The 54,155-nt window shown below is 72.4% G+C and carries 41 protein-coding genes and 2 pseudogenes; 14 read left to right on the forward strand and 29 right to left on the reverse strand.

Translation table 11 applies throughout. From position 1 onward, the window contains the following. Positions 1–849, forward strand: a pseudogene (locus tag ABD437_RS26670) (hypothetical protein); the annotation flags it as partial. Here ABD437_RS26670 and ABD437_RS26675 read toward each other — a convergent pair. Next, on the reverse strand, positions 835–1,764 hold the full coding sequence (locus ABD437_RS26675; protein ID WP_344651664.1) for a M56 family metallopeptidase: 930 nt from the start codon (positions 1,762–1,764) through the stop codon (positions 835–837). The pseudogene ABD437_RS26670 and the gene ABD437_RS26675 overlap by 15 nt on opposite strands. A 9-nt stretch (positions 1,765–1,773) precedes the next feature. Further along, on the reverse strand, positions 1,774–2,148 hold the full coding sequence (locus ABD437_RS26680; RefSeq protein ID WP_035856877.1) for a BlaI/MecI/CopY family transcriptional regulator: 375 nt from the start codon (positions 2,146–2,148) through the stop codon (positions 1,774–1,776). 339 nt (positions 2,149–2,487) lie between these two features. Here ABD437_RS26680 and sigB point away from each other — a divergent pair, with 339 nt between their 5' ends. Then, the gene (gene sigB, locus ABD437_RS26685) at positions 2,488–3,579 is read left to right on the forward strand and encodes an RNA polymerase sigma factor SigB (protein WP_344651665.1); all 1,092 of its coding nucleotides are present in this window, start codon (positions 2,488–2,490) and stop codon (positions 3,577–3,579) included. 575 nt (positions 3,580–4,154) lie between these two features. Here the strand turns inward: sigB and ABD437_RS26690 are convergent. Further along, positions 4,155–7,046, reverse strand: coding sequence for a bifunctional acetate--CoA ligase family protein/GNAT family N-acetyltransferase (locus ABD437_RS26690; RefSeq protein ID WP_344651666.1), 2,892 nt, complete (start codon positions 7,044–7,046; stop codon positions 4,155–4,157). An 88-nt stretch (positions 7,047–7,134) separates the two neighbouring features. Next, positions 7,135–8,355: an acetoin utilization protein AcuC gene (locus tag ABD437_RS26695; protein ID WP_344651667.1), complete on the reverse strand. Its 1,221-nt coding sequence runs from the start codon at positions 8,353–8,355 to the stop codon at positions 7,135–7,137. Between the two features lie 313 nt (positions 8,356–8,668). Here ABD437_RS26695 and ABD437_RS26700 point away from each other — a divergent pair, with 313 nt between their 5' ends. Next, a complete protein-coding gene (locus ABD437_RS26700; RefSeq protein WP_425558250.1) occupies positions 8,669–9,325 on the forward strand; it encodes an iron-dependent transcriptional repressor DtxR in 657 nt (218 codons plus the stop codon). A gap of 67 nt (positions 9,326–9,392) precedes the next feature. Here ABD437_RS26700 and ABD437_RS26705 read toward each other — a convergent pair whose 3' ends face one another. The 4 genes from ABD437_RS26705 to ABD437_RS26720 form a co-directional block, all read right to left on the reverse strand. After that, positions 9,393–9,554 (reverse strand): hypothetical protein, encoded by a 162-nt coding sequence (locus ABD437_RS26705; protein ID WP_344651669.1) that lies wholly within the window; start codon positions 9,552–9,554, stop codon positions 9,393–9,395. 81 nt (positions 9,555–9,635) lie between these two features. Beyond that, positions 9,636–10,292 carry a hypothetical protein gene (locus tag ABD437_RS26710; RefSeq protein WP_344651670.1) on the reverse strand — a complete coding sequence of 219 codons (657 nt, stop codon included), beginning with the start codon at positions 10,290–10,292 and terminating at the stop codon, positions 9,636–9,638. Between the two features lie 76 nt (positions 10,293–10,368). Further along, entirely contained in the window at positions 10,369–11,523 is a 1,155-nt protein-coding gene (locus ABD437_RS26715) for a DUF4192 domain-containing protein (protein WP_344651671.1), read from the reverse strand. A gap of 128 nt (positions 11,524–11,651) precedes the next feature. Beyond that, positions 11,652–12,275, reverse strand: a complete 624-nt coding sequence (locus tag ABD437_RS26720; protein WP_344651672.1) for a serine/threonine-protein kinase — start codon at positions 12,273–12,275, stop codon at positions 11,652–11,654. Between the two features lie 422 nt (positions 12,276–12,697). Here ABD437_RS26720 and ABD437_RS26725 point away from each other — a divergent pair, with 422 nt between their 5' ends. Both ABD437_RS26725 and ABD437_RS26730 read left to right on the forward strand, forming a co-directional pair. Next, positions 12,698–13,672, forward strand: coding sequence for a potassium channel family protein (locus tag ABD437_RS26725; protein ID WP_344651748.1), 975 nt, complete (start codon positions 12,698–12,700; stop codon positions 13,670–13,672). A gap of 2 nt (positions 13,673–13,674) precedes the next feature. Then, positions 13,675–15,780 carry a RecQ family ATP-dependent DNA helicase gene (locus ABD437_RS26730; protein ID WP_344651673.1) on the forward strand — a complete coding sequence of 702 codons (2,106 nt, stop codon included), beginning with the start codon at positions 13,675–13,677 and terminating at the stop codon, positions 15,778–15,780. A 46-nt stretch (positions 15,781–15,826) separates the two neighbouring features. Here the strand turns inward: ABD437_RS26730 and ABD437_RS26735 are convergent, their stop codons facing one another. The 5 genes from ABD437_RS26735 to ABD437_RS26755 form a co-directional block, all read right to left on the reverse strand. Then, complete coding sequence (locus ABD437_RS26735; RefSeq protein WP_344651674.1) at positions 15,827–16,543, reverse strand: HNH endonuclease family protein; 717 nt, start codon at positions 16,541–16,543, stop codon at positions 15,827–15,829. 42 nt (positions 16,544–16,585) lie between these two features. Continuing rightward, positions 16,586–17,473 carry a DUF4184 family protein gene (locus ABD437_RS26740; RefSeq protein WP_344651675.1) on the reverse strand — a complete coding sequence of 296 codons (888 nt, stop codon included), beginning with the start codon at positions 17,471–17,473 and terminating at the stop codon, positions 16,586–16,588. Between the two features lie 69 nt (positions 17,474–17,542). After that, positions 17,543–20,404: a vitamin B12-dependent ribonucleotide reductase gene (locus ABD437_RS26745; protein WP_344651676.1), complete on the reverse strand. Its 2,862-nt coding sequence runs from the start codon at positions 20,402–20,404 to the stop codon at positions 17,543–17,545. A 189-nt stretch (positions 20,405–20,593) separates the two neighbouring features. Then, a complete protein-coding gene (gene nrdR / locus ABD437_RS26750; RefSeq protein WP_344651677.1) occupies positions 20,594–21,118 on the reverse strand; it encodes a transcriptional regulator NrdR in 525 nt (174 codons plus the stop codon). Between the two features lie 216 nt (positions 21,119–21,334). Continuing rightward, entirely contained in the window at positions 21,335–22,642 is a 1,308-nt protein-coding gene (locus tag ABD437_RS26755) for a B12-binding domain-containing radical SAM protein (protein WP_344651749.1), read from the reverse strand. A gap of 1,203 nt (positions 22,643–23,845) precedes the next feature. On the opposite strand from ABD437_RS26755, the gene lexA reads away from it, so the two are divergent. Then, positions 23,846–24,463 (forward strand): transcriptional repressor LexA, encoded by a 618-nt coding sequence (gene lexA / locus ABD437_RS26765; RefSeq protein WP_425558251.1) that lies wholly within the window; start codon positions 23,846–23,848, stop codon positions 24,461–24,463. A 62-nt stretch (positions 24,464–24,525) separates the two neighbouring features. Here the strand turns inward: lexA and ABD437_RS26770 are convergent, their stop codons facing one another. Continuing rightward, on the reverse strand, positions 24,526–26,604 hold the full coding sequence (locus ABD437_RS26770; protein ID WP_344651680.1) for a hypothetical protein: 2,079 nt from the start codon (positions 26,602–26,604) through the stop codon (positions 24,526–24,528). Positions 26,605–26,842: 238 nt separating this feature from the next. Beyond that, positions 26,843–28,318 (reverse strand): GTPase HflX, encoded by a 1,476-nt coding sequence (hflX, locus tag ABD437_RS26775; protein WP_344651681.1) that lies wholly within the window; start codon positions 28,316–28,318, stop codon positions 26,843–26,845. A 338-nt stretch (positions 28,319–28,656) separates the two neighbouring features. Between hflX and ABD437_RS26780 the strand changes: the two genes are divergently transcribed. Beyond that, complete coding sequence (locus tag ABD437_RS26780; protein WP_344651750.1) at positions 28,657–30,042, forward strand: NAD-dependent malic enzyme; 1,386 nt, start codon at positions 28,657–28,659, stop codon at positions 30,040–30,042. Positions 30,043–30,652: 610 nt separating this feature from the next. On the opposite strand, the gene ABD437_RS26785 is transcribed toward ABD437_RS26780, so the two are convergent. From ABD437_RS26785 to ABD437_RS26805, 5 genes and pseudogenes are all read right to left on the reverse strand, one after another. After that, the gene (locus ABD437_RS26785; RefSeq protein WP_344651682.1) at positions 30,653–31,060 is read right to left on the reverse strand and encodes a hypothetical protein; all 408 of its coding nucleotides are present in this window, start codon (positions 31,058–31,060) and stop codon (positions 30,653–30,655) included. Between the two features lie 40 nt (positions 31,061–31,100). Beyond that, complete coding sequence (locus ABD437_RS26790; RefSeq protein WP_344651683.1) at positions 31,101–31,934, reverse strand: inositol monophosphatase family protein; 834 nt, start codon at positions 31,932–31,934, stop codon at positions 31,101–31,103. A gap of 1,106 nt (positions 31,935–33,040) precedes the next feature. After that, positions 33,041–33,895: pseudogene (dapF, locus tag ABD437_RS26795) on the reverse strand (diaminopimelate epimerase); the annotation flags it as partial. A 49-nt stretch (positions 33,896–33,944) separates the two neighbouring features. Next, on the reverse strand, positions 33,945–34,892 hold the full coding sequence (gene miaA, locus ABD437_RS26800) for a tRNA (adenosine(37)-N6)-dimethylallyltransferase MiaA (protein ID WP_344651751.1): 948 nt from the start codon (positions 34,890–34,892) through the stop codon (positions 33,945–33,947). Positions 34,893–34,894: 2 nt separating this feature from the next. Beyond that, on the reverse strand, positions 34,895–35,629 hold the full coding sequence (locus ABD437_RS26805) for a class III extradiol ring-cleavage dioxygenase family protein (RefSeq protein WP_344651684.1): 735 nt from the start codon (positions 35,627–35,629) through the stop codon (positions 34,895–34,897). A 967-nt stretch (positions 35,630–36,596) separates the two neighbouring features. Between ABD437_RS26805 and ABD437_RS26810 the strand changes: the two genes are divergently transcribed. Together ABD437_RS26810 and ABD437_RS26815 are read left to right on the forward strand one after the other, a co-directional pair. After that, a complete protein-coding gene (locus ABD437_RS26810) occupies positions 36,597–37,778 on the forward strand; it encodes a DUF349 domain-containing protein (protein ID WP_344651752.1) in 1,182 nt (393 codons plus the stop codon). Between the two features lie 33 nt (positions 37,779–37,811). After that, the gene (locus tag ABD437_RS26815; RefSeq protein WP_344651685.1) at positions 37,812–38,783 is read left to right on the forward strand and encodes a TAXI family TRAP transporter solute-binding subunit; all 972 of its coding nucleotides are present in this window, start codon (positions 37,812–37,814) and stop codon (positions 38,781–38,783) included. Here ABD437_RS26815 and ABD437_RS26820 read toward each other — a convergent pair. From ABD437_RS26820 to miaB, 3 genes are read right to left on the reverse strand one after another with little or no spacing between them, the layout of a single operon-like run. Then, positions 38,762–40,255 carry a sensor histidine kinase gene (locus ABD437_RS26820; protein ID WP_344651686.1) on the reverse strand — a complete coding sequence of 498 codons (1,494 nt, stop codon included), beginning with the start codon at positions 40,253–40,255 and terminating at the stop codon, positions 38,762–38,764. The genes ABD437_RS26815 and ABD437_RS26820 overlap by 22 nt on opposite strands. A 3-nt stretch (positions 40,256–40,258) precedes the next feature. Beyond that, positions 40,259–40,969 carry a response regulator transcription factor gene (locus tag ABD437_RS26825; protein WP_344651687.1) on the reverse strand — a complete coding sequence of 237 codons (711 nt, stop codon included), beginning with the start codon at positions 40,967–40,969 and terminating at the stop codon, positions 40,259–40,261. A gap of 4 nt (positions 40,970–40,973) precedes the next feature. Continuing rightward, positions 40,974–42,452: a tRNA (N6-isopentenyl adenosine(37)-C2)-methylthiotransferase MiaB gene (miaB, locus tag ABD437_RS26830; RefSeq protein ID WP_344651688.1), complete on the reverse strand. Its 1,479-nt coding sequence runs from the start codon at positions 42,450–42,452 to the stop codon at positions 40,974–40,976. 170 nt (positions 42,453–42,622) lie between these two features. Here miaB and ABD437_RS26835 point away from each other — a divergent pair, with 170 nt between their 5' ends. The 4 genes from ABD437_RS26835 (at position 42,623) to ABD437_RS26850 (ending at position 45,978) form a co-directional block, all read left to right on the forward strand. Then, positions 42,623–43,381: an amino acid ABC transporter ATP-binding protein gene (locus ABD437_RS26835; protein ID WP_344651689.1), complete on the forward strand. Its 759-nt coding sequence runs from the start codon at positions 42,623–42,625 to the stop codon at positions 43,379–43,381. 83 nt (positions 43,382–43,464) lie between these two features. Beyond that, entirely contained in the window at positions 43,465–44,340 is an 876-nt protein-coding gene (locus ABD437_RS26840) for a glutamate ABC transporter substrate-binding protein (protein WP_344651690.1), read from the forward strand. A 70-nt stretch (positions 44,341–44,410) separates the two neighbouring features. After that, positions 44,411–45,055 carry an amino acid ABC transporter permease gene (locus ABD437_RS26845; protein ID WP_344651753.1) on the forward strand — a complete coding sequence of 215 codons (645 nt, stop codon included), beginning with the start codon at positions 44,411–44,413 and terminating at the stop codon, positions 45,053–45,055. Beyond that, positions 45,052–45,978: an amino acid ABC transporter permease gene (locus tag ABD437_RS26850; RefSeq protein WP_344651691.1), complete on the forward strand. Its 927-nt coding sequence runs from the start codon at positions 45,052–45,054 to the stop codon at positions 45,976–45,978. Before ABD437_RS26845 ends, ABD437_RS26850 begins: the two co-directional genes overlap by 4 nt. Positions 45,979–46,032: 54 nt before the next feature. Here the strand turns inward: ABD437_RS26850 and rny are convergent, their stop codons facing one another. The 6 genes from rny to ABD437_RS26880 all read right to left on the reverse strand — a co-directional run bounded on the left by rny (position 46,033) and on the right by ABD437_RS26880 (position 52,853). After that, positions 46,033–47,721 carry a ribonuclease Y gene (rny, locus tag ABD437_RS26855; protein WP_344651692.1) on the reverse strand — a complete coding sequence of 563 codons (1,689 nt, stop codon included), beginning with the start codon at positions 47,719–47,721 and terminating at the stop codon, positions 46,033–46,035. 155 nt (positions 47,722–47,876) lie between these two features. Further along, positions 47,877–48,035 (reverse strand): hypothetical protein, encoded by a 159-nt coding sequence (locus ABD437_RS26860; protein WP_344651693.1) that lies wholly within the window; start codon positions 48,033–48,035, stop codon positions 47,877–47,879. 861 nt (positions 48,036–48,896) lie between these two features. Continuing rightward, positions 48,897–49,415, reverse strand: a complete 519-nt coding sequence (locus ABD437_RS26865) for a regulatory protein RecX (protein ID WP_344651694.1) — start codon at positions 49,413–49,415, stop codon at positions 48,897–48,899. Between the two features lie 614 nt (positions 49,416–50,029). Beyond that, positions 50,030–51,076 carry a recombinase RecA gene (gene recA / locus ABD437_RS26870; RefSeq protein ID WP_344651695.1) on the reverse strand — a complete coding sequence of 349 codons (1,047 nt, stop codon included), beginning with the start codon at positions 51,074–51,076 and terminating at the stop codon, positions 50,030–50,032. Positions 51,077–51,284: 208 nt separating this feature from the next. Continuing rightward, positions 51,285–51,479 carry a DUF3046 domain-containing protein gene (locus ABD437_RS26875; RefSeq protein ID WP_344651696.1) on the reverse strand — a complete coding sequence of 65 codons (195 nt, stop codon included), beginning with the start codon at positions 51,477–51,479 and terminating at the stop codon, positions 51,285–51,287. Positions 51,480–51,533: 54 nt separating this feature from the next. Further along, a complete protein-coding gene (locus ABD437_RS26880) occupies positions 51,534–52,853 on the reverse strand; it encodes an aminotransferase class I/II-fold pyridoxal phosphate-dependent enzyme (RefSeq protein ID WP_344651697.1) in 1,320 nt (439 codons plus the stop codon). 36 nt (positions 52,854–52,889) lie between these two features. On the opposite strand from ABD437_RS26880, the gene ABD437_RS26885 reads away from it, so the two are divergent. Continuing rightward, the coding region (locus tag ABD437_RS26885) for a bifunctional pyridoxamine 5'-phosphate oxidase family protein/GNAT family N-acetyltransferase (protein WP_344651698.1) at positions 52,890–54,155 on the forward strand (1,266 nt) is incomplete at its 3' end.

Consider the following 54,155-nt stretch of genomic DNA (forward strand, 5'->3'; position numbering starts at 1 on the left):
GCGCCTTCCGAGCGGCCGGCGGCGTTCGGGCGGCCGTCCGACTCCGAGCGGCCGGCGGATTCCGAGGCGGTCGGGGCCGAGGCGCGGTTAGGCGGGGCCGCCGCGCGGTCCACCCAGACGCGTGCGGGCGCAGCCGCGGAGGCGCGGACGGGCGCGGCCGCCCAGGCGCGTGCGGGCGCGGCCCCCGAGGCGCGGACGGGGGGAAGCGCCGGGAGGGTGGGGCCGGTGAGCACGACCGCCGTGCTCGCGGCCACCGTGCTCGTCCTGGGCGTCGCCGGCGTCATCGCGCTCGCGACCCACCGCTCCCCCGCCACCCCGGCCGAGAGCCTGGTCGCCGACCCGATCCCGCTGCCGCGCTCGGCCGGCGGAACCCTGGTGCCCCGCCCGGTGCCGTCGATCCAGGTCGAGAAGACCACCCCACCCCCGACCACGGCACCAGCCCGGACGAAAACCCCGAAAGCCTCCCCGGACGCCTCGATCCGCCCGGTGGCCGGCTCGGTGGCCCCCACCAAGACCCCGAACCCGTTCGACGCCTTCGGCACGCTGACGATCCTCGCCCCCGGCTCGGTGACGTTCTCCGACCCCGACGCGAGGACCGCGGACGTGACCCTGTCCGTGGCGGTCCCGGACGGCTTCGACCCCGGCCTGCTGGACTCCACGCTCACCTGGTCGGGCTCCTACGTCCTCAAGCAGGAGACGCAGTACGTCGACCTGGGCAGTGGTCAGGACGTGGCCGCGACCCTGACCGGCGCGGCCCGGTGCAGCACGGCGTGGACGATCACCGCGACCCTGACCCCGCCCAACGGCGCGCCGCGGTACGCGAGCACCGAGATCTCAGTGGACTGCTAGCGGCACCAGCAGCGCCCAGAACGGCACCGTGATCGTCACCAGCGCGGCCGCGTAGGACACCGAACGCAGCAGCAACGAGGGTGCCGGCGGTTCCAGCAGCCGCCGCACCCGGGGCAGCACGGCCAGATCGGTGGAGCCGAGCGCCCCGGACGGCGTCCCACCGGCACCGGCCACCCCGACCCGGGCCAGCGCCGCGGCCAGCACGGCCCGGTCGCGCCCGAGACACGCCCGGTCGTCCGCGAGCATCTCGACGAGCTGCGCGACCGCCGTGCGCACGCGCTGCGTTCCGGCCAGCCCGAACATCGCGTCCGACCAGGCCGCGAACGGGAGCAGCAGCAGGTCGTGCCGCTCGGCCAGGTGGGCGTGCTCGTGCGCGAGAACGGCGTCCAGCTCGTCGGCGTCCAACAGGGACAGCGCACCGGTGGTGATGACGACACGCGAGCTCGGCCCGGGCAGGCAGTACGCCGCTGCCGCGGGGTGCTCGATCAGCCGCGCGCCGGCGCCGGTGGGCCGGGCCGGGCTCACCCGGTTGGGCCAGGGTGTGCTCACCAGGTCGACCAGCTCGCGCTGGCGTGAGCGGACCCGGGTGGCCTTCCAGGAGGACACCGCGGTCATCGTCAGCAGCCAACCCAGCAGGCCGACGGCGGCGCCGAGCAGGAACAGGTGGAATCCGTCGAGATCACCGCCGCGCCAGTAGGCGGCGGCCGCGGCCGGGAGCGAGGAGCCGAGCGGCGCGAGCGCGGCCGCGAGCACGGCTCCGACGGCGGCCAGGCCGCCGGCCAGGCCGAGCGCCTGCCACAGCACCAGGACAGCACGCGGTTCCCGCTGCACCCACTCCGCGCGGGAGAGGACGGCGGGAACCGGACCGATCAACAGGACGGCGACGATGCCGAGACCCGCAATCGTGGGGAGCACGTCGCGGGCCTAGGCCGAGGCCTTGCCCGCCCGGCGCAGAGCCTGATCGAGGGCCCCGGAGAGGGCTTCGGCCTCCTCCGGGCTCACCCGACCGGCGAACCGGACCAGCGCGGCGGTGCGGTCAGCGGCGTCGCCGAGCGCCTCGTCCATCAGCTCGGCGATGTAGTCCTCGCGGGTGGCGGTGGGCGTGTAGGTGTGGGCCCAGCGGTCGCGGCAGCGTTCGACCCGGCCTTTGGACTCCAGCCGGGACAGCACGGTGAGCACCGTGGTCTTCGCCAGCTCACGATTGGCCAGCGAATCGGCCACCTCGCGGGCCGTTCTGGGAGCGTCGGCGGACCAGAGGACCTCCATCACCGCACGCTCGAGCTCGCCCAACCGGGCCATGGGGGGTCTCCTTCCGCCGCGACGGACGCGACCTCCAGTCTACGGAATGTAGAAAGCGAACGAGGAATCGTCCGAACGGACCGCTCTGTCCGGTGGCCCGGCGGAGTTCCCGTAAACGCTGTCGGGTAGCCGACAGTAATCGCCGGTCCTCGTCCCCACGGCGCGTTCACGGGTGTAGCGGCAGGTCATCGCAGTATCCCTGGCCTGCGAAAGCGTCCACCTCACACGGATCTCACACCGGCCTTACTTCGGCTTCACGGCGAGGGCGCGAGTCTGGTTTCCACGACAGACGGTACGCGGGGGCGTCCACCTCCCCCGCGGCACAAGGAGGCGAGCCGGGTGTCCGTTCCGCTCATGTTCGAGGAAGCGTTCGACGTGTACCTCGTGCCTGGTGATGTCGACGCCGACAACGCCGATGTCCGCCGTAGCGACGACGCTGTCTCGCAGTCCCGTATCGACGGGGCCGAGGACGAGCCCGAGACCCCGCGCCGTAGCCGCCGCGGGTCCGACGACTCGGGTCGCGGGGTCTCCGCCGACCTGGTCCGGGCTTACCTGAACGGGATCGGCAAGACCAAGCTGCTGACCGCGGTCGAGGAGGTCGACCTGGCCAAGCGCATCGAGGCCGGCCTGTTCGCGGGCCAGGCGCTGCTGGACTCCTCGCTGGCCGACGACTACCGTCGCGACCTTTCCGAGGTGGCCCGGGATGGTGTGGCGGCCAAGAACCACCTCCTCGAGGCGAACCTGCGCCTGGTCGTCAGCGTCGCGAAGCGCTACACCGGCCGGGGCATGTCGCTGCTGGACCTGATCCAGGAGGGCAACCTGGGGCTCATCCGGGCGGTCGAGAAGTTCGACTACACCAAGGGCTTCAAGTTCTCCACGTACGCCACCTGGTGGATCCGCCAGGCCATCACCCGCGCGATGGCCGACCAGTCGCGCACGATCCGCCTCCCCGTCCACCTGGTGGAGCAGATCAACCGCCTGGTGCGGGCGCGCCGTGACCTCTCGGTCAGCCTGGGCCGCGAGCCCTCGCCGGCCGAGCTCGCCACCGAGCTGGGCATCGAGCCGTTCCGCGTCGTCGAGCTGCTCGGGTACGACCGCGAGCCGGTCAGCCTGGACCAGACCGTCGGCGACGACGGCGAGAGCCAGCTGGGCGACTTCATCGCCGACACCGACCCGATGAGCCCGGTCGACAACGTCTCCTACGCCCTCCTCAAGGCCGAGGTCAACAAGGTGCTGGCGACGCTGTCCGAGCGCGAGCGCGAAGTCATCCGGCTGCGCTTCGGCCTGGACGACGGCCGCCAGCGCACCCTCGACGAGATCGGGCGCGACTTCGGTCTCTCGCGGGAGCGCATCCGCCAGATCGAGAAGGGCACGATGGCGAAGCTCCGCGACCCGCTGCGCGCCGAGCCGTTGCGCGCCTACGTCAGCTGACGGTTCCCACCATCGGCGGCCGCCCCTCCGGGGACGTCCGCCGTTGCTTTTTCCTACGCCGACCCGGTCACACCGCCGGATGAGGACCCCGGCCCGGCGGTGCACCCCGAAGACGTACCGCGGCCCCGGGCCCGTGCGGGGACGGCGGGTTTCCTCGTGCTGAGCAGCGAGGGCGCCGTCGGCGACCGGAGCGGCGGTGCACACAAGGACACCCAGCCCGTGCACGCACCCCGCGCACCAGACACCCGGCGCGTGCAGGCACCCCGCGCACCAGACACCCAGCGCGTGCACGCACCCCGCGCACCAGACACCCGGCGCGTGCACGCACCCCGCGCACCAGACACCCGGCGCGTGCAGGCACCCCGCGCACCAGACCTGCAGCGCGTGAGGGCACCTGCACGCTAGGTGCTCAGCGCGGAAGGGCACGTGCGCACCAGGCGCCCTGGGTGTGAACGGGGAACCGGGGCGCGCACGGGGTGGCCGGTGTGCGAGCGGGGCACTGTGTTCGGCGGTGTGCACGCCGTGCCGGGGCCCCGGCGCGCCGTGTACACCGGGCGTGCAGGGGGCGGAAGGGCTCAGCGCAGGCGGCGGGCGCCCTCGTCCAGGCGTGGCCCGGCGGCACGTTCGATGCGCACGGTGGCGTGCAGCACGGTGATGCCCTCCGGCGAGGCCAGCACCGGGTTGAGCGTCAACGCCCGCAGCGACGGCAGCTCGTCGGCGAGCGCGCCGACCCTCGCCAACAGGTCCTCGCAGGCCACGGCGTCCACCGGGCGCGCACCCCGGTAGCCGAACAGCATCGGCGAGGCCAGCGGCTCCCGGAGCAGGTCGGCGGCGTCCCGGTCGGTGAGCGGCGCCGCCCGCCACGCCCGGTCCCCGATGAGCTCGGTGGCGATGCCGCCCAGCCCGAACCCGACCACGGGCCCGAACGCCGCGTCCTGGACGACCTCGACGACGCAGACCACACCCCCGCGCGCCATCCGCTGCACCAACACGGTGGGGTTCGGATCCCCCGACGCCGCCGCGATGCCGTGGTAGGCCGCCCACGCGTCGCGCGGCGAGTCGACGTCGAGACGCACCGTGCCCAGGTCGGCGCGGTGCCGCAGCGTCTCGTCGGCGGCCTTCACCGCGACCGGGAAGCCCAGCTCGGTGGCGGCCGCCACCACCGCGTCGGCCCCGACGACCCGGCGGCTCGGCCACACCGTGATGCCGTACGCCGCGAGCAGTTCCGCCGCCTCGTCGTCCTCGAGGTCGACGCCCTCGGGGTGCCGGTCGAGCGTGCGGCCGACGATCGTCCTCGCCCCGCCGGGATCGATGTCGGACAGGGACGGCAACTGCCCGGCCGGGGTGCCGCGCCACTCCGCGTAGGTCGCCACCTTGCCGAGCGTGCGGGCGGCGGCCTCCGGCGTCGCGTACGAGGGCACCGACCCCCGCGCCACCATGAACTCCGGGCTCGGCAACAGCACGGTGCGGTCCGGGTCGGCGTCGGGATCCGGGAGGGACACCGACGCGGTGACCGGAACCAGGCGCCGGAGGCGTTCGGGCATGCCGTTGGCGGCCAGGAACGAGGCGATCACCGGGATCCGCGCGTCGGCGCCGACCTCGCGCAGGACGTCGGCGTACGCGGACTCGGGCACGGCCAGCGCGGGCACGAACACGACGAGCACCGCGTCGATGTCGGTCGCGTCGACGGCCGAGCGCAGGGCCGCGCGCAGCTCGTCGGGGGTGACGTCCGGGCCGACGTCGACACGCCAGTCGAGCGGGACCTCCAGGCGGTTGGCCTCGCACGCGTCGGTGGCCAGCGCGACCAGCACCGCGGAGTTGCCGATCACCGCGGTGCGACGGCCGGTGGGCAGCGGCTGGTAGGCCAGCAGCTGACCGATGTTGAACATCTCGCCGAGCGCCTCGGCCCGGATCACCCCGGACGCGCGGTACAGCGCCTGCAACCCGCGCTCCCCCGGCCCACCGGTCAGCCCGGGCGTCACGCCGCGGCTCTTGAGCACGACGACCGGCTTGCGCCGGGCCAGCCCGCGCGCCACCCGGGTGAATTTGCGGGGGTTACCGAACGTCTCGAGGTACATCATCACGACGTCGGTGGCCGGGTCGTCCCGCCAGTACTGCAGCAGGTCGTTGCCGGAGACGTCAGCGCGGTTGCCGGCCGACGCGAACGTCGAGATGCCCAGACCGCGACGCTCGACCTCGGCCAGCAGCGCGATGCCGAGCGCGCCGGACTGGGTGAAGAAGCCGACCCGGCCGCGGCCCGGGACGTGCGGTGCGAGGGTGGCGTTGAGCGAGACCGCCGGATCGGTGTTGGCCAGGCCGAAGCAGTTCGGCCCGATCACCCGCATGCCGTTGATGCGCGCCATCTCCACCAGGCGGGCCTGGGCCCGGGCGCCGTCCTCGCCGGTCTCGGCGAAACCGCTGGTGAGGATGACCAGGCCGGCGACCTGTTTGGCGGCGCAGTCCTCGACGACGGCCTGGACGTGCGCGGCCGGCACCGCGATGACCGCGAGGTCGACCTGGCCCGGGATGTCGCGGACCGACGCGTACGCCGGAACGCCGTCGATCTCGGCGGCGGAGGGGTTGACCGGGTGCAGCGCACCGGCGAACCCGGCTTCCCGGATGTTCTCGAAGACCGCCCGGCCCATCCCGTCGGGCGTGCGGCTCACACCGACCACCGCGACCGCCGACGGGTTCATCAGCCGGCGGATCGAGCGGGCCTCGGTGCGCCGCTCGCGGTCGTGCAGCACCTCGAGCACCTGCGGCGTCTCGCGGGTGTCGAACGTCAGGTGGACGACGCCGTCGGCGAAGCTGCGGTCGACGTCGTAGCCGGCGTCGGTGAAGACGCGGATCATCGCGCCGTTCTGCGGCAGGATCTCGGCGACGAACCGCGTGATGCCCTCTTCGCGGGCGGCCTCGGCCAGGTGCTCGAGCATCACCGACGCGATGCCGCGGCCCTGGTGGGCGTCTTCGACGACGAACGCGACCTCGGCGGTATCGGGATCGGACAGTTGCTCGTACCGGCCGACCGCGATCAGGTCGTTGCCGAGCACCGCGACGAGCGCCTCGCGGCCGGCGTGGTCGACCTCGGTGAAGCGCTTGAGATCACGCGGGGGGATGCGTGGATAGGGCGAGAAGTACCGCAGGTAGCGGGTGCGGTCGGAGAAGCGCGAGTGCAGCGCGACGATCCCGTCCGCGTCCTCGGGCCGGATCGGCCGGATGTGCACGGTTCCGCCGTCCGACAGCACCACGTCGGCCTGCCGGTGCTCCGGGTACGGCTTGTTCTGCCCCGCTTCCACGGCTCCATCATGGGACGTGGTGGCGCCGGGGCCGGCGTGCGCCGCGCCGGGCGACTCCCCCTCGCGGCCACCGGCCGCCGTCTCGGCCGGGTCAGCGGAATCGACCGCCGTCGCGGCCCGGTCAGCGGGGTCGGCCGCCGTCTCGGCCCGGTCAGCGAAATCGGCCGCCATCTCGGGCCGGTCAGCGGAGTCGGCCGCCGTCTCGGGCCGGTCAACGGAGTCCGGCCGGTCAACGGGGTCGGGCGGGGCGGTGGGCACGTCAGTCGCGGGGGTCGTCGGGGTCGAGGCCGTGGAGCGGGAAGACCGCCCGGCGGGTGGCCAGGATCGCGCGGTCGACCGGATCCGTGCGCGACCCCGGATCCCACGGCTGGAACGAGGCGTCGGCACCGTCGCCCATCACGGTGGGCACCTTCGCGGCGGGCCGTTTGGACGACGCGAAGCCCCGCCAGGTGTCGGGCGTGGCGCTCGACGTGCTCATCGGCTCGCCGGTGGCGGTGGCCAGCAGGTGCGACCACGTCCGCGGCACGACGTCGACCAGGCCGTAGCCGCCGCCGCCGAACACCACCCAGCGCCCGCCGGTGAGCTCGTGCGCGAGCCGGCGCATCTCCAGCTGCGCCGCGCGCTGCCCCTCGACCGAGAGCGTGAGGTTCGCCAGCGGATCCCGGAAGTGCGAATCGCACCCGCACTGGCTCACCAGCACCTGGGGCCGGAACGCCCGGACGACCGACGGCACCACCGCGTGGAAGGCACGCAGCCACCCGGCATCGCCGGTGCCAGCCGGGAGCGCGACGTTCACCGCGGCGCCCTCGGCGTCGGGGCCGCCGATCTCGGTGGGGAACCCGGTGCCCGGGAACAGCGACACCGGCGACTCGTGCAGGCTCACAGTGAGCACCCGCGGATCGTTCCAGAACACCGCCTGGACGCCGTCGCCGTGGTGCACGTCGATGTCGACGTAGGCCACGCGCTCGGCGCCGAGCTCGAGCATCCGCGCGATCGCGATCGCCGGGTCGTTGTAGACGCAGAAGCCGCTGGCCCGGTCGGGCATCGCGTGGTGCAGGCCGCCCGACACGTTGACCGCGTGCAGGGCCTCGCCCCGCCAGACCGCCTCGGCCGCGCGGACACTCATGCCGGTGATCAGCGACGCCGCCTCGTGCATGCCCTCGAAGAGCGGGTTGTCGGACGTGTTCAGCCCCCACCCGCGGAAGAACGGGTCGTGCGGGGCGGCCTGCACGGCGTGCAGGTACGCGTCCTGGTGGACCAGGCGCAGCGTGTCCCGGTCGGCCGGTGGGGCCGCCGTGACCGACACGTTCGGCCGGGCGAGGACACCCAGGTCGCGGGCGAGCGCCATGGTCAGCTCGACCCGCACCGGATCGAGCGGATGATCACCGAAGTTGTAGGTGGCCACCGCCGGATCCCACAGCACGGTGACCGGAGCGGCCTGGGTCTGCGCGGTGATGTCCCGATCCGACGTCTGCGTCACGCGTCCCATCTCATCACGCGGAGCGGGCGGGCGGACCGGCTGTCCACAACCCGGGTACGGAGGCCCTGGCTGTGGACGAAACACCGGCGTGACGCCCGACGCTGGTACGGTGCCCGCGCCGGGGAATCGGAGCAGGTCGTGGCGGCCGCGAACCAAATCTTGAACCATTCAAGAAAATGGTGGCGGCGGGGTATGCTTGCGGCCTAGAGAAGCCCATGCCTTGCCGGCCCGACCCGGTGAGACTCCTCGGTACCTGGGCAGCAGTGAAAGAAGCGAGGCGGCTGACGTGAGTGACCTGATCGACACCACGGAGATGTACCTGCGCACCATCCTCGAACTCGAGGAGGAAGGGATCACGCCGCTGCGCGCTCGGATCGCCGAACGCTTGCACCAGAGCGGGCCCACGGTGAGTCAGACGGTCGCGCGGATGGAGCGTGACGGGCTCCTGACGGTGCAGGGCGACCGGCACCTCGAGCTCACCGAGCACGGCCGTCACCGTGCCGTGTCGGTGATGCGCAAGCACCGGCTCGCCGAGCTGCTGCTCGTCAACGTGATCGGGCTGGAGTACGAGGCTGCGCACTCCGAGGCCTGTCGCTGGGAGCACGTGATGAGCGCCGAGGTCGAGCGGAAGGTCTACCAGCTGCTCGGCCGGCCGCGGGTCTCGCCGTACGGCAACCGCATCCCCGGCCTCGCGGAGCTCGACACCAACATCGACGACAGCGAGCTCGCGCCCACCGGTGAGGTCACGCTCGCATCGGCGCCGGCCGGCGACCAGGTCGTCATCGAGCGCCTCTCGGAGCAGCTGCAGAGCGACACCAACCTCATCCACGACCTGCACTCGGCGGGAGTGGAGCCCGGGGTGTCGGTGCTGGTCGACCGGTCCGACCGCGAGGTGACGCTCACCCACGGCGGCACCACCGTGAAGATCCCCCGGTCCCTCGCGAACCTGGTCTTCGTCTCGTCGTCCTGACCGTCGACGCCCGACGCCCCCGGCCGACCGCCGGGGGCGTCGTCGTTTCCGGCGCGAGGTCGTGCCGCTAGGCCGGATCGGAATCCTGGAGTGCGACGTACTCGTCGACCTCGTGCGGGCTCGGGTCGATGCCCGCGTTCTCGGCGAACTCCTCGGCGACGTCCGCCTGATTGTCCGGATCGACCTCGGCGGTGTCGTCCGGTACCGAGCTCAGCTCGTTCTCCGGCATGGCGGCGGCCCCTTCCACGGTGCTGGTGACCGCCCGGATACCCGGCACCACCGCACACATGCGCGCCGAACGACCCGGAAATCAGGTCGGGATGACCTTCGGAGCCAGCGCCTGGAGCTTCGGGAGGTACGCCTTCGCTTCGGTGCTGCCGGTGCCCTGTTCGGTGGCCAGCGAGAGCGTGTAGACGTTCTTGTCGCCGAGCCAGCCGATGCGCGCCACCGGCCCCGCCGACCCGGTCGCGGCGATCAGCTGCTGGTACCCCGAGCGGCCGAGACCGTCGATCTCACTGGAGTTGTCCGGCACGAAGTCCTTCTCGTAGTCCTCCGCGCTGACCTCGTCGCCGCCCAGCGGCGTGGCGACGAACGTCAGGTCGGGCAGCGCGGCCTCCAGCGGCGTCAGCACGCACGTGCGCGCGGAGCCGGACTTCCCGCTCGCGGCCGCGATCTGGAACGTCAGGCCGAGCGCCTGGCGGACTTCGGTGAACGTCACCGACGCGCACAGCCCACCGGCCGCGGCCGCCGCCGGCAGGCTGGGCGGCGGCACGGACGGCGAGGGGGACGCGGACGTCGCCGCCGCGGTGGGCTCGGAGGCGCTGGGAGCGGCCGCCTCGCTCCGGGACGGCGAGGACTTGGCCCCTCCCTCGTCGCCGCTGCAGGCGGCCGCGCTCAGCAGCCCGCTGAACGCCAGGACGAGGCCGGCGACGCGGGCGAGCCGACGCGCGGTGGTACGGGGACGCATGACCAAGTTCCTCCGGCTCCTGCCTGGGCGGAGCGCACGGCCGGCCCAGACGACCCACGCGCTCGTTCGGCGGCCATCATCGCGCATCGGTGCCGCCGCCCGGGTTCGGGGCGGAACCCGACGACGGCCACCGCGGCCCGCCCACCGATCCGGCGCCGTCCAGGCCGAGCGCCTCCTCGACGTCGTCCGGCCCCAGACCGTTCGTCAGGCCGGTGAGCACGAGTTCAGCCATCCGGTAGTCGGGATCGTCGTCGAGCGCACGCCGCAGGCACGCGTCGGCGAGGGCTCCGTCGCCCCGACGATAGGCGCTGACCGCAAGCAGCGTGGCCGGCGCCGCGGCGTACGGGGCGGGTACCCGGCGCACGGCCTCTCCCCACAGCACCACGGCGGCGTCCGCGAGCGGGCCGGCGGTCCAGGCGACGCACGCGTCACGCACCGCGGGATGGGTCAGCGCGACCGCGACCTGCGCGATGTCCTGGTCGTCGGGCGCGAACGCGGCCGCGGCCGGCCGCGCCGGAGCGGATTCCCGCGGTGCGCCCCGGTGAGCGGAGCCGCGGATCAGGAGCTGGTGGAGATCGACGAGGTCGCGGGCGGCCCGCGTGCCCGGGCGCAGGCCCGCGAGGGCGGCCTCCCGGGCGTGGATGGCCGCCAGCAACGCCCCGGTGGGTTCGCCGGGGCCGCGGCCCACCGACGCCACCAGCGCGGACCGGTCGGCGAAGACCGGGCGCCCCGCGGCCACCCTGAGCACGTCGAGCAGCGTGGTGGGAGCGGGCCCCACCGGCCGCCCCTCCGGCGGGCAGCACGGTGCGGCGCAGGTGTACGACCACCACCGCCCGCTCTCGGTCCGCAGCAGTTCGCGCACGTCGAGCCCGGCCCCGCGCAGCGATTCCGCGGCCGCGCGGGCCATGCCCGCGCCGGGGAGGGCCGTGCCGCCGCGATCGGCGCCCGGCCCCGCGTCGGCCGGGGCCGTGAACAGCACCACGACGCACGCGGACACCTTCGCGCCGCGCAGCCGCTCGGCGACCTGGTCGGCGACCGCGGCCTCCAGGCCGGGCGGCGGCAGGTCGACCCGCACCGTCATCCGCAGACGCAGGCGACGCCCGGCGAGGCCGAGCGCGACCAGGCTGGACCCGGGGTGGAACCCGAGCAGCGAGGGGATCGCGCGCACGATGTCGGGCGGAGAGCCCAACCGCACGGTCGGCCGGTCGGGCGGTGGTGGCGGTGTCGTCATGACCAGCAGCCTGGCCACCCGCCCGGCGCCGGCCCAGCCTCCGCACACCGGGCTGGGGAGAACCCCTCCCGCTGTGCATTCCGGCACGCACCGGCCCGATGCGCTAAGAGACCCGGTGCGCTACGGGATCAGGGCAGGGTGCCGTCGCGCCACGCGTCGGCGGCGCGGCCGAGGCCGTCGGCGCAGGCCCGGTTCCGCCCGGCCCGGTGCCGTTCGGCGTCGCCGTCCGGCCCGTCGGTGGCCAGGAACTCCCGGCCGGCCGCGACCACCCGGAAGAACGCCGCGCCCCGTTCGAGCGCCACGTCCAGCTCGCCCTGGTAGAGCCCGTTCAGGACGTCGTCGGCCACCGCGGCGATCGCGTTCGGGTCCGCGTCGTCACGCACCCCGGCGACGACCTCGTCGACCGGCGCGAGCGACCGCCCGGTGCGGTAGAGGCGCGCCACCTCCGAGCCGTTCTCGGTGCACCAGGTGCGCAGCAGGTAGAGCGCCCAGAGCGCGCCGGGCAGCGAGTCCGGCGGCGCACCGCGCCACAGCTCCGCCAGCGTGTCCAGCCCCACCGTGTCGGCCAGGCGCACCAGCCGATCGGTGGGCTCGTCGTCGCCCGCGGTGTTCCGCCCCACCGAGACCAGCGCCGCCGCGGTGGCGTGCGCCAGCTCCATCCGGGCTGACGGCTCACCCTCGACGGAGCCTTCGACGAGTCGCTCCAGGTCGGCGGCGACGATCGGACGATGATGACGGGCGGGTTCGGACACGAAGGCGGCCTCCTGAACTCAAGGCCCAGCGGGGAGGGACAGGACTGTACGAGTTCCAGCGTAAGCACGACCAGGGCAACACGCGGCACCTCTGGGCGATCTGACGGCGACAGGAATCTCACCCGACCCTGTACCGTGGTGTTCAGTGCGCCGGTCCGATCCAGGCCCCCGGTCCCAACTAAGTCGCCGCGAGCGACCTTCCGCCGAGAGGCGACCCGGCGGGTCGGCGTACTACTCAAAGGCCGTCCCCTGCGGGGGGCGGCCTTTGCTTTGTCCACAGGTAGCGCGTCCCCGCTGCCACCGTTGCCGGTTGCCGCTACCGTCTGGAGATCGTGACGCGACCCACCCCGACCGCACTGCCGCGGGCCTCGGTCTGGCTACCTCAACGCCGGCCGTCCCCGCTGCGCGCGCTCGGCATCCGAATGTTCGCGGCGCTGTCCTTGGTGCTGCTCACGGTGGCCGTGGTCTACATCGACCGCGACGGCTACCACGACAACACCGGCAGCCCGCTGAGCCTGCTCGACGCGGCCTACTACTCGGTGGTGACGCTCTCGACGACGGGCTACGGCGACATCGCTCCCGCGTCGCCCTCCGCCCGGTTGGTGAACGTGCTGTTCATCACTCCGGCGCGGGTCCTGTTCCTGATCATCCTGGTCGGCACCACGCTCGAGGTCCTGACCGAGCAGTACCGTGGGCAATTCCAGCGGGAGCGGTGGAGGAAGACCGTGAAGGACCACTACGTGGTGTGCGGGTACGGCACCAAGGGCCGCAGCGCGGTCGACGCACTGCTGGAGAACGGCGTCCCCCGCGACAAGATCGTCGTCGTCGAGCGTGATCACCGCGTCGCACAGCAGGCCGTCAACGCGGGTCTGGCGGTCGTCGAGGGCTCGTCCGGCCGGTCGGCCGTGCTCGCCCAGGCCCACGTCGACCGGGCCACCGCGATCATCGTCGCGCCCGACGCCGACGACGCCGCCGTGCTGACGACGCTGACCGCCCGCCAGCTGACCAACGGCCAGGTCCGCATCGTCACGACGGCCCGGGAGGCGGAGAACGCCCCGCTGCTGCGTCAGAGCGGCGCCCACCAGGTCGTCGTCTCGTCCGCGACGGCCGGGCGGCTGCTCGGCCTGGCCACCACCGACCCGCCGGTCATCGACGTCGTCGAGGACCTGCTGACGCCCGGCCACGGCATGGCGTTCGCCTGTCGGTCGGTGGTGCGTGACGAGGTCGGCCGGTCGCCGCGCACGCTCGACGAGGTCGTCATCGCGGTGGTCCGGCGCGGGCGGGTCGTGCCGCTCGTCGAGCCGGAGACGCAGAAGCTCGAAACCGGGGATCTGCTCGTCTACATCCGTGACGACCGGCCGGCCAACAACGTGTCCGCGGCCAACTCCGGCGACTGACGATGTCGCTCCGCGCCCGCGCCGAACAGCACCTCCGCGACCTCGTCGGCAACCCCGACGCGACCCTCCGCGACGATCAGTGGACGGCGATCGAGGCGCTCGTCGCCGACCGGCGTCGCGCGCTCGTCGTGCAGCGCACGGGGTGGGGCAAGTCCGCGGTGTACTTCGTCGCCACCGCGCTGCTGCGGGCGTCGGGCGCGGGCCCCACCGTGATCGTCTCGCCGCTGCTGGCGTTGATGCGTAACCAGATCGCGGCGGCGAACCGGGCCGGAATCCACGCCACCACGGTCAACTCCACCAACGCCGACGACTGGAAACAGATCTACGCCGAGATCACCGACGGCGACATCGACGTCCTCCTCGTCTCCCCCGAACGGCTGAACAACCCGGAGTTCCGCGACGAGGTGCTCCCCCAGCTGGCCGCCGGTGCCGGTCTACTCGTCATCGACGAGGCGCACTGCATCTCCGACTGGGGCCACGACTTCCGCCCCGACTACCGTCGCATCCGGACGATGCTCGCCGATCTGCCCGCCGGCATCCCGGTGCTGGCCACCACGGCCACCGCCAACGAGCGGGTCACCCGGGACGTCGCCGAGCAGCTCTCGGTCACCGGGGAGCGGACGCTCGAGGACGTCCTGGTGCTCCGCGGCAGCCTCGACCGGTCGTCGCTGCACCTCGGCGTCGTCGCGCTGCCCGACCAGGCGTCCCGGCTGGCGTGGCTGGCCGATCACCTCGACGAGCTCGAGGGGTCCGGAATCATCTACTGCCTCACGGTCGCGGCCACCCAGGACGTCGCCGACTACCTGCGTGACCGCGGCTACCCGGTGGCCGCCTACTCCGGCCAGACCGAGCAGACCGAACGGCTCGCCGCCGAGGAGGACCTGCTCAACAACCGCGTCAAAGCCCTGGTCGCGACGTCGGCGCTCGGCATGGGGTTCGACAAGGGCGACCTCGGCTGGGTGGTCAACCTCGGGGCACCGCCGTCGCCGATCGCCTACTACCAGCAGGTCGGCCGGGCCGGGCGCGCCACCGAGCGGGCCACCGTGGTGCTGCTCCCCGGCCGTGAGGACCGCGACGTCTGGGACTACTTCGGCTCGCTCGCGTTCCCGCCCGAGCACGAGGTGCGCGAGACGCTGCGGGTGCTCGCCGACCAGGACCGTCCTCTCTCGACGGCGGTGCTGGAGACGTTCGTGCCGCTGCGCCGCACGCGGCTGGAGATGATGCTCAAGGTGCTCGACGTCGACGGGGCCGTCCGCCGGGTCAAGGGCGGCTGGACCGCGACCGGGCGGCCCTGGAGCTACGACGCCGAGCGCTACGCGCGGGTGAGCGAGACCCGCCGCACCGAGCAGCAGGCGATGCTCGACTACCTCGGCACCAGCGAGTGCCGCATGGTGCACCTGCGTCGCGCGCTGGACGACCCGGACGCGCAGCCGTGCGGCCGGTGCGACAACTGCGGTGGCCTCAAGCTCTCGGCGGCCACCGACGACGCCAGCCTGGCCGCGGCCACCGACCGGCTCCGGCGGCCCGGCGTGCCGGTCGAGACGCGGCGGATGTGGCCCACCGGCATGGGCTCGATCGGCGTCGAGCTGAAGGGCAAGATCGCCAAGGACGAGCAGGCCGAGCCCGGCCGGGCCATCGCCCGCCTCACCGACCTGGGCTGGGGCAACCAGCTGCGTGAGCTGTTCCGTCCCGAGACACCCGACGGTGAGCTACCGGTGCCCCTGCGCCACGCGCTGGTGCAGGTCTTCGACGCGTGGCGGTTCGGCACCCGCCCGGACGGCATCGTCTACCTGGACTCGCTCACGCATCCGACGCTCGTCGCGCACATCGCCACCGGGCTGTCGCGGTACGCGAAGATCCCGGTGCTGACCCGGTTCGACATCGTCGGTCCGGCCGGCACCGGCGAGGGGGCGATGAACTCGGCGCAGCGGCTCCGGGCGGTCGCCGACCGGTACGTGCTCGACGACGCGTCCGCGGTCGCCGGGCGCACGGTCCTGCTGGTCGACGACCGGGTCAACACCGGTTGGACGCTCACCGTGGCGGCACGCGCCCTCCGCCGAGCCGGCGCCGAAGCCGTCCACCCGTTCGTCCTCGCCGCCGAAAGCTAGCCGCGAGCGGCCCAGCGCCCAGCGGCCAGCGGCCAGCGGCCCGGAACTAACAGCCGTCCAGCATGGACGTCAGCGCCGTCTTGTCGGTGGACGTGATCGGCAGCGCGTACTTCGACACCGCCTTCACGTACCGCACGGCGTAGACGCACTGGTACGGCTGGGCCGGGCGCCACGCCGACGGTCCCTTGTCGCTCTTCGACTGGTTCGAGGAGCCGTCGACCGCGAGCAGGTTGTCGGGGTCGTTCGCGAACGACAACCGGCGCGCGGCCGGCCACTTCTTCGCCCCGGACGCCCAGGCACGCGCCAGCGGGATGATGTGGTCGATCTGGATCTTCTTCGTGCTCTTGTACGTGGCGCCGTTGTACGGCGAGACCCAGGTCCCGCCGGTCACCTTGCAGCCGGTGGTGCCGGACTTCGTGCGCACGGTGCCGGGCTTCGCATCCCGGCGGAGGATGTCGTTGCGGGTGTCGCAGCCGTTGCCGGCGAACTTCACGCCCTTCGCCGCGTCACTCCAGGAGTCGCCGAACTTCTCGCGCTCGTAGCTCGCGTCCTTACCGGGGATTCGCTTGATCTGCAGCTTTCCTAACGTGGACCGCGCTTGCGAGATCGACTCCGCGGACGGATCGGCCACGCTGCCCGGCTCGGCCACGACCGAGGTGTCGGCCGTGCCGGTGGCGGTGGGGTCGACCACGCTGATCTCGCCGCAGCCGGCGCCGAGCAGTAGCACCGCGGTGGTGGACACCGCGACCACTAGTTTCTTCAAGGAGCACCTCCAGCGCTGCCATACCCGGCCGCCGCGAGATCCTCACCCGACGGTCGTACGCTGGTTGGCTCCGCGCAGCTTACGGCGGGCGAACAGCGCTCCGGCGACCGCTCCGGCGGCTGTTCCGAAACTGGTACGGATGACGAGGACCGCGAGGTTGAAGCGGCCGTCCCAGCCACCCCGGGAGCCCCACACCGCACCGGCCGCGGTACCCGCGGCCACCGCGGTCCAGAAGCGCCCCCGCCCGGGTGGCGCGCCCTCGCCCGGCTCGACCGCCACCCGCGCGGCCCGCGCCAACTCGGCCCCGCTCCGCGCCCCACCGGAGCCCGGTCCGCCCCCGCCGTCAGCCGACGCCGGACGCTGGCGCGACCAACCGGGCGGCTTCACCTCGGACCACTCCGGCAGCTCCCGCAGCACCCGGGAGAGCAGCACCAGCCCGACCAGCCCGCCCACCACCGTGCTGGTGTGCTGCGCCAGGACCGCGCCGCTCACCGGGCGACCACCCACGTGGTGCGCCGACGCGAGCCACGGCACCCGCCGCGCGCCCCACCGCCCGTCGTGCGTGAACGAATCCCAGGCGACGTGACTCCACGCACCGGCGAGCGCGCTCAGCACCGTCACCGCGGGCGACGGCCGGCGCGTATCGAGCAGCGCGAGCCGACGCAGCGGCAGCCCCGGGATCTCCGGCAGGTACGCGGCCGCGAACGCGAGACGACGTGCGGCGAGGGCCGCGACGACCGACGCCGGCACGCAGAGCAGCAGCACCCCCCGGGTGTTGTGGGCGTTGGTCTCCCAGCGGGTGCCGGCCAGCGCGAACGGCCAGTCCGGCGACATCGACCCGAGCGCCAACGCAGTGCCGTCGAACCAGACGGGCTGCACGAGCTTCGCCGCCAGCGCCGGCACCTGGTGGGATACGTACGTCAATGGCATGGGACCAGTGTTGCCACTGGGAACAAAAAAGCGGCCCCGGGACACCCCGGGGCCGCTTTTCCGATCAACTCAGCTGCAGCCGGACGTGCTGCCGCAGCCCTCGCAGACGAAGCACGACCCGGCCGGCCGCATCTTCGTGCCGCAGGTCAGGCAGAGCGGAGCGTCCGCGGCCATTCCCTGCACCAGCTCGAGCAGCTCGGTCGACGAGTGCGCGGTGGTGACGTCGCGCGGCACGGGCGCCGACGCCGGCGCCGGCGTGGGCGCGGGCTCCGACACCGGGGCCGACACCGCCATGCCGGCGATGTCCACCTCGTCGGCCGACGGACCGTCGAGCTCGGCCGCCCGCTCGGCGTTGGTCAGGATGCCCATCTCCGCGCGCGTCTCCCGGGGCAGGTGGTCGAGCGCCAGCCGCCGGAAGATGTAGTCGATCACCGAGCTGGCGATCCGGATGTCCGGGTCGTCGGTCATGCCGGCCGGCTCGAACCGCATGTTGCGGAACTTCTCGACGTACTGCTCGAGCGGCACGCCGTACTGCAGCGCCACCGAGATCGCGACCGAGAACGCGTCCATGATCCCGGCCAGCGTCGAGCCCTGCTTGCCGAGCTTGAGGAAGACCTCGCCGACACCGTCGTCCGGGTACCGCGACGCGGTGAGGTAACCCTCGGCGCCGGCCACCGAGAACGACGTCGTCGTGCTCGGGCGGGTCTTCGGCAGGCGCTTGCGCACCGGACGGTACTCGATCACCGTCTCCGGGGCCGCGGTGGCCGCGGCCGCCCGCGCGGCGTCGGCCTTCTTGCCGCCGACCGACAGCGGCTGGCCGACCTTGCAGTTGTCGCGGTAGACGGCGAGGGCCTTGAGGCCGAGCCGCCAGCCCTCGGCGTAGACCTTCTCGATGTCCTCGATCGTCGCGGTCTCGGGCAGGTTGACGGTCTTGGAGATCGCGCCGGAGATGAACGGCTGCACCGCGGCCATCATCCGGACGTGGCCCATCGGACGGATCGACCGCTCGCCCATCGCGCAGTCGAACACCTCGTAGTGCTCGCGGCGCAGGCCGGGAGCGTCCACGACGTGGCCGTGCTGGGCGATGTGCTCGACGATCGCCTCGATCTGCTCGTCCTGGTAGCCGAGCGTCTTCAGCGCCTGCGGGACCGTCTGGTTGACGATCTGCATCGAGCCGCCGCCGTCGAGCTTCTTGAACTTGACCAGGGCCAGGTCGGGCTCGATGCCGGTGGTGTCGCAGTCCATCATCAGGCCGATCGTGCCGGTGGGAGCCAGCACCGAGGCCTGCGCGTTGCGCCAGCCGTTCTTCTCACCGATCTTCAGGCCGCTCTGCCACTCGGCCGTGGCCAGCTCGAGGATGCGCGCGGAGTCCGCACCGACCGGACGCACCGCGTCGTTGGCCGCGGCGTGCTTGCGCATGACGCGCTTGTGGCCCTCTTCGTTGCGTGCGTAGCCCTCGTACGCCCCGACGATGCCGGCCAGCTCGGCCGAGCGACGGTAGGCGGTCCCGGTCATCAGCGAGGTGATCGCCGCGGCCAGCGAACGGCCGCCGTCGGAGTCGTAGGCGTGCGCGGTGGCCATCAGCAGCGCGCCGATGTTGGCGTAGCCGATGCCCAGCTGGCGGAACTTGCGGGTGGTGTCGGCGATCGGCTCGGTCGGGAAGTCCGCGAAGCAGATCGAGATGTCCATCGCGGTGATGACCAGCTCGACGGCCTTGACGAACGTCGCCCCGTCGAACGTGCCGTCGGCGCGCAGGAACCGCATCAGGTTCAGCGACGCGAGGTTGCAGGACGAGTTGTCCAGGTGCATGTACTCCGAGCACGGGTTGGACGCGGTGATGCGGCCCGACTCCGGCGTGGTGTGCCAGTCGTTGATCGTGTCGTCGTACTGGATGCCCGGGTCGGCGCACTCCCAGGCGGCCTTGGCGATCTTGCGGAACAGGCCCTGGGCGTCGACGGTGTCGATCACCGAGCCGTCCAGGCGGGCCCGGAGGTGGAACTCGCCGCCGTCCTCGACCGCCTTCATGAACTCGTCCGAGACGCGGACCGAGTTGTTGGCGTTCTGGTACTGGACGGAGTTGATGTCCTTGCCGCCCAGGTCCATGTCGAACCCGGCGTCACGCAGGGCGCGGATCTTGTCTTCCTCGCGCGCCTTGGTGTCGATGAACTCCTCGATGTCGGGGTGGTCGACGTCGAGCACGACCATCTTCGCGGCCCGGCGGGTGGCGCCACCGGACTTGATCGTCCCGGCGCTGGCGTCGGCGCCGCGCATGAAGCTGACCGGGCCGGACGCGGTGCCGCCGCTGGCCAGCAGCTCCTTGGACGAGCGGATGCGGGAGAGGTTCAGGCCAGCACCGGAGCCGCCCTTGAAGATCAGGCCCTCCTCGCGGTACCAGTTCAGGATCGAGTCCATCTCGTCGTCGACCGACAGGATGAAACACGCGCTCACCTGCTGGGGAGCGGCGGTTCCGACGTTGAACCAGACCGGCGAGTTGAAGCTGAACACCTGGTGCAGCAGCATCCAGGCCAGCTCGTGCTCGAAGATCTCGGCGTCCTCCGGCGTCGCGAAGTAGCCGTGGTCGACGCCGGCCTTGCGGTAGACGCGCACGACCCGGTCGATCAGGTGGCGCAGGCTGTTCTCCCGCTGCGGCGTGCCCAGCGCACCCCGGAAGTACCGGGTGGTGACGATGTTCGTGGAGTTCAGCGACCAGAAGTCGGGGAACTCGACACCGCGCTGCTCGAAGTTGACCTTGCCGTCGCGCCAGTTCGTCATGACGACGTCGCGACGCTCCCAGGTCACCTCGTCGTACGGGTGGACGCCCGCCGTGGTGAACACCCGCTCGACAGTCAGGCCCACCGGCTTGGACGCGCCCTTGCGCGCACGCGGAGCCGGAGCGGCTCCGTTCGTTGATGAGCCAACCGTCTCGGTCATCGGCGTCCCCTGTCCCTCGTGATCATTCTCGCCTGTACGAATTTCGGAAAGCCCGCACGCGGGCATGGCGAAGCGCACGCCTTCGACGCGCTCGCGTTTACTGCACGGAGTTACCGGGCGCGCCCACAAGGCTGCGCCCTCGACGTTTCGGATCCGCCCCGAGCCGAACCGCCGCACGGATAGGTACTGCTATGGGCTGGCGTTCACCAGCTCACTGTCGCCGGGCGGAGACGCGGTGATCTCCACTACCGGCCGCGGAGCCTCGGCGGCATGGCTCTGCCGGAGCGTCGCGATCTCCGCCTCGAAGTCCTCCAGCGAGGAGAACGAGCGGTAGACGCTGGCGAACCGGATGTAGGCCACCTCGTCGAGCTCACGCAACGGACCGAGGATGGCCAGGCCGACCTCGTGGGACGGAACTTCGGCCGCGCCCCGCGACCGAATCGCGTCTTCGACCTTCTGTGCCAGCACCGCCAACGCATCCGCGTCGACCGGCCGTCCCTGGCAGGCCTTGCGCACGCCCGCGACGACCTTGGCGCGGCTGAACGGCTCGCTGACCCCACTGCGCTTCACGACGGCCAGTACGGCTTCCTCGACCGTGGTGAAACGCTTGGAGCACCGGGTGCACGAACGCCGCCGCCGAGTGACCTGCCCGTCCTCGGCTTCGCGGGAATCAACCACCCGCGAGTCCGGATGCCGGCAGTACGGGCACTTCACGGCGCGCTCCCATCCCCGGTTGAGGCGAACACACCATCTGTAGGTGAGTTACACGCTCGTAAGCACTAGATCTAGTGGCAACCGTAGGCCTGCAGCCCCACGACCGCAAGCCGACCCGCCGGGTTCATCCCATAACACGGACAACTTCTACAACCGGTGGGTTACTCACGACACTGCGTGTCCCTCGAAGCCGAGTTATCCACAACCTGTTGTGGTTCAGTCGTCGGACGCCCACGACCGGTAGCGTGGCTCGGGGTCGGGCTCCGGCTGCTCGCGATACCGGCGGTAGGTGGCCAGCACCCGTTCGTAGTCGATCCCGAGCACCGGTCCCTCGCCGCGCGCGGCGATGTCGGTGTCGCGCCAGATCGAGTAGTCGTCCGGGTCGCGCAACAGCCCCCGGGCGGCGCAGTAGTCGTACATCTCGGTGCCCGGCAGCGGGTTGAGGATGTTGGGGTTCGGGAACGTCGGCGCGATCGTGTCCATGAACGCGTGGTGGGCCGCGTAGTCCTCGTCGGTCTCGGTCGGCACTCCGAGCAGCAGGTTGGCACCCACCTGCACGTCGTGCTGCCGGCAGAGCTCGGCCACCGCCACCCCGTCGGCCACCGTGGTGCGCTTGCGCATGAACTCCAGCAGCCGCTGCGAGCCGCTCTCGAACCCGAACCAGACCGTGATCCGCTGTCCCTCGCGGTCGCGCCCGGCCTGCGCTTCGCCCAGGCATTCGGCCAGCGCCGGGCTGAAGCGGTTGACGTGTCCGTTGAACATCAGCCCGACGTGGGGCAGCTCGGCGTCCATGCGGCGCACGACCCCCATGAGCAACGGAAGGTTCAGGGTGGCGATGGGGTCGGCGATCGTCACGAAGTCCACGCCCCAGCGGCGCACGTACTCGTGCAGCTCGGCCATGACCCGCTCGACCGTGCGGAAGCGCCGCCGGGGCGGCTCGAACACCGAGCGGTTGGGCAGCTCGCAGAACGTGCACTGCATCGGGCAGCCGCGGCCGAGCTGCAGATAGACCGGCCGATAGGCGTCGGACGAGGCGTAGACGCCCCGGTAGCAGTCGAAGTCGGCGTAGGGCGGCAGCGCGTCGACGTCGGGCCAGGCCGTGCCCTCGACGATCGGCGGAAGCGCCTCACCGGCCACGACCCGGTCGTAGAGATCGAGGACGGCCGACTCGCCCTCGCGGCGGACCACGCAGTCGAACGCCCCGGTGGCGACAGTGGCCTCGGTGTGGATGCTGGCGTGCACACCACCGGCGATGACGACCCGCCCCGGGCCGCGGACCGCGTGCGCCAGGGTGACCGCCTCGTCGGCGTTCGGGGAGAGATAGCTGAACCCCACGAGCCGGGGGTCGAAGTCGTCGATGGCCGCCAGTAAGCGGTCGGCCGGCTGCAGGCGGGAGTCGAACAATTCGACGTCGGCGCCGTGTTCGAGCAGGAGCGAACCGAGCAGCTGCGGGCCGATCGGCGGGCTCATGACCGGGCGGAGCTCGCTCTCCGGTTGCCCGACGTACACCAGGGCCACCCGCATGCGCACGCTCCGATCCGATGTCGGAACGCCACCCTACCGAGGTGCCGGGATCAGGATTCGCTGGCCGACGTGCACAGTGGCGTCGGTCATGTCGTTGAGCTCACGGATCTCGGCCATCGTCTCGCTGCGCGGCCGATCGGGAGCGACCTCCTCGGCGATCGTCCAGAGCGTGTCGTGCTCGGTGACCACCATGCTGCGCGAGGACACCGGGGTGACGTCGTCGGCGCGGGTGGCGACGGTCAGCGACACCGCGGCGAGCACGACGCCGAGCAGCACCGCGCTGCGGATCAGCGCCCGGCCGCGCCGGGTGAGGCGCAGCGGCACCGGACCGGTGGCCGGCCCGGCGGCGGGGCCNNNNCCACGCCGCCGGGACCGGCCCCCGCTCCCGACCGGGGGCCGCGCGACTCTTCGGGGCTCCGCGGCCCCGCCGGCCCGCCGACGCCCCGGCACCGGCCGACAGTCCGCCGTGCGCTGCCGGGGCACCCGGGCCTCGGCGGGCGCCGGAACCACCCGCAGGTCGGCCGCGCGCCGGGCGAGCCCCTTGCCCGCCGGGTGCGCCGCCCGACTGGCCGCGAGCGCCCGCTCGGCGGACGGCGAGCGACCAGCACCGGCTCGCACCGCCTGCTCGAAGGGATCGGACGCCTCGGGCAGCGTCGGCACCAGTTTGAGCGTGACCACACGCACCCCCCGGGGAAGCCGTACACGTACGGGCGTTCGAACGAACGCGTGTACGATCTTTACCACGTTCCCGAATCCGATACCAGGCTTGCCACACCATTTGTTCGACCGTATGTTCGGCTCCGGTTGCACGACACCTCCTCGGTCGCGCGGCCCATCCGAGAACATCAGCCGACGAGCAGCCCCGCACCTCGTTCCGACCCGTCCACGACGCGCCGATGTCGTACGTGTGTTTGAAATCCGCGTCCACAGTGGTTACGGTCAACAGATGAGGTGACGGCGGCGGTGCCGTCAGACGAGGAGGTAACCGTGACGCGACAAGGCCGCAGCTCGACGGATGGAGACGGTGGCGTAACCGCCGCGCCGACCGCCGGCGCCGGCCAGGTCGAGGCCGTCTCCGACCCCGTAGCCGCCGACGATGCCGCTCCGGCCGCCCCCCGCCGCCGCGGGCGCCGCAGCACCACCACCGCCGGGACGCCGCTGAGCCCGCGCCAGCGCCGCATCCTCGAGGTCATCCGCGATTCGGTGGAGAAGCGTGGCTACCCGCCGAGCGTCCGCGAGATCGGCGAAGCGGTCGGCCTCACCTCGCCGTCCAGCGTCGCGTACCAGTTGCAGGCGCTGCAGGAGAAGGGTCTGCTCCGGCGCGACCCCAACCGGCCCCGCGCGGTCGACATCCGCACCCCGGGCGCGTCGGCCAAGGGCACCGTCGTCGAGATCGGCGGGGGAATCGCGTCGTCCGCGGACGCCGCCGAGGTCGACGGGCGTCCGGCCCCGGTGAACGTGCCGGTGCTCGGGCGGATCGCCGCCGGTGGCCCGATCCTCGCCGAGCAGGCCGTGGAGGACGTCTTCCCGCTGCCGCGCGAGATCGTCGGTGACGGGAACCTGTTCCTGCTGAAGGTCGTCGGTGACTCGATGGTCGAGGCCGCGATCTGCGACGGTGACTGGGTGGTCGTCCGGCAGCAGCCCGATGCCGACAGCGGCGACATCGTGGCCGCGATGCTCGACGGCGAGGCCACCGTGAAGCGTCTGCGCCGCCGCGACGGCGAGGTGTGGCTGGTGCCGCACAACGCCGCGTACGAGCCGATCCCCGGTGGTGAGGCCACGATCCTCGGCCGCGTCGTGACGGTGCTCCGCCGCCTCTGAGCACCCGTCAGCACACGAACGACGGCCCGGTCCCCGCAGTGCGGGGGCCGGGCCGTCGTCGTTCAGTAGTCGCCACCACGATCCGGGGGCGGTGGTGGGCGCCGTCCCGCGCCCGGTGGGGGCGGCGGGCGTCCGTCGTCCTCGCGGCGGCCCCGCCCGCGGTCGTTCCCGCCCGGAGGCGGCGGCGGACGCATGCGGTCGCCCGGTGGACGGGCGCGCCCGCTCCCGGTCGTCTCCCACTCCCCGTCGCCGCGGCCACCGCGACCACCGCTGGTCTCCGACCAGTCCCGGCCGCGGCCGTCGGGGTCGGCACCGCCGCCGTACGTCGTGCCCGGAGGAGGCGGCGGTGAGGCGCGCCGGGCCCGGGTGGGAGCGGACCGGTCGACCGGCGGAGGCGGCGGCGCCGACCCCGAACCCGGCCGGGCCGCGCCGCGGTTGGGGCCACCGGGCCGCGCCGAACCGCTCACCCGGCCGCTGCCGGTCGTCTCCGGATCGCGGGGCGGCCCGTCACGGCGCACCCGCCCGCTACCGGTGGACTCCGCGTCGTAGCGACGGCCACCGCTGGAGGTCTCGGAGTCGTAGCGACGCCCACCGCCGGTGGACTCCGCGTCGTAGCGACGGCCACCGCTGGACGTCTCGGAGTCGTAGCGACGCCCACCGCCGGTCGATTCCGCGTCGTAGCGCCGGCCGCCGTTCGACGTCTCGGGGTCGTAACCACCCGGACGACCCCCGCCTCCGCCTCCGCCGTACACCGTGCCCCGCCCGGCGGCCGGCCCGGACACCGACGCCGCCCCCGAGACGGACGCGGCCCCGGACACCGACGCGGCACCGGACACCGACGCCGCTCCCGACACCGACGCCGCACCGGACGCCGGACCCTCGGAGCGGAACCCCGCGGTGCCGGGCCCCCAGTCGGACCCGCCGCCCGGCCGCGCCGAACCTCGCGGCGACGGCGGAACCGGGGCGCCACCGCGTGCCGGTTCGGGCCGCCCGCCGTACACCGCGCCGGTGACGCGCGGCAGGTTCATGGTCTCCGACGAGGATTCCGGGGCGTCCGGATCCGGACCGCCGACACGCGGCCCCATCCCCACCCGGGGACCGGACCGCGGCGGCCCACTGGTCGGGCCCAGCGCCGCGGCCTTCCGGAACCGCACGATGCCGACGATGCCGACGGCCAGCAACGCCAGGCCGATCACGCCGACCACCGAGACGAGCGTGGTGATCTGGGAGAAGCTGATGCCGGAGAGGATGCCGCCGCCGGTGTCGGAGTCGCCGCCCTTGGGGTCGGCCGCCGCGGTGTCGGAGCCGGTGTCGCCGACCGCGAAGCGCTGGATCGACGCACCGGCGGACTTCGAGACGGTCAGGAACGACTTGCCGTCGGCCGAGTACGCGACCGCCTCGCCGGTCTTGTCGCCCTGCTGGCCGGTGAGCGCCACCTTGCGGGACTTCGCGGAGATCAGCGTTTTGGCGATGTCACCGCCGGCGACGTCCCACTCGTAGATCGAGTTGTACGTGCGCAGCGCGACCTTCTTGCCGTCGGGCGACATCGCGCCCCCGGTGACCTGCTCGGTGCCGCCCAGTGTCAGCGTGCCGACCAGCGTCAGCGGGACGGCCTCCTCGGCGGACTTCGACGGCCCGCTGATGCCCTGGCTGGCCTGGTAGACCTTCGCCTGGCCGGTCGTCGTCTTGGTGACGATGACCGGGATGTTGTCGTTCTGGACGAGCAGCGCCTCGGCGTTCTTCGCCCCGTCGGGATAGCGCATCCGCTGGATCGTCGGATCACCCGACGCGGGGAACAGGTGCACGGCGATCGTGTCACGCTCCGGCGCGGAGTCGCTGTCACCGATGTCAGCGACCCAGTACGAACCGTCGGAGGTCCGGATGAGGTCTTCCGGGGCGCGTGGCTTGTTGGTCGAGGTGAGCGTCTCTTTCACCGCGCACTTCGAGTCGAGCACGAAGATCTGGGCCTGCGCTACCGAATCGTCACCCTCAGCGACGACCGCATAGCCGTCGTCGACCGCTACCAATCCGCTGATCGTCGACAACTTCTGGTCGTTCACCGTGCAGACGTTCTCCGGCGCGGCCCACGCGACGGAACCACCCGGCAGCAGGCCGAAGCCCACCCCGAGCAGAAGCGCCACCAGTATCCGTCCACACCGTGTCACGCCCCCAGTCTTGCAGACACGGCGAGGCCGATCAGTGTCGTTGCGAAGGACGCCGCGAGAGGCGCCTCACGACGTCCTCTCTTCAGCCGAGACGACGAACCCAACGGACGACACAACGGCGGGCCGACCAGTGGATCGACCCGCCGCATGTGGTGTTCAGTCACTCACTGTAAGCGACAAAACGCGATTATCGCCGTTACTCAACCGGAACCCGTCAGGCGTGCTGTGCGGTGCCCGCATACGGCTGAAGTACCGCCGCCAGCCCCGGGTGCACCCGGACGTGGAGTTCGGTGCCGTCCTCGGTGTGCCGGCTGGAGAGCACCTCGCCCTCCGCGTGCACCCGCGACACCAGGCCGCCCTGGTCGTACGGCAACCGGACGTGCAGCTCCAGCGCCGGACGGGGCAACCGCTCCTCGATCGTGGCCCGCAGCTCGTCGAGGCCCTGGCCGGTGTGCGCCGAGACCACCACCGCACCCGGCAGCGCCTGCCGCAGCTGCAGCAGCGCCTCCGGCGACGCCGCGTCGGCCTTGTTCACGACGATCAGCTCGGGCACCTTCGCCGCGTCCACGTCGGCCAGCACCGCGCGGACGGCGTTGACCTGGGCGATCGGATCCGGGTGGGAACCGTCGACGACGTGCACCAGCAGGTCGGCGTCGGCGACCTCCTCCAGCGTCGAGCGGAACGCCTCGACGAGCTGGTGGGGTAGGTGCCGGACGAACCCGACGGTGTCCGACAGCGTGTACTCGCGCCCGTCCGCGGCCTCGGTGCGCCTGGTCGTCGGATCGAGCGTGGCGAACAGCGCGTTCTCCACCAGGACACCGGCGCCGGTGAGCCGGTTGAGCAGGCTCGACTTGCCGGCGTTGGTGTACCCGGCGATCGCCACGCTGGGCACCGCGTTGCGCTTGCGCTGGCTGCGCTTGGTGTCGCGGGCCTGCTTCATGCCCTTGATCTCGCGGCGCAGCTTGGACATCCGCTCGCGGATGCGCCGCCGGTCGGTCTCGATCTTGGTCTCACCGGGACCGCGCGTTCCCACGCCGCCACCGGCACCACCACCGGCGCCACCGGCCTGACGGGACATCGACTCACCCCAACCACGCAGGCGGGGAAGCATGTACTCCATCTGGGCCAGCGAGACCTGCGCACGGCCCTCCCGGGTGTGCGCGTGCTGGGCGAAGATGTCGAGAATCAGGGCCGTCCGGTCGATCACCTTGACCTTGACGACCTTCTCCAGCGCGGTGAGCTGGGCCGGCGAGAGCTCGCCGTCGCAGATCACGGTGTCGGCGCCGCTCGCGAGCACGACCTCACGCAGCTCGGCGGCCTTGCCGGACCCGATGTAGGTGGCCGGGTCGGGCCGGTCGCGCCGCTGCATCAGCCCTTCGAGCACCTCGGACCCGGCCGTCTCGGCCAGGGCCGCGAGCTCGGCGAGCGAGTTGTCGGCGTCCTCGGCGCTGCCCTCGGTCCAGACACCGACTAGCACCACGCGCTCCAGGCGCAGCTGCCGGTACTCGACTTCGGTGACGTCCGCGAGCTCCGTGGAGAGCCCGGCGACGCGGCGCAGCGCGTTGCGCTCTTCGAGATCGAACTGGTCACCGTCGTCCGGCAGCTCCGGGGACAACTCGGGGCGGAGCCGGATGGCGCTGTCGCCGAGTGAGCCGGCTCGACGTCCGGCGCTAGCAGGGGTCGGGCTCATCGGCAGATCAACTCCATCAGTAGTCAGTGCGGGGTCCTCTCGTGGGGGACGGATGCAACGCATCGTGACACGGTCATGGCCTCCCGGGCATCCGGAATATGCCCTACGAACTCAAGTTTCGGATGGTTCACCGAGGTGTCCGCCCGGGTCTACGGTTGGTAACGACGCCCAGGCTCCCGGGATTCCTTCTCGTGTCGGATTCCCCGAATCCTGCGGCCCATACCTCAGCGCACCGTCGAAGCGGGCTCTGGAAGGATTCCGACGCCAACGCGTGCCGCACCAGACGACCCCGGCCCCCGCACGGGCCGGCCAGACGGAGGAAACCCGTGTCCACCCCGATGCCCAGTGCCGGTTTCTCGATCACCATCCGGATCGCCGCTCCCGCTGACCCCACGGGTGTCGGACGGCTCACCACCGCGGTCGGTACCGCGGGCGGTGTCGTCCGGGCGCTGGACGTCGTCGACTCGGACGCCGACCGCGTCGTCGTCGACCTCACCTGCGACACCTCCGACGGGCCGCACGCCGACAGCGTCGTGTCGGCGCTGCGCGCGCTCGAGAACGTCGACGTGCGCAAGGTGTCCGACCGGACGTTCCTGCTGCACCTCGGCGGGAAGATCGAGGTCACCCCGAAGGTGAACCTGCGTACCCGCGACGAGCTGTCCCGCGCGTACACGCCGGGCGTGGCCCGGGTCTGCCTGGCGATCGCGGAGAACCCCGAGGACGCCCGCCGGCTCACGATCAAGCGGAACACGGTCGCGGTCGTCACCGACGGCTCCGCCGTGCTCGGCCTGGGCAACATCGGCCCGGCCGCGGCGCTGCCGGTGATGGAGGGCAAGGCCGCGCTGTTCAAGCGCTTCGCCGGCGTCGACGCGTGGCCGATCTGCCTCGACACCCAGGACACCGACGAGATCGTGTCGATCGTGAAGGCGCTCGCACCGGTCTACGGCGGCATCAACCTGGAGGACATCGCGGCGCCGCGCTGCTTCGAGATCGAGGCGCGGCTCAAGGAGGACCTCGACATCCCGGTCTTCCACGACGACCAGCACGGTACCGCGATCGTGGTGCTCGCCGCGCTCACCAACGCGCTGCGCGTCGTCGGCAAGGAGATGAAGAACGTCCGGGTGGTCGTGTCCGGCGCCGGCGCGGCCGGCACCGCGATCATGAAGCTGCTGCTCGCCGAGGGCGTCGGCGACATCATCGCCTGCGACCGCGAGGGCGCGCTGCACGCCGGCTCCGCGGGTCTGAACCCCAGCATGCAGTGGCTCGCCGAGCACACGAACCGGGAGGGCTACTCCGGTTCGCTCGCCGGGGCGGTCCGCGGCGCCGATGTGTTCATCGGCGTCTCCGCGCCGAACCTGCTCACCGGCGACGACATCGCCACGATGGCCGACCGGTCGATCGTGTTCGCGCTGGCCAACCCCGACCCGGAGGTCGACCCGCGCGAGGCCCGCGAGCACGCCGCGGTGGTGGCCACCGGCCGGTCCGACGAGCCCAACCAGATCAACAACGTGCTCGCGTTCCCCGGCATCTTCCGCGGCCTGCTCGACGCCCAGGCCCGCGAGTTCACGCTGCCGATGGCGCTGGCCGCGGCCGAGGCGATCGCGAACACGGTCGGCGCCGACAAGGTCAACCCGAGCGTCATCGTTCCCTCGGTGTTCGACCCGTCGGTGGCGCCGGCGGTGGCCGCCGCCGTCTCGGAGGCAGCCCGCCGTACAACTGCCTGATCCCTACGCCACGCGGCGAACCACCGCACGCAGGTCCGCGCCTGCATCAGTGGCGGGCGACGCGCGCCTCGCCTCCCCCGGCCGAGACGTCCGAGCCGCCGCGCGCACGGGCTCACGCCTGTCGCCGGCGGCCCGCCGTTGAGCGGTCCCGTTCAGACGCGCTGGAGCGCGCCTGAACGGGACCGCTCCGAGGCAGGGATCGAGGGCCTCGCGATGGACCGCGCCGGGAGCGTTACCTGGTGCGCAAGCACGCTGATGTCGAGCCGAAACGGTCCCGATGAAGCGCGCTGGAGTACGCCTTGATGGGACCGCTCGGAGGCACTGAGCGGTCCCGATCGAACGCGCTGGGGCGCATCCCAACGGGACCGCTCGGAGGCACTGAGCGGTCCCGTTCGAGCGCGCTGGGGCGCATCCCAACGGGACCGCTCGGAGGGGCACTGAGCGGTCCCATTCGAGCGCGCTGGGACGCATCCCAACGGGACCGCTCGGAGGGCCACTGAGCGGTCCCGATCGAACGCGCTGGGGCGCATCTCAACGGGACCGCTTGCTGCCTGGCGCGGAGCCGGGGTGGTCCTGATCCGGGTTCGGTGGAAGGGGGCCGCTGCCGTGGCTAGGCGACGGCGTTCGCTGGGGGGCGGAGGTGCGGGGTGGGCGTGGCTCGGAGGGGCGGCGGCGTGGGGATGGGTCTTTCGGCGGCGCCGGCGGCGGGGCGGGGTTTGGGGCGGCGGCGGGACCGTTCTCCGCTGCTGCCGCCCGGCCCCAGGTAGATGAACAGACCGTTCACCGGATCGGGCACCGCGTCCAGCGCGGCCGCCACCGCGGGGGTGGCCCGGAACCGCAACCAGTCGTCCACGTCGTCGAACTCGACCTCGAGGACGAGCCCCCAGTCGCGTCGAACCCAGCGCCAGTCCTTGGCCCCGTGGGTTACCGCCGCCTCCACCAGGTGCTCGCGGTGCGACGCGGACCACACGTCCGCCGAGAACCGGCCGTCGAGAATCTCGATCGTCCAGATCTCCATGGCTCCACGGTGAACCTCCCGCGCAAGCCGGGCAAGCGGTTCACGCGTACGAAGCGGGATCTCCCAGCGCGGCGATCAGCTCGGCGAGCTCGTCGAGGACGCCCGGTCGCCCCGCCAGGATCGAGCGGCTCCGGAGACTCCACTCGCCACCCTCGAGGTCGCGCACCTCACCGCCGGCCTGGCGCACCATCAGCGCGCCGGCCGCGTTGTCCCAGGCGTGGTTGCCGAAGTTCAGCGACGCACCGACCGCACCGGCCGACGCCCACGCGAGTTCGACCGCCGACGACCCGAACATGCGCACCCGCATCGCCTGGTGCGCGACCGCGTTGGCCAGCGCCATCCGGAACCGGAACGGGTAGCGCGGCGTCGGCCCGCCGTGGGTGCCCTTCGGTGCGACGTTGCCCAGCGCGATCGTGACGTCGTCCAGCCGGGTGCGAGCCAGCTCGGGCAGCGCCTCGCCGTTGCGCTCCAGCGGGCCGCCGTCGATCGCCTGGTACGCCTCGCCGAACAGCGGGAGCCGGATCTGGCCGACGACCGGGCGGCCCTCCTCCAGCAGCGCGAGCGCGATGCCGGTGAGCGGGATCCGGGCGCTGTAGTTCGCGGTGCCGTCGATCGGGTCGAGCACCCAGGTGACGCCGGTGTGCAGGTCGTGGCCGCCGAACTCCTCGCCGTGCGTCGGCAGGCCGGTGCGTTCGGCGAGCGCGGCGGTGATCTGCCGTTCCAGGGCGAGGTCGGCGGCGGTGGCCCAGTCGCCGACGCCCTTGACGACCTCCTCCTTGGCGCCGATCTCGCTGACGAAGAACGGGACGGCTTCGTCGAGGATCCCGGCCGCGGTGCCGGCCAGTTCCTTCAGTTGTGCGGTGTCGAGGCTCACGCGCGGGGTCCTACGGCTGCGGGTTCGCCCGGTGCGCCGGGCGGTGGGGTGTGCGGGGGGCGGCCCGGTGCGGCCGGGCGGGGGAAGGCGTGCGTTCCGGCCGGGGGCTGTTCGTCGGCCGACTCCTCGGCGATGGCCTCCACGACCGGCGCCGTGACCGCCTTGAGCAGGGCTCCCAGCCCCGGGGTGACCACCGGCTCGCCGGTCACGACGCCCGGGTCGACGGTCGGCCACGAACCGGTGCGTTCGGCTCCCGGCGTGGCCGTCGGCCGTGGTGCGGTCGGTTCCGGCGTCGGGATCGTGTGCCAGGCGCCGGTGATGTCGGCCGAGGGTGAGATCGTGCCCCAGGATCCGGTCGCTTCGCCGCGGCGCCGGGAGCCGACCGGGCGCACCGGGGGCGCCGGGCTGGTGTGCCGCACCGGCGCGGCCGGTGAGACGGGCTCGACCGACGGGACCGGACCGGCCGGTGCCACCGAGCGCGCCGGGCCCTTCGAGCTGCGTGGCGGTGCGTGCTGCGGCCGGCCGCGGGCCGGATCCCAGCCCCGCGCGGCGGGGTCCGCCTCGGCGTGCGGGCGGGGTGGGGTGTCCCATCCCTGCACCGGCTCCTCGGTCACCCACTCGACGATCGCGTCGGCCACGAACGCGCCGTCGGACGCCCGCGCGTCGGCACGGGTGGCCTCCTCGCTCCCCGGGGGCGCGGCTTCGGGCGCCGACGGCCGCGACGACACCGCGGGCGGCGACGGCGTGCCCTCGGACCCGGCCGCCCGCGACGGGGCGGACGGCGACGGGGTGGACGGCGACGGCGCGGCTTCCGGCGGGGCCGGGTGGGCCGGTGCGGGCTGCGGCGGCGCGGGGCGTGGCGGTGCGGTCTGGTGCGGTGCGGTCTGGGGCGATGCGGGCTGGGCCGGGGCGGGCTGCGGCGGTGCGCTCTCGGGCGGAGCCGGGTGGGACGGCGCGGGGCGCGAGGGCGCACGGTCGGACGGGGCCGCGTGGGACGGGGTGTGGGTCGCCGGCGGGGTGGGCTCGACGACCTCGCCGAGCACGGCGCGCGGCCCCTCGGGCTCCGACGGCGCCTGCGCGATCACCGGCCGCGCCGCCGCGGCGGCGAGCCACTCCGGCGAGAGCTGGCCGCCCGCCACCAGCACGGCGGGCCCTTCGAGCAGCGTCGTCGCGGTGGTGACCGTGATCGCCACCCGCCCGCCGGGCACGTCGACCGCGACCCGGCCGGTGGTCTTCCCGGCCGACCGCAGCGCCACCGCACCGACCGCGCAGGCACCGGTGCCGCACGAGCGCGTCTCGCCCGACCCGCGCTCGTACACCCGCATCCGCACCCGCAGGTCGTAGCCGTCCGGCGACGGCACGCCCGGCGTCGTCCGCGCGTCACCGGCGAGAACGTTCACGATCTCGACGTTGACGCCGGTCGGGAACGCCGCGGGGTCGAAGTCCGGCGGCGACGTCAGATCGAGGTCCTCGACCGGAAGCACCGTGCCGCACACCAGGTGCGGGTTGCCCATCGACACCGAGATCCCGGCGAACGAACGGCCACCGACCTGCACCACGGCCTCGGAGCCGATCACCGCCGGCCCCATGTCGACGGTGATGTCGCTCTGCCCGTCCGGCACGACGACCAGCTTCGTCCCGGCCCGGGTGGAGATCCGCATCGTGCCCGGCTTGGCCAGCCCGGCCTCGACCAGGTAGCGCGCGAACACCCGGATGCCGTTGCCGCACATCTCGGCGATCGACCCGTCGCCGTTGCGGTAGTCCATGAACCACTCGCCGTCGAGCCCGAGGCCCTCCGGGATGCGGGTGGTGCGCACGACCCGCAGCAGCCCGTCGGCGCCGATACCGGCCCGGCGGTCACACAGAGCCCGCACGAGCTGCGGCGGGATCTCCAGGACGCCGTCCGGGTCGGGCACGATGACGAAGTCGTTCTCGGTGCCGTGGCCCTTGGCGAACGGCACGGGGCCGCTCACAGGGGTGCCGGGGGCCGGCGCGGAATCGCTCACAGCATCAGATCCTACGAGGGCGGGCGCATGATTCCGGGGTGAGCCGGTGTGACTCATGAGGTATCAGTTTCCGCGCCTCCTCCAGCGCGCGGGGCTCGTCGGTCGGATCGAGCCAGTGCACCCGGTCGTCGCGTCGGAACCACGACCGCTGCCTGCGCACGAACCGCCTCGTCGCGGCCTGGGTGGCGGTGATCGCGCCGGGCTCGTCGAGCTCGCCGTCGAACATCCGCAGGATCTGGGCGTATCCCAAGGCGCGGGACGCGGTGCGGCCCGCACGCAGCCCGCGCTGTTCCAGCGCGCGTACCTCGTCCACCAGCCCGGCGTCCCACATCACGCGGACACGCTCCTCGACCCGGGCGTCGAGTTCCTCGACCGGGCGGTCGAGGCCGATCCGGACCGCCGGGTAGTACGGCTCCGGGCGGTCGGGGAGTTCGGCGGCGAACGAGCCGGTCAGCGTGATCACTTCGAGCGCGCGGACGATGCGCCGGCCGTTGCTGGGCAGGATCGCGGCGGCGGCGGCCGGGTCGGCCGCGGTGAGCCGGGCGTAGAGGGGCGCGGGGCCGGCGTCGGCCAGTTCGGCTTCGAGGGCGGCGCGGACCTCGGGGTCGGTGCCCGGGAACTCCATCCGGTCGAGCACCGCGTCGACGTAGAGGCCGGACCCGCCGACCAGCACCGGGACCGTCCCGGCCGCGCGCAGCGCGTCCACCGCGGCGCGGGCGAGCCGCTGGTACTCGGCGACCGAGGCCGTCTCGGTCACCGGCCAGACGTCGAGCAGGTGGTGCGGCACGCCGTCCTGCTCGGCGGGCGTCAGCTTCGCGGTGCCGATGTCCATGCCCCGGTAGAGCTGCATCGAGTCGGCGTTGACGACCTCCCCGCCCAGCGCCTGGGCGAGCGCCACGCCCAGCCCGGACTTACCGGTGGCGGTGGGCCCGACGACCGCGACGACCGGCAGCGTCACGCCGGGGACCAGGCCGCGACCAGGTAACCGACGCCGTACGGGGCCTCGGCCGAACGCAGTTCACCCTTCCAGGGGCGCCCGTCGGCCTCGACCGCACCGGCGAGGATCTGCCAGGGTGCCCGGCCGGCGGCGAGCAGCTCGCGGGCCAGACCGGGGTCGAGCGCGGCCAGCGCGGCCGTGTCCACCGCGGCCAGCGCGTCGGCGACCGCGGTGTCGAACGGGACGGCGCGGGGGTCGAGCGAGCCGGGCGCCTTCTCGTCGCGGCTCGCCGAGCCGTCGCCCATCACCAGCAGCAGCGTGGGCGCCGGGTACCCGGCCAGCCGCGCGCCCAGGTCGGCGCACTCGGCCGGGGTGGCGTGCTCGGTGACGACCCGGGCACGCACCGGCCCGTTCCAGCCGGCCCGCCGGAGCAGCCACACCCCGACGGTCACCGAGAGCGGCAGCGTCGGCGTGCCGGCCGGCTCCGTGTCGGGCACCACGCGGGTGAGGCCCACGGTCACGGCCGCGCCGTAGCCCGCGAGCGAGCCGGTCGCGTCCGGCGCCGCGCTGCCCGGGGTGGGGCCGGTGCCGACCACCACCACGTCGAGATCGTCGCCGGACGACTCGCCGGCCGCGAGCAGGTCGCGGACCGCGGCCACGCACGTCTCCCGGAGCTCCGCCGGACCGGTCGCACCGGTGAGCGACGGCACCAGCAGCGGCGGATGGGGACAGACAGTGGCGGCGAGCAGCACCCCGGAAGGGTAACCGGCACTAGGGTGGGCTCCGGCGCCGTGTCAGCCAGGTATCCGACAGGCACGCGAAATGTGCTGTTCGTGACCCGGTTGATCGATGATCTAGCAGCAGTTGCGTCACCGATCGCCGCATCGGTGCGAAGTAGTTCGCCTGAACCTGTGACAATGCTCGTCAGGCAGCCCGAGAACCGGTCTGCGGCCCGTCCGAGGCCGCATCCGGCTCACGCAGGGTGGCGCAGCAGATGCGGTGGTGAATATACCCGCCACCGGAACGGGAACGAGGATGGTCATGGACACTTCCGGCAGCGACAGCACCGCGGCCACGCCCGCGGGAACTCCTGCGGAGTCGTCGCCCACGGAGTCCGCTGACGTGCGGTCGGCCCAGGTCCCGCCCGCCGACACGCCGTCGGCCGAGGCGTCGGACGAGGCATCGGCGGACGCTTCGGCGCGCGCGGAGAACACCGACACGCCGAGCGCTTCGGACCAGCCCGCACCCACCCCGGCCCCGCCGGCCGTGACCCCGGCCGTGATCGCCGCGGCCATCACCCCGGCCGCCACCGCGCCCACCCCGGCGCCCCCGGCCGAGCCGAGCGCGACTCCTCCGGCCGAGCCGAGCGCGACCCCCACCCCGGCCGAGCCCACCGCGGCCGAGCCCACCGCCGCCGAGCCCACCGCGGCCGAGCCCAGCGCGGCGCCCGCGCCCACCCCGGCCGCGGCTCCCCCGGTCCCCAGCCCGGCCGTGATCGCCGCGCAGACCCCCACCCCGGCCGACGCCACCCCGGCGCCGACCCCCGCGACCGCGATCCCCGCCACCGCGACCCCGGCGACCCCGGCCACGGCGACCCCGGCCACGGCGACCCCGGCCACGGCGACCCCGGCGGGCTCCGCCGGAACGACCCCGGCGACGCCGGCCGCGGCGAGCGCGACCCCCGCCTCCGGTGGCACCGCGTCCAGCGAGCACGGCTGGATCGACGCCGAGGGCAACGTCTACGTCCGCACCGCCGCGGGTGACCGGGCGATCGGCTCCTGGCAGGCCGGCACCGCCGAAGAAGGCCTGCACCACTTCCAGCGCCGCTACGACGACCTGGTCACCGAGGTCGAGCTGCTCGAGGCCCGCCTGTCGGGCGGCATGAGCGACGCGTCGCACACCAAGTCCTCCGCCGCCCGGCTGCGTGAGTCGCTGGCCGACGCGCACGTCATCGGCAACCTCGACGCGCTGGCCACCCGCCTGGACGCGCTGATCGAGCAGTCGTCCGCGAAGGCCGACGAGCAGAAGGCGGCCAAGGCCAAGGCCCGCGAGGAGGCCACCACCCGCAAGCAGGCGCTGGTCGCCGAGGCCGAGGACATCGCGAACAACTCCACCCAGTGGAAGGTGGCCGGCGACCGGCTGCGCGACATCCTCACCGAGTGGAAGACGATCCGCGGCGTCGACCGCAAGACCGACACCGAGCTCTGGCGCCGGTACGCGGCCGCCAGGGACGGGTTCAGCCGCCGCCGTGGCAGCCACTTCGCGGGCCTCGACCAGCAGCGCAAGCAGGTCCAGGGCATCAAGGAGCAGCTGGTCACCGAGGCCGAGTCGCTGGCCGAGTCGACCGACTGGCAGGCCACCGCCAACCGGCTCAAGCAGCTGATGAACGACTGGAAGGCCGCCGGCCGCGCCCCGCGCGAGGCCGAGGAGCAGCTCTGGAAGCGCTTCCGGGCCGCCCAGGACACGTTCTTCGCGCACCGCTCGGCCACGTTCTCCGAGCGCGACGCCGAGCTCAAGTCGAACCAGACGCAGAAGGAAGCGCTGCTGGCCGAGGCCGAGCGGATCGACCCCGACAGCGACCTCAAGGGCGCTCAGGCCGCGATGCGTGACGTCCAGGCGCGCTGGGACGAGATCGGCCGGGTGCCCCGCGAGGCCGTCGCGCAGCTCGACCGGCGTCTGCGCGCGGTCGAGGAGCGGGTCCGGGTGGCCGCCGACGCCGAGTGGCGCCGCGGCAGCGTCGAGAGCAACCCGCTGCTGGCCCAGATGCGTGAGCAGGTGGCGAAGGCCGAGCGTCAGCTCGAGCGGGCGAAGACCCAGGGTGACCAGCGTCGGATCGCCGAGGCCGAGAAGGCGCTGGCGTCCAAGCGCCAGTTCCTCGACCTCGCCGAGCAAGCGGGCTAAGTCCTGCCCGTCCTGACCCGGCGACGACGCTGGGTGCTGCTGGTCACCGTGGTGGCGCTGGCCATCGCCGCGGTCGGGATGGTCGCGTTACGTGGTTGCCGCGAGCCGGTGTGTGATCCGGTCCAATACCCGACGGGTGGGATCCGGATCAGCACCGGCGGCGCCGGCGGCGTCTACGAGGCGTACGGGCTGGCGCTCGAGGACGTCCTGCGTGACGAAGTGCCCGACGTGACCGTCCGCGTCGACAACAGCGGCGGGTCGGTCGACAACCTGGGCCGGCTCGCCGCCAGTCAGGCCGATCTCGCGTTCATCTCCGCGGACACCGCGTTCAAGGCGCCGACGCTGGAACGGAACGTCGGCGCTCCGCCGGGCCGGATCCGTGCGGTCGCCCGGGTCTACGACGAGTACGTCCAGGTCGTCGTGCGACGCGATTCGACCGCGCGGTCGCTCGCCGATCTGCGCGGCAAACGGGTGTCGGTCGGCGCGGCGGGCTCGTCGGTCGAGATCACCGCGCAGCGGCTGCTGGACGCCGCCGGCATGGGTCACGACGGTGACATCGTGCGGCGCAGCTTCAGCGTCAGCGACTCGGCCCGTCAACTCGCGCGGGGCACGCTCGACGCGTTCTTCTGGGTCGGCGGGCTGCCCACCGGGGCGGTGGCCGAGCTGGCCGGCACGCTCCCGATCCGGCTGCTGCCGCTCGACCGCTACGTCGAGGAGCTGCACCGCCAGTACGGGTCGTTCTACCAGCTCGCCACCGTGCCCGCCGGCACCTACGCCGGCGTCGGCGACACCCGCACCGCGGCGGTGCCCAGCTACCTGCTGGCCAGCCTCAAGCTCGACGACGACCTGGTCTTCCGGCTCACCTCGGCGCTGTTCACGCACCGCAGGCGCATCGCCGAGGTGGTGCCGAGCGGCCGGGTGCTCGACGTCCGCTCCGCGATCAGCACGGGCTCGATCCCGCTGCATCCCGGCGCGATCCGCTACTACCGCTCGGTCAAGCCCTGAGCGGCGGCCGCCTCGATCGCGACCGGCGGCTCGGTGACGTCGGCCGCGGGCTTCTCGGCGGGTACGGGCGACGGTGGGTTCGGGAGCACACAGGTGACCGACAGGCCGCCCTGCGGGCCGGTGGTGACCTCCAGGCGGCCGCCGAACGTCTGCAGCAGCGACGTGACGATGCTCAGGCCGAGCCCGGTGCCGGGAACGTTGGCGTGGCTGGGGCTGCGCCAGAACCGGCCGGCGACCTTGTCGAGCTCGGTGATCGGGAGCCCGTCGCCGTCGTCGGAGATCGACAGCCGCACGACTCCCGGCGACCCCACACCGGCCCGTAGCGCGGCGACGATGACACCGTCGTCCCCGGCGTAGCGGCTGGCGTTGTCGAGCAGTTCGTCGAGCACCCGGCTGAGCGACTCGGGGTCGACGAGCGCCTCGGCGCTGGCCACGCCGGAGCGCACCAGGATCTGGCCACGCAGCTCGGCCCGCACCCGCCAGGCCGAGAGCCGCTCGTCGAGGACCGGGCCGACGTCGACGCGGCGCACCGCGCCCAGGTGACGTTCGGCGCGGGCCAGCGCGAGCAGCTCCTCGAGCACGCGCTGCAGCCGCTGACCCTCGCGCATGGCCTCGTCGTACTCGGTCTTCGCCCGGTCGGGCAGGTCACCGGCGTTCTCGTCGGCGACCGCGTCGGCGAGGTTGCCGATGCGCAGGAGCAGCGCGGTCAGCGGGTTGCGCATCTGGTGGGACGCCTCGGCGACGAACGCGCGCTGGGCGTCGAGCGCGCCGCTCACGGTGGCGGCCATCTCGTTGAAGGACCGGGCCAGCCGGCGCAGTTCCGGTGGTCCGGTGCCGACCGGCGCGCGTGACTCCAGGTCACCGGACGTGATCGCGTGCGCGGCGGCGTCGAGGCTGCTCACCGGCCGGAGCACCCAGGTGGCCAGCGCGTCGGCCACCGCGACGAAGAGCGCGACCGCGCCGAGGCTGAGCGCGGCCAACACGATCCAGACCGTGCCGACGCGGGTGCGCAACGTGTCGGTGGGCGACACCGTGACGACGACCCCGGCGACCCCGGCGCCCTCCCCGGCCAGGAACGGCACCGCCACGACCAGCGGATGGTCCTGCCAGGGCCAGATCGACATCTCCTCGGTGCTGCGCCCGGAGAGCGCGGTGTCGATCCGTTCGCTGACCGTCGGGTCGTCGATGTCGACCGGACTCGAGCTGAGCATCACCTGGCGGTGGCCGTCGAGCACGACGGTCGGGATGCCGTAGACGTCGTGGTAGCGCTCGATCTCGTCGCGCAGGGCGGACAGCTCCGACGTGCCGGTCCCGTCCCGGAGCAGCAGCGCGAACCGGTTCGTGTCCTGGAGCCGGTCGATGTACACCTGGCGCTGGGCGTTGGTGGCGTAGTTCGTCGCCAGCGGCGTCAGCAACGCGACGACGACCAGCGCGATCAGCGTCAGCAGGAGCACGAACAGGCGGGCTCGCATGGGTCAGCCGGCCGGGTAGCGGTAGCCGACCCCACGAACGGTCTCGATGATGCCCGCGACGCCGAGCTTCGCCCGGACCGCGGCGACGTGCACCTCGAGCGTGCGCTGGTTGCCGATCCAGGCCGAATCCCAGACCTCGGCGAGGATCCGCGACCGGGTGAAGACGATGCCGGGCTGGCGCGCCAGCATCGCGAGCAGGTTGAACTCCTTGCGGGTCAGCGCGACCGGCTGCCCGTCCACCGTCACCTCGCGCCGTTCCACGTCCAGCTGGACGCCCCCCGGCCCGGCGATCGTGGTGGTGGGCGCCGGTGACGAGGGGGCCTCCTCGACCGGCGCGTCCGACGGCACCGCGCGAGCGGCCCGGCGGGTGACCGCGTGGATGCGGGCCACCAGTTCCCGCGGGTCGAACGGCTTGGTGACGTAGTCGTCGGCGCCGACGTGCAGGCCGTGCAGCCGGGTCGCCATGTCGGTGCGTGCGGTGACCATGATGACCGGGACGTCGCAGAGCTCCCGGATCCGTTTGCAGAGCGCGAGCCCGTCCAGGTCGGGTAAGCCGAGGTCGAGCAGGACGACGTCGTGGCGGGCGCCGGTGCGTAACCGCTCCAGCGCCCGCTGGGCACTGCCCACCCGGTCGACGTCCATCTGCTGGCGGGAGAGGTTCACCGACAGCGCGCCCGCGACCCGGTCGTCGTCCTCGATCAGGAGTACTCGCACGGGGTTATCCGCACACCGGGGCGGGGAGTGCGGCCGGCGGGCCGAGCGTCGGCATGCCGAGGCCGACGCCGCTGGTGCGGGGCCTGCGGCCGGCTTCGACGTTGTCGCCGGCGCGGGTGCGGCGGTGCGAGTGGATCGGGCCCTCGGCGATCGCGTGGTGCGGCGCGGCGTACGTGACGGTCGTCGTCACGACGTCGCCGGGACGGATCACGCTCGGGTCGCCGGCGAAGTGCACCAGCCGACCGTCCCGGGCGCGACCGCTCATCCGGCCGGTTCCGGAGTCCTTGCGGCCCTCCCCGGTGGCGACGAGCAGCTCCACCTCGCGGCCCACGAGCTTCTTGTTCTCGGCCCAGGAGATGTCCTCCTGGAGCGCGATCAGCCGCTCGTAGCGCTCCTGCACGACCGCCTTGGGCAGCTGGCCGGGCATGGTGGCGGCGGGCGTGCCGGGGCGCTGGGAGTACTGGAACGTGAACGCCTGCGAGAAGCGCGAGGCGGCCACCACGTCGAGCGTGGCCTGGAAGTCCTGCTCGGTCTCGCCGGGGAAGCCGACGATGATGTCGGTGGTGATCGCGGCGTCGGGCATCGCGGCACGGACCCGCTCGAGGATGCCGAGGTAGCGCTCCGAGCGGTAGGAGCGGCGCATCGCCTTCAGCACGGCGTCGGAACCGCTCTGCAGTGGCATGTGCAGCTGGTGGCAGACGTTCGGCGTGGTGGCCATCGCGTCGATGACGTCGTCGGTGAAGTCCTTGGGGTGCGGGGAGGTGAAGCGGACGCGCTCGAGCCCGTCGATCTCGCCGCAGGCGCGGAGCAGGTTCGCGAACGCCGAGCGGTCGCCGAACTCGGCACCGTAGGAGTTGACGTTCTGCCCGAGCAGCGTCACCTCCAGGACACCCTCGGCGACCAGCGCGCGCACCTCGGCCAGGATGTCCTCGGGGCGGCGGTCGGTCTCCTTGCCGCGCAGCGACGGCACGATGCAGAACGTGCAGGTGTTGTTGCACCCGACCGAGATCGACACCCAGCCGGAGTAGGCCGAGTCGCGGCGCGCGGGAAGCGTCGAGGGGAACGCCTCCAGCGACTCCTTGATCTCCACCTGGGCCTCGGCGTTGTGCCGCGCGCGCTCCAGCAGCACCGGCAGCGACCCCAGGTTGTGGGTGCCGAAGACGACGTCGACCCAGGGGGCCTTCTCGACGATCGTGCCGCGGTCCTTCTGGGCCAGGCAGCCGCCCACGGCGATCTGCATGTCCTTCTTGTGCCGCTTCACCGAGGCGAGATGCCCCAGATTGCCATAGAGCTTGTTGTCGGCGTTCTCACGCACGGCGCACGTGTTCAGCACCACGACGTCGGGGTCGGTGCCGGGCTCGGCCGGGCGGTATCCGGACGCCTCCAGCAGCCCGGACAGGCGCTCGGAGTCGTGGACGTTCATCTGGCAGCCGAAGGTGCGCACCGAGTAGGTGCGTGCTGCCGGTTCAGTCGGGGCGCTCATAACAGGTCACAGCCTACGGCCTCGGCCGAAGGCCTGGCTCGAGCGATGCGATCGTCGCGACGAGACCGGCTCGTTACTCGTCCGTGATCGATGAGCGCTAAAACCCGGTCGTTAAGTCCAATAGGGTTCGGCACTACGCAGGAATCCCCTAGCGCTGACTGAGGAGCCCGATGCCGGATCAGCCGACTAGCGATACTCCCCTAGTAGCAGTCGAGGGGGTCAACAAGTACTTCGGCGACTTGCACGTACTGCGGGACATCAACCTGAACATCCGTCGGGGCGAGGTCGTCGTCGTCGTCGGACCGTCCGGTTCCGGAAAATCGACGCTCTGCCGTTCGATCAACCGGCTGGAGCCGATCGAAAACGGCGAGATCCGTATCGACGGCACGCCGCTGCCCGCGGAAGGAAAGGAACTGGCCCGGCTGCGCGCCGACGTCGGAATGGTTTTCCAGTCCTTCAATTTGTTCGCGCACAAGACGATCCTCGAGAACGTCATGCTCGGGCCGGTCAAGGTCCGCAAAGAGTCGGCCGACGCCGCGAAGAAGCACGCGATGGAACTGCTCGAGCGGGTCGGCATCGCCAGCCAGGCGGACAAGTACCCGGCGCAGCTCTCCGGCGGTCAGCAGCAGCGCGTGGCGATCGCCCGCGCGCTGGCGATGCGTCCGAAGGTCATGCTGTTCGACGAGCCGACCTCGGCCCTCGACCCGGAGATGGTCAACGAGGTGCTGGACGTCATGACCTCGCTGGCCCGGGAGGGCATGACGATGGTCGTCGTCACGCACGAGATGGGCTTCGCCCGGCGGGCGGCCGACCGGGTCGTCTTCATGGCCGACGGCCAGATCGTCGAAGCCGCCGACCCCGACACGTTCTTCACCGCCCCGACCTCCGACCGGGCCAAAGACTTCCTTTCCAAAATCCTCACGCACTGAACTCTTTTCCACCCACCGGCCTTTTCGGCGACGGAAAAGAATTCTCCGACCCGCCTACCGACGGATCCCCTGGAGGACAGCACATGAAGCTCCGGAAGCTCGCCGTACTGGCGATCGCCGGCGCCCTCGCACTCACCGCGTGTGGCAAAGAAGGCGACAGCAATGGTGACGAGCCGACGTCGACGGTGGAAAGCGCCGTCGCGGTGTCCGGCTCGAAGACCTTCGACGCGATCAAGGCCCGCGGTTCCGTGGTCATCGGCGTCAAGGAAGACCAGCCGAACCTCGGATACAAAGACCCGACGACGAACGAGTACTCCGGCTTCGACGTCTCGATGGCGAAGCTGATCGCCGCCAAGCTCGGATACGGCGACGACAAGATCCAGTTCAAGGCGATTCCGTCCGCGAACCGCGAGCAGGCGATCGTGAACGGCGACATCGACTACTACGTCGGTACGTACTCGATCACCGACAAGCGCAAGGCGCAGATCTCCTTCGCCGGCCCGTACTACATCGCCGGCCAGGACCTGCTCGTGCGCAAGGACGACTCGTCGATCACCGGCCCGGAGACGCTGAAGGGCAAGACGGTCTGCTCGGCCACCGGTTCGACCTCGATCCAGCGGATCAAGGACGAGCACAAGGACGCGAAGACCGTCGAGTTCGAGAAGTACTCGCAGTGCGTCGACGCCGTGCTGAACAAGCAGGCCGACGCCGTGACCACGGACGACGCGATCCTGCTCGGCTACGCGGCGCAGCAGCCGGAGAAGCTGAAGGTCGTCGGCAAGCCGTTCTCCGAGGAGAAGTACGGCGTCGGGATGAACAAGGACGACAAGGCCCTGCGCGACAAGGTCAACGACATCATCGAGGCCTCCGCGAAGGACGGCGAGTGGCAGAAGATCTACGACGCCACGCTCGGTAAGTCGGGCTCGAAGGCGTCGCCGCCGGCGCTCGAGCGGTACTGAGGGATTTCCGCGGGGCCGTCCGTTCAGCGGGCGGCCCCTTCTCTTTACCGGGAGACCGATGAGTGACTTCCTGCCCACGCTGACCGACAACTGGTCACTGTTCGGCGAGGCGTTCTGGAACACGATTGTTCTGTTCGTCCTGTCGGCATTGGCCGCCCTGATCCTCGGCACGATTCTCGGAGCGTTCCGGGTTTCGCCGGTGCCCGCGTTGCGGTGGCTCGGCACCGGCTACGTGAATCTTCTGCGTAACACCCCACTGACCTTGGTGTTCTTCTTCGTCGCATTCGGCTTTCCGTACCTGGAGATCAACTTCTCCTTCCGTACGTTCGCGGTGATCGCGCTCTCGGCGTACACGTCGGCGTTCGTCTGCGAAGCGGTACGGGCCGGTATCAACACGGTGCCCGCCGGGCAGGCCGAAGCCGCACGGGCCGTCGGGCTCACGTTCGCCCAGACCTTGCGGTTCGTGATCCTGCCGCAGGCGTTCCGGGCGGTCGTCCCGCCGCTGGGCAGCATTCTGATCGCGCTGCTGAAGAACACGACGATCGCGGCCGGGTTCAGCGTCGCGGAGGCGGGCTCGATCAGGGCCAACCTCTCCGAGCTGGGCTATCCCGCTCTGGGCGGCCTGCTGTGGGTCGTCATCGGCTTCCTGATCCTCGTGCTGCCGCTCTCGGCCGTGCAGCGCAACCTCGAGCGTCGGTGGAGCGTGGCGCGATGACTGCTGTCCTTTCTCCTCCCGTCAAGTCGCGCAAGAAGCCGCGGACCCCGACCACGTCGGTGCTGTTCGACGTGCCCGGACCGCGGGCCCGGCGGCGGAACCTGCTGATCGGCGTCGTCGGCTCCGCGGTGATCCTGGGAGCGCTGCTCTACGTCGTCTACCGCTTCAACGAGACCGGGCAGTTCTCCGGGACGAAGTGGGAGATCTTCGAGTACAAGCAGCCGCAGCTCACGATCCTCGAGGGCTTCCTCAACACGCTCAAGGCCGCCGGGATCGCCGCGGTGCTGGCGCTGCTGCTGGGCGTCGGGCTGGCCACGGCCCGGGTCTCCGACCACGCCTGGTTGCGGATCCCGTCGTTCTGGTTCGTCGAGGTGTTCCGGGCAGTGCCACTGGTGCTGCTGATGTTCCTGTTCTACTACGGGACGCCGTCGCTGGGCCTGCGTGTCTCACCGCTGTGGGCCGTCGTCCTCGGTCTGACGCTGTACAACGGCTCGGTGTTCGCGGAGCTGTTCCGCGCCGGCATCGCGTCGGTGCCGCGCGGCCAGTCCGAGGCCGCGTACGCGCTGGGCCTGCGCAAGACCCAGATGATGACGTCGGTGGTCGTGCCGCAGGCCGTCCGGGTGATGCTGCCGGCGATCATCAGTCAGCTCGTGGTGCTGTTGAAGGACACCGCGCTCGGCTTCCTGGTGACCTACGACGAGCTGTTGAAGCAGCTCAAGCAGCTGGCCACCGCGCCGCAGTTCGAGTACCCGCTGATCCCGCTGGTGATCGTCGGCGGCGTGATCTACGTGGCGACCTGTCTGCTGCTGTCGTGGTTCGCGACGTGGCTCGAGCGCCGGTTGTCGCGGAAGGGTTCGCGCTCGTCGGCCCCGACGATGGACGCGAAGCAGGATCTGGGGCAGGGCGGCGCGGCCGCTATCTGAGTTCGCGCGACCGAACGGTGTCCCCTGCTCCGGCGGGGCACACCGTTCAGTCGTTCAGCGGGCGACTCCGGTGGCCCGCGACTCACGCACGACCGTGACGCGGATCTGGCCCGGGTAGGTCAGCTCGTCCTCGATCTGCTTGGCGACGTCACGGGCCAGCACCTGCGCGGCCAGATCGTCGACCTGGTCCGGGGCCACCATCACCCGCACCTCCCGCCCGGCCTGCATCGCGAACACCTTCTCCACGCCGGGCATGCCGGCCGCGATCTGCTCGATGCGCTCGAGCCGCTTCACGTAGGTCTCCAGGCTCTCCCGCCGCGCCCCGGGCCGTCCGCCCGAGCAGGCGTCGGAGGCCTGGGTCAGCACCGCCTCCACCGTCCGCGGCGGCACCTCGTCGTGGTGGGCCTCGATCGCGTGCACGACCTCGTCGCTCTCCCCGAGCCGGCGGGCCAGATCGGCGCCGATCAGCGCGTGGCTGCCCTCCACCTCGTGGGTGAGCGCCTTGCCGATGTCGTGCAGGAACGCCGAGCGCTTGACCAGCGCGACGTCCAGCCGGAGCTCGGCGGCCATGTGGCTGGCGATGTGCGCGGTCTCGATCAGGTGCTTCAGCACGTTCTGGCCGTAGGACGTGCGGTACCGGAGTCGACCGAGCGTGGCGATCAGGTCGGGATGCATGTCCGCGATGCCCACCTGGACCAGGGCCTCCTCGCCGGCCCGCACACACAGCTGTTCGACCTGTTCCCGGCTCCGCTCGTACACCTCCTCGATCCGCTGCGGGTGGATCCGGCCGTCGAGAACGAGCTTCTCGAGCGTGAGGCGGCCGACCTCGCGCCGAACCGGGTCGAAGCACGACAGCAGGACGGCTTCCGGGGTGTCGTCGATGATCAGGTTGACGCCGGTGACCGCTTCGAACGCGCGGATGTTGCGCCCTTCGCGTCCGATGATGCGGCCCTTCATGTCGTCGCCGGGGAGATGGAGGACGCTGACGACGCTCTCCGCGGTCTGCTCGCCGGAGACCCGCTGGATCGCGTCGACGACGATGCGCTTGGCCCGCTCCTCACCCTTGGCCCGCGCCTCGGCCTCGATGTCACGCACCAGGATCGCGGCCTCCCGCTTGGCCTGGGTCTCCACCTCTTTGACGAGCTCGGCCCGGGCGGCGTCGCTGGACAGCCCGGCGATCCGCTCCAGCTCGGCGCGACGCTCGGCGGCGGCCCTGGTCAGCTCCTGGTTCCGGGCGGCGAGTTCGTCGGCGAGCGCGGCGAGCTCGGTCTCGCGCTCGGAGAGCCGGGCCTCGGTCTGGTCGGCCCGTTCCTCGCGTTCGGCGACCCGGGTTTCGCGGCGCTGCGCCTCGACCCGGCGGGCGGTGGCGTCGGCGGTGAGCCCCGCGGCGTCCCGCTCGGCACTGCGCCGGGCGTCGGCGAGGAGTTCGTCGGCTTCCCGCTCGGCCCGGCGGCGGGCCCGGGCGACGATCTCCGCCGCCTCGTCGTGAGCCGCTTCGAGAAGGCGCCGAGCGTGCCTCCGGGCCGCGACGAGGTCGGGGTGGGTGGCTTGCTCGTCGGGGTCGCGGGCTTGCCTCGGCGCGAGGAGCGGCGCAGTTTTCGGGGCGGTGTCGGCAGCCAGCTCGGGGGCGCGGTCTGCGGCATCTGCGGGGCCTGTCGTGGCCGAGGATGGACTGGGAAGGCTGCCGTTCGATGGGGTTGGTGAGGTGCCGGCATCCGCGGGGGCGCCAGGATCACCGGACAAGGCGTAAGCGGTCCGGGAGACGGGGTCGGTGCCGTCACGCTGAATCGGCGCACTCCCGATGGGGGCGCCACTCGTCGTACTAGGAGCACCTTCGCCCTGCCCCGACATATGGGTGCCACCATCAGGTCCCGCAGCGCTGACGCCTCGGTCACGCCCTACAGCGCGGGCGCCTTCGTCACTCCCCGCAGCGCGGGCGCCTTCGTCACCCCCCGCAGCGCGGGCGCCTTCGTCACCCCCCGCAGCGCGGGCGCCTTCGTCACCCCCCGCAGCGCGGGCGCCTTCGTCACCCCCCGCAGCGTTCGCGCCTTGGTCACGCCCCTCGGCCGTAGCGCTATCGGCGAGCCGCGGGCCGGCGCTATCGGCGAGCCGCGGGCCGGCGCTATCGGCGAGCCGCGAGGCGGGGGTGTCGGCGTGCCGCGTGGCGGGGTTGTCTTCGTCGTGGGGCGGGGGTGGGGTGGGGGCGTGGAGGCGCGGGGTCAGTACGCGGAGGACGACGAAGGCCGTCACGACGGCGATCACCACCGCTACCAACAGGACGACCACGCCGAAACCGGCGAACGCGGCTCCCGACATCATGGCCCCTCTCGTCCCGACGCGCGGCCGCGACGAGTAGCCCGTCCGGAGACCGGGCCGACCTCGTGCGGGGGCACGCACACGAGCCCGAGGTACGGGACACGCCTCAGCGCATCCCGAACGAACGAAGCCGAGCCGCCGGCCGAAAGCACGACGGAGCGCGATCGGACCCCGAGGGGCCGTTCAGCCTATGAGGACACAGCAGCCCTCGAGAGGCCACCGAACCTCGACGAACTCAGTCAGCACATTCAGCACGAAGCACGCTTCGCGGAGTTATGGGTATCGCAGGTGCGTATCAGGAGATGTCACGTACACGGGCTCGATCTCAGTACCCGTGAGGCTATGTGGAGGTTACCGGCCGGTCAAGGAACGTTCACCGGCCTCACTCTCCACAAGAGGTCAAGGCCCAACTACACCGAGTGACCGATTCCGAGCCCCACCCCCGCCCGATCCCGATTCGATCCGAGAGCTAGGCAGCGACCCGCTCCAGCCCGATCCCGGCTCGGCGACGGCCCAATCCCGACTCGACCACGGCCTGATCGCGGCCTCACCGCAGCCTGATCGGGGCCCCACCGCGCTCTGATGCCGGTTCCGGCGGAAGCTCAATCGTCGGTGAGCGTGGGGTCGGGTACGCCCGCCAGGTCGGGGTCGGCACCCTCCGCCGCCAGCGCCTCACGCACCACCCGGTACGCCACACCCGCGGGGTGACCTCGCCGCGCGAGCATCCCCACCAGCCTCCGGGCCCGCTTGTCGGGCGGCAGGCCACGAGTGCTCGGGAGCTTCTTCGCGACCAGTCGCTGAGCCGCCGCGAGGTCGTCGTCGGCGTCGACGGTCTCGAGCGCCTCCTGCACGATCTCCCGGTCCACACCCTTCTTACGCAGCTCACCGGCGAGCGCACTCCGGCCGAGCCCACGCCCGCGCTGGCGGGTCTCCACCCAGGCCCGCGCGAAGGCCGCGTCGTCGATCAGGCCGACCTCGCCGAACCGGTCGAGCACCGCGTCGGCCGCCTCGACCGGAACGTTCCGCTTGGCGAGCGCCGCGGCGAGTTCGGCCCGCGTGCGTGGCTGACCGGTCAGCAACCGCAGACAGATGTTGCGTGCCACCTGTTCGGGGTTGGCCATCGGAGCATCGTCGGCCGGGCTGCCACCGTCACCGTCCGTCGGTTCCGGTGACTCGTCACGCCCCTCGGAGCCCTCACCGCGCCGACGATTTCCACCGCGCCGCGAACCCCACCCGGCACTCCCCCGCCGCGACTCCCGGCCACGCCCACCGGCCTCCCGCTCCGAGAAGCCATCACCCCGAGAGCCATCACCCCAAAGGCCATCACCCTGGAAGCCACCATCTCCAAGGTCACCGCCCCCGGCGACACCATCCAAGGAGCCACCGCGGACGCCGGAATCGCCGGCACCGCCACCCCTCGAACCGCTCCCCCGAGAGCCGCGGCCCCCCGAGCCACCCCAGCGCCGACGGCCACCCTCATCCCCGTCGCCGGCCGAGAGCGGGTCGGCCGCACCACCCCGGCTCCGCCGACCAGACGCCGGGCCTGGGTCAGCGACGGAAGACCGGGAACGAGCGAGACGCTCAGCCTCTTCCAACGCCGCCCGCGCGATCGCCGCACGATCAGCGACGGCCGAACGCGGCCGGGCGGCGTCGGCGCCGCCGCCGCCCGGGGCCGGTGCGGTGCCCGCCGGAGTGTCACCGGCGGGGTCGTTACCGGCCACGGGCCGGTCGGTGCTCAGAAGTCGACCGGAGCCGGTGCGACCCCGTTGACGTCGACGGCCGGCAGGGCGCCGATGCCGAGCTTCTCCTTGATCTTCTTCTCGATCTCGTCGGCGAGATCGGGGTTGTCGACCAGGAACTTGCGGACGTTCTCCTTGCCCTGCCCGAGCTGGTCACCCTCGTACGTGTACCAAGCGCCGGACTTGCGGATCAGCGCCTGGTCAACACCGACGTCGATCAGCGAGCCCTCGCGACTGATGCCGTGGCCGTAGACGATGTCGAACTCGGCCTGCTTGAACGGCGGCGAGACCTTGTTCTTCACGACCTTGACGCGGGTGCGGTTACCCACCGCGTCGGAGCCGTCCTTGAGGGTCTCGATGCGCCGGACGTCGAGCCGGACCGACGCGTAGAACTTCAGGGCCTTACCACCGGTCGTCGTCTCCGGGGAGCCGAACATGACGCCGATCTTCTCGCGCAGCTGGTTGATGAAGATCGCGGTGGTGCCGGAGTTGCTCAGCGCACCGGTCATCTTCCGCAGCGCCTGGCTCATCAGGCGGGCCTGGAGGCCGACGTGGCTGTCGCCCATCTCGCCCTCGATCTCGGCGCGGGGCACGAGCGCGGCCACCGAGTCGATGACCAGGATGTCGAGCGCGCCGGAGCGGACCAGCATGTCGGCGATCTCGAGCGCCTGCTCACCGGTGTCGGGCTGGGAGACCAGGAGCGCGTCGGTGTCGACGCCGAGGGCCTTGGCGTACACCGGGTCGAGCGCGTGCTCGGCGTCGATGAACGCGGCGATCCCGCCCGCGGCCTGCGCGTTGGCGACCGCGTGCAGGGCGACCGTGGTCTTACCGGAGGACTCCGGACCGTAGATCTCGATGACCCGCCCGCGCGGCAGGCCACCGATCCCGAGCGCCACGTCGAGGGCGATCGAGCCGGTGGGGATCGAGGCGATCGGCGGGCGGTTGTCCTCGCCGAGGCGCATGACGGAGCCCTTGCCGAACTGCTTGTCGATCTGGGCTAGCGCTACCTCGAGCGCCTTGTCGCGGTCAGGTGCTGCTGGCATGGCTGCCGCCTTGGGAAGTCGTCGGGAAGTTTTCATCGCGGCTGACGCTAGAGGCTGGGTACGACAGTTTCGCGCTGCGGCGCGAATCTGTGGACACCGGCACTCCGGTGGACGGTCACGATGCGCGTGGGAGCCATGCTAACCGAACTTATGTTCGATTGCGCAACACCTTCCCCAGGCGTGTCGGCGCGAGTACGCAGAGTGAAGATCAGCGCTGGGTGGCCGGGAGCTCGAACGCGGAGTGCACCGCACGCCACACCCACTTCGCGTCCTCGCCCTGGGCCAGTGCCTGTTCGACGGTCCGCCCGCCGAGGGTGGCGAGGACCTGGTCGGACGCGACCGACCGGGAGTAGACGGGGCCGAAGGCGGCGTCCATCCGCTGCCAGAATTCCGTGAGCCGCACGGCGGCCAGGCTACCCGCATCCACCGGGTGGTCGCCGGATCGCCCACAGGCGTCTCACCGGTGGGGCGCCAGCCGGGCGGTGACGGCCGACGCCACCGCCGAGGCCACCTCGGCCGCGTCGGCGACCGGCAACGTGCTGGCGGTGATCCGGACGCCGGGTCCGGTGTCCACCCGGTACCGCGAGCCGGGCGCGACCACGATTCCCCCGTCACGCAGCGCCGTCACGGCCGCGGTCTCGTCGGTGACCGGCACCCAGACGTTCAGGCCCGTCCGGCCGGTCGCGCTCACCCCGGCGGCCCGCAGTGCGCCGAGCAGCGCACCGCGGCGAGCGTCGTACTCGTGCGCGGCGTGCGCGATCAGGGCGTCGACCGAAGGGTCCTGCCAGAGCTCGGCCACGATCCGCTGGGTCAGCCGGCTGACCCAGCCCGGCCCCAGCCGGCGGCGGCCGTCGACCCTGGCGACCGTCGCGGGGTCACCGGCGAGCAGGGCGCAGCGCAGATCGGGGCCGTACGGCTTGCTCACCGAGCGCACCAGGACCCAGTGCGGAGTGGCGCCGGCGAGCGGCGCCAGCGGGACACCGGCCAGCTCGGCGGCGTGGTCGTCCTCGATGACCAGCACGTCACGGCCGGCCAGCACCTCGCGCAGCTCCGCGGCCCGCGATCCGCTGATCGCTCCCCCGGTGGGGTTGTGGGCGCGGCTGGTGACGACCATCGCGGTGACGCCGCGCCCGATCGCGGCGGCGACGGCCGACGGCACCGGCCCGTCCTCGTCCACCGCGACGCCGACGGGCTCCACACCCAGCGCGGCGAGCAGGTCGAGCAGGTTCGCCCAGGCCGGGTCCTCCACCGCGACCCGGTCGCCCGGGCGGACCCGGGTGACGAGCGAGCGCTCGATCGCGTCGAGCGCGCCGTGGCACAGCGTGAGCGCCTCGACCGGCACACCGTCGGACTCCAGCCGACGAACCGCGAGCGCGCGGACGGCGGGCAGCACCATGTCGTCGGCGTAACCGTACGGCTCCGGCGCCAGCCGGGACAGGACCGGCGCCAACGGCGGGAGGAGCGCAGTGTCGGGCTCGCCGTGGGACAGATCGCGCGCGCCGGGCGGGATCGCGACGACGGCCGCCGTCCGCGGCGCGGTGGCCGGGCGGGTGCGGATGCGGGTGCCACGCCGGCCGGCGGTCTCGACCACGCCGCGGCGGCGCAGGATCGCGTACGCGGCGGCGACGGTGGTGGGCGCGACGCCCAGTTCGGACGCCAGCCGGCGCACCGGCGGCAGGGTGGCCCCCGGTGCCAGCGCGCCCTCCCGGACCCCGTTCTCCACAGCCGCGGAAATCTCTTCCGCCCCGCGGCCGGTGATCCGATATTGTGACGTCACAAAGTTAAGTATGTACCAGAACAAAAGGCGGCCTAGATGGACGCTCCCAGCCCGCGCACCGTTCCCACCCGGTACGCCGACCGGGCCCGGTATGACTCCGACACCATCAACGCGATTCTCGACGAGGCGCTCGTCGCCCACCTGGGCATCGTGATCGACGGGGCGCCGCGCGTGATCCCCACCCTGCACGCGCGGGTCGGCGACACGCTCTACCTGCACGGTTCCACCGGCAGCCGCCCCCTGCGCGAGGCCGACGACGGCGTGCCGGTGTGCGTCACGGTCACGCTGCTCGACGGGCTGGTGTTCGCGCGGTCGGGGTTCAACCACTCGGTGGACTACCGCTCGGTGATCGTGCACGGGCTGGCCCGCCCGGTCCACGACCGGGACGAAAAAGTCCGCGCTCTCGACGCCCTGCTCGAGCAGGCCGCGGCCGGCCGGGCCGCCGACTGTCGCCCGCCGAGCGGCAAGGAGCTGGCCGCGACCGCCGTGCTCGCGCTACCGCTGGCCGAGGCGTCGGCGAAGATCGGGGACCGGTTGGTGCCCGGCGCGGTCGTCGAGGACGAACCGGAGGACGTGTCCCTTCCCTACTGGGCCGGTTTCCTGCCGCTGCGGGTCGTGCCGGGAGCGCCGGTGGCGTCGGCCGATCTGCACGGCGTCGAGGCGCCCCCGTACCTCACGACGTACCGCCGTCCCGGCTCGGCGGGCCCGAAGAACCCGTGGTTCCGCGCCCCCGTGCTGGAGGGCCGCCACGTCCGGCTGGAGGCGCTCGGCCCGCAGCACGTCGACGATCTGCTCGCCACCGCGAGCGATCCCGAGGTGCACGAGCACATCCCGCACCCGGTCCCCACCACGCGTGAGCAGATGTCGCGGCTGGTCGAGGTCGCGCTGGCCGACGCCGACCGCGGCGCGCGGGTGGCGTTCGCCCAGATCGACCGGGCGAGTGGCCGGGCGATCGGCAGTACCTCTTACTACGAGATCGAGCCCGATCGGCCCTCGCTCGCGATCGGGTACACGTTCCTCGGGCGGCCGTGGTGGCGGTCGGCGATCAACACCGAGGCCAAGGTGCTGCTGCTCGAGCACGCTTTCGAGACGCTGGGCGCGGAACGCGTCACCTGGCACACCGATATCCGCAACGTCCGGTCGCAGCGCGCGATCGAGCGGTTGGGTGCGGTCCGCGAAGGGGTGCACCGGCGGCACCGGAGGCGGCGGGACGGGTCCTGGCGGGACACCGTGGTCTACGGGATGACTTCGCCGGAGTGGCCGGCACACCGCGAGCGACTGCTCGCCCGGCTCGGCGAGGGC

Source organism: Cryptosporangium japonicum (genome assembly GCF_039524755.1).
Lineage (GTDB): Bacteria > Actinomycetota > Actinomycetes > Mycobacteriales > Cryptosporangiaceae > Cryptosporangium > Cryptosporangium japonicum.

Coding starts and splice junctions, on each gene's coding strand:
- ABD437_RS26680 (WP_035856877.1), bottom strand. CDS start 2,148: ATGGCCCGGTTGGGCGAGCTCGAGCGTGCGGTGATGGAGGTCCTCTGG.
- ABD437_RS26690 (WP_344651666.1), bottom strand. CDS start 7,046: ATGGCGGCCGATTTCGCTGACCGGGCCGAGACGGCGGCCGACCCCGCT.
- ABD437_RS26700 (WP_425558250.1), top strand. CDS start 8,669: ATGTACCTGCGCACCATCCTCGAACTCGAGGAGGAAGGGATCACGCCG.
- ABD437_RS26705 (WP_344651669.1), bottom strand. CDS start 9,554: ATGCCGGAGAACGAGCTGAGCTCGGTACCGGACGACACCGCCGAGGTC.
- ABD437_RS26710 (WP_344651670.1), bottom strand. CDS start 10,292: ATGCGTCCCCGTACCACCGCGCGTCGGCTCGCCCGCGTCGCCGGCCTC.
- ABD437_RS26715 (WP_344651671.1), bottom strand. CDS start 11,523: ATGACGACACCGCCACCACCGCCCGACCGGCCGACCGTGCGGTTGGGC.
- ABD437_RS26725 (WP_344651748.1), top strand. CDS start 12,698: ATGTTCGCGGCGCTGTCCTTGGTGCTGCTCACGGTGGCCGTGGTCTAC.
- ABD437_RS26730 (WP_344651673.1), top strand. CDS start 13,675: ATGTCGCTCCGCGCCCGCGCCGAACAGCACCTCCGCGACCTCGTCGGC.
- ABD437_RS26740 (WP_344651675.1), bottom strand. CDS start 17,473: ATGCCATTGACGTACGTATCCCACCAGGTGCCGGCGCTGGCGGCGAAG.
- ABD437_RS26745 (WP_344651676.1), bottom strand. CDS start 20,404: ATGACCGAGACGGTTGGCTCATCAACGAACGGAGCCGCTCCGGCTCCG.
- ABD437_RS26755 (WP_344651749.1), bottom strand. CDS start 22,642: ATGCGGGTGGCCCTGGTGTACGTCGGGCAACCGGAGAGCGAGCTCCGC.
- hflX (WP_344651681.1), bottom strand. CDS start 28,318: ATGAGCCCGACCCCTGCTAGCGCCGGACGTCGAGCCGGCTCACTCGGC.
- ABD437_RS26780 (WP_344651750.1), top strand. CDS start 28,657: ATGCCCAGTGCCGGTTTCTCGATCACCATCCGGATCGCCGCTCCCGCT.
- ABD437_RS26785 (WP_344651682.1), bottom strand. CDS start 31,060: ATGGAGATCTGGACGATCGAGATTCTCGACGGCCGGTTCTCGGCGGAC.
- ABD437_RS26820 (WP_344651686.1), bottom strand. CDS start 40,255: ATGCGAGCCCGCCTGTTCGTGCTCCTGCTGACGCTGATCGCGCTGGTC.
- miaB (WP_344651688.1), bottom strand. CDS start 42,452: ATGAGCGCCCCGACTGAACCGGCAGCACGCACCTACTCGGTGCGCACC.
- ABD437_RS26835 (WP_344651689.1), top strand. CDS start 42,623: ATGCCGGATCAGCCGACTAGCGATACTCCCCTAGTAGCAGTCGAGGGG.
- ABD437_RS26840 (WP_344651690.1), top strand. CDS start 43,465: ATGAAGCTCCGGAAGCTCGCCGTACTGGCGATCGCCGGCGCCCTCGCA.
- ABD437_RS26850 (WP_344651691.1), top strand. CDS start 45,052: ATGACTGCTGTCCTTTCTCCTCCCGTCAAGTCGCGCAAGAAGCCGCGG.
- ABD437_RS26865 (WP_344651694.1), bottom strand. CDS start 49,415: ATGGCCAACCCCGAACAGGTGGCACGCAACATCTGTCTGCGGTTGCTG.
- recA (WP_344651695.1), bottom strand. CDS start 51,076: ATGCCAGCAGCACCTGACCGCGACAAGGCGCTCGAGGTAGCGCTAGCC.